The 52,286-nt window shown below is 44.2% G+C and carries 52 protein-coding genes and 4 tRNA genes; 23 read left to right on the top strand and 33 right to left on the bottom strand.

Going from position 1 to position 52,286, the window contains the following annotated elements; all coding sequences use genetic code 11:
- Positions 1-372 precede the first annotated feature (372 nt).
- Entirely contained in the window at positions 373-2,004 is a 1,632-nt protein-coding gene (locus MHN02_RS18700; protein ID WP_039227671.1) for an FMN-binding glutamate synthase family protein, read from the bottom strand.
- A 339-nt stretch (positions 2,005-2,343) separates the two neighbouring features.
- Here MHN02_RS18700 and MHN02_RS18705 point away from each other — a divergent pair, with 339 nt between their 5' ends.
- From MHN02_RS18705 to bfr (MHN02_RS18715), 3 genes are all read left to right on the top strand, one after another.
- Positions 2,344-3,915, top strand: coding sequence for a cation:proton antiporter family protein (locus MHN02_RS18705; RefSeq protein WP_239247672.1), 1,572 nt, complete (start codon positions 2,344-2,346; stop codon positions 3,913-3,915).
- Between the two features lie 134 nt (positions 3,916-4,049).
- Positions 4,050-4,526, top strand: a complete 477-nt coding sequence (gene bfr, locus MHN02_RS18710; protein WP_014949586.1) for a bacterioferritin — start codon at positions 4,050-4,052, stop codon at positions 4,524-4,526.
- Positions 4,526-4,993 carry a bacterioferritin gene (gene bfr, locus MHN02_RS18715; protein WP_014949587.1) on the top strand — a complete coding sequence of 156 codons (468 nt, stop codon included), beginning with the start codon at positions 4,526-4,528 and terminating at the stop codon, positions 4,991-4,993. The genes bfr (MHN02_RS18710) and bfr (MHN02_RS18715) overlap by 1 nt, the downstream gene beginning before the upstream one ends.
- 120 nt (positions 4,994-5,113) lie before the next feature.
- On the opposite strand, the gene MHN02_RS18720 is transcribed toward bfr (MHN02_RS18715), so the two are convergent.
- The gene (locus tag MHN02_RS18720; RefSeq protein WP_039227669.1) at positions 5,114-5,593 is read right to left on the bottom strand and encodes a hypothetical protein; all 480 of its coding nucleotides are present in this window, start codon (positions 5,591-5,593) and stop codon (positions 5,114-5,116) included.
- A 229-nt stretch (positions 5,594-5,822) separates the two neighbouring features.
- Between MHN02_RS18720 and ccoN the strand changes: the two genes are divergently transcribed.
- From ccoN to MHN02_RS18780, 12 genes are all read left to right on the top strand, one after another.
- The gene (gene ccoN / locus MHN02_RS18725; RefSeq protein WP_014949589.1) at positions 5,823-7,256 is read left to right on the top strand and encodes a cytochrome-c oxidase, cbb3-type subunit I; all 1,434 of its coding nucleotides are present in this window, start codon (positions 5,823-5,825) and stop codon (positions 7,254-7,256) included.
- Between the two features lie 15 nt (positions 7,257-7,271).
- On the top strand, positions 7,272-7,877 hold the full coding sequence (ccoO, locus tag MHN02_RS18730) for a cytochrome-c oxidase, cbb3-type subunit II (RefSeq protein WP_014949590.1): 606 nt from the start codon (positions 7,272-7,274) through the stop codon (positions 7,875-7,877).
- A 1-nt stretch (position 7,878) separates the two neighbouring features.
- Complete coding sequence (locus tag MHN02_RS18735) at positions 7,879-8,040, top strand: cbb3-type cytochrome c oxidase subunit 3 (RefSeq protein ID WP_014949591.1); 162 nt, start codon at positions 7,879-7,881, stop codon at positions 8,038-8,040.
- Between the two features lie 16 nt (positions 8,041-8,056).
- A complete protein-coding gene (gene ccoP, locus MHN02_RS18740) occupies positions 8,057-9,010 on the top strand; it encodes a cytochrome-c oxidase, cbb3-type subunit III (protein WP_156078388.1) in 954 nt (317 codons plus the stop codon).
- A 216-nt stretch (positions 9,011-9,226) separates the two neighbouring features.
- Positions 9,227-9,706 (top strand): FixH family protein, encoded by a 480-nt coding sequence (locus tag MHN02_RS18745; RefSeq protein WP_014998432.1) that lies wholly within the window; start codon positions 9,227-9,229, stop codon positions 9,704-9,706.
- A complete protein-coding gene (locus MHN02_RS18750) occupies positions 9,706-12,120 on the top strand; it encodes a heavy metal translocating P-type ATPase (protein WP_239247673.1) in 2,415 nt (804 codons plus the stop codon). Before MHN02_RS18745 ends, MHN02_RS18750 begins: the two co-directional genes overlap by 1 nt.
- A gap of 1 nt (position 12,121) precedes the next feature.
- Positions 12,122-12,352, top strand: a complete 231-nt coding sequence (ccoS, locus tag MHN02_RS18755; RefSeq protein ID WP_014949594.1) for a cbb3-type cytochrome oxidase assembly protein CcoS — start codon at positions 12,122-12,124, stop codon at positions 12,350-12,352.
- Positions 12,339-12,998, top strand: coding sequence for a sulfite exporter TauE/SafE family protein (locus MHN02_RS18760; RefSeq protein ID WP_239247674.1), 660 nt, complete (start codon positions 12,339-12,341; stop codon positions 12,996-12,998). The genes ccoS and MHN02_RS18760 overlap by 14 nt, the downstream gene beginning before the upstream one ends.
- A 45-nt stretch (positions 12,999-13,043) precedes the next feature.
- Positions 13,044-13,781: a fumarate/nitrate reduction transcriptional regulator Fnr gene (fnr, locus tag MHN02_RS18765; RefSeq protein ID WP_014949596.1), complete on the top strand. Its 738-nt coding sequence runs from the start codon at positions 13,044-13,046 to the stop codon at positions 13,779-13,781.
- A gap of 244 nt (positions 13,782-14,025) precedes the next feature.
- Positions 14,026-14,949 carry a universal stress protein UspE gene (uspE, locus tag MHN02_RS18770; protein ID WP_014976624.1) on the top strand — a complete coding sequence of 308 codons (924 nt, stop codon included), beginning with the start codon at positions 14,026-14,028 and terminating at the stop codon, positions 14,947-14,949.
- Between the two features lie 148 nt (positions 14,950-15,097).
- On the top strand, positions 15,098-16,051 hold the full coding sequence (gene ttcA, locus MHN02_RS18775; protein WP_014976625.1) for a tRNA 2-thiocytidine(32) synthetase TtcA: 954 nt from the start codon (positions 15,098-15,100) through the stop codon (positions 16,049-16,051).
- The gene (locus MHN02_RS18780; protein WP_039227666.1) at positions 16,052-17,074 is read left to right on the top strand and encodes a patatin-like phospholipase family protein; all 1,023 of its coding nucleotides are present in this window, start codon (positions 16,052-16,054) and stop codon (positions 17,072-17,074) included.
- A gap of 14 nt (positions 17,075-17,088) precedes the next feature.
- On the opposite strand, the gene MHN02_RS18785 is transcribed toward MHN02_RS18780, so the two are convergent.
- From MHN02_RS18785 to MHN02_RS18880, 20 genes are all read right to left on the bottom strand, one after another.
- Positions 17,089-17,736 carry a DUF2987 domain-containing protein gene (locus MHN02_RS18785; protein WP_239247675.1) on the bottom strand — a complete coding sequence of 216 codons (648 nt, stop codon included), beginning with the start codon at positions 17,734-17,736 and terminating at the stop codon, positions 17,089-17,091.
- Positions 17,733-18,524, bottom strand: a complete 792-nt coding sequence (locus MHN02_RS18790; RefSeq protein WP_014949601.1) for a glucosaminidase domain-containing protein — start codon at positions 18,522-18,524, stop codon at positions 17,733-17,735. The genes MHN02_RS18785 and MHN02_RS18790 overlap by 4 nt, the downstream gene beginning before the upstream one ends.
- Positions 18,517-19,248: a stress protein gene (locus MHN02_RS18795; protein ID WP_014976628.1), complete on the bottom strand. Its 732-nt coding sequence runs from the start codon at positions 19,246-19,248 to the stop codon at positions 18,517-18,519. Before MHN02_RS18795 ends, MHN02_RS18790 begins: the two co-directional genes overlap by 8 nt.
- Positions 19,249-19,330: 82 nt before the next feature.
- Positions 19,331-19,957: a LysE family transporter gene (locus tag MHN02_RS18800; RefSeq protein WP_014949603.1), complete on the bottom strand. Its 627-nt coding sequence runs from the start codon at positions 19,955-19,957 to the stop codon at positions 19,331-19,333.
- Positions 19,958-19,969: 12 nt separating this feature from the next.
- The gene (cobB, locus tag MHN02_RS18805) at positions 19,970-20,695 is read right to left on the bottom strand and encodes a Sir2 family NAD+-dependent deacetylase (protein WP_187446478.1); all 726 of its coding nucleotides are present in this window, start codon (positions 20,693-20,695) and stop codon (positions 19,970-19,972) included.
- An 82-nt stretch (positions 20,696-20,777) separates the two neighbouring features.
- Positions 20,778-21,608 (bottom strand): sulfurtransferase, encoded by an 831-nt coding sequence (locus tag MHN02_RS18810; RefSeq protein WP_075177962.1) that lies wholly within the window; start codon positions 21,606-21,608, stop codon positions 20,778-20,780.
- Positions 21,609-21,730: 122 nt separating this feature from the next.
- Entirely contained in the window at positions 21,731-22,228 is a 498-nt protein-coding gene (gene tpx / locus MHN02_RS18815) for a thiol peroxidase (protein WP_014949606.1), read from the bottom strand.
- A gap of 74 nt (positions 22,229-22,302) precedes the next feature.
- A complete protein-coding gene (locus MHN02_RS18820; RefSeq protein WP_239247676.1) occupies positions 22,303-22,995 on the bottom strand; it encodes a DTW domain-containing protein in 693 nt (230 codons plus the stop codon).
- A gap of 128 nt (positions 22,996-23,123) precedes the next feature.
- Positions 23,124-23,210: transfer RNA gene (locus tag MHN02_RS18825), tRNA-Leu, on the bottom strand.
- Between the two features lie 59 nt (positions 23,211-23,269).
- Positions 23,270-23,343, bottom strand: a tRNA-Cys gene (locus MHN02_RS18830).
- 41 nt (positions 23,344-23,384) lie between these two features.
- Positions 23,385-23,460, bottom strand: a tRNA-Gly gene (locus tag MHN02_RS18835).
- A 169-nt stretch (positions 23,461-23,629) separates the two neighbouring features.
- Positions 23,630-24,202, bottom strand: a complete 573-nt coding sequence (pgsA, locus tag MHN02_RS18840; protein WP_014998466.1) for a CDP-diacylglycerol--glycerol-3-phosphate 3-phosphatidyltransferase — start codon at positions 24,200-24,202, stop codon at positions 23,630-23,632.
- A 123-nt stretch (positions 24,203-24,325) separates the two neighbouring features.
- On the bottom strand, positions 24,326-26,143 hold the full coding sequence (gene uvrC / locus MHN02_RS18845) for an excinuclease ABC subunit UvrC (RefSeq protein ID WP_239247677.1): 1,818 nt from the start codon (positions 26,141-26,143) through the stop codon (positions 24,326-24,328).
- A gap of 31 nt (positions 26,144-26,174) precedes the next feature.
- Positions 26,175-26,819, bottom strand: a complete 645-nt coding sequence (gene uvrY, locus MHN02_RS18850; RefSeq protein WP_014949610.1) for a UvrY/SirA/GacA family response regulator transcription factor — start codon at positions 26,817-26,819, stop codon at positions 26,175-26,177.
- 180 nt (positions 26,820-26,999) lie between these two features.
- On the bottom strand, positions 27,000-27,728 hold the full coding sequence (locus MHN02_RS18855) for a pirin family protein (protein WP_239247678.1): 729 nt from the start codon (positions 27,726-27,728) through the stop codon (positions 27,000-27,002).
- 207 nt (positions 27,729-27,935) lie between these two features.
- The gene (locus MHN02_RS18860) at positions 27,936-29,399 is read right to left on the bottom strand and encodes an aminotransferase class I/II-fold pyridoxal phosphate-dependent enzyme (RefSeq protein ID WP_239247679.1); all 1,464 of its coding nucleotides are present in this window, start codon (positions 29,397-29,399) and stop codon (positions 27,936-27,938) included.
- Between the two features lie 137 nt (positions 29,400-29,536).
- Complete coding sequence (ovoA, locus tag MHN02_RS18865) at positions 29,537-31,648, bottom strand: 5-histidylcysteine sulfoxide synthase (protein WP_239247681.1); 2,112 nt, start codon at positions 31,646-31,648, stop codon at positions 29,537-29,539.
- 256 nt (positions 31,649-31,904) lie between these two features.
- Positions 31,905-31,996: transfer RNA gene (locus MHN02_RS18870), tRNA-Ser, on the bottom strand.
- A gap of 607 nt (positions 31,997-32,603) precedes the next feature.
- Positions 32,604-33,494, bottom strand: a complete 891-nt coding sequence (locus MHN02_RS18875; RefSeq protein WP_239247683.1) for a class III extradiol ring-cleavage dioxygenase — start codon at positions 33,492-33,494, stop codon at positions 32,604-32,606.
- Positions 33,495-33,670: 176 nt separating this feature from the next.
- A complete protein-coding gene (locus tag MHN02_RS18880) occupies positions 33,671-34,120 on the bottom strand; it encodes a DoxX family protein (RefSeq protein WP_014949616.1) in 450 nt (149 codons plus the stop codon).
- 194 nt (positions 34,121-34,314) lie between these two features.
- On the opposite strand from MHN02_RS18880, the gene MHN02_RS18885 reads away from it, so the two are divergent.
- Entirely contained in the window at positions 34,315-35,220 is a 906-nt protein-coding gene (locus tag MHN02_RS18885) for a LysR family transcriptional regulator (RefSeq protein ID WP_239247685.1), read from the top strand.
- A gap of 182 nt (positions 35,221-35,402) precedes the next feature.
- On the opposite strand, the gene MHN02_RS18890 is transcribed toward MHN02_RS18885, so the two are convergent.
- Complete coding sequence (locus MHN02_RS18890; protein ID WP_014949618.1) at positions 35,403-36,869, bottom strand: DUF3360 family protein; 1,467 nt, start codon at positions 36,867-36,869, stop codon at positions 35,403-35,405.
- A gap of 436 nt (positions 36,870-37,305) precedes the next feature.
- On the opposite strand from MHN02_RS18890, the gene MHN02_RS18895 reads away from it, so the two are divergent.
- The 6 genes from MHN02_RS18895 (at position 37,306) to MHN02_RS18920 (ending at position 40,181) form a co-directional block, all read left to right on the top strand.
- Positions 37,306-37,971, top strand: a complete 666-nt coding sequence (locus MHN02_RS18895) for a Bax inhibitor-1/YccA family protein (protein ID WP_014949619.1) — start codon at positions 37,306-37,308, stop codon at positions 37,969-37,971.
- Between the two features lie 55 nt (positions 37,972-38,026).
- Positions 38,027-38,416 (top strand): sulfurtransferase complex subunit TusD, encoded by a 390-nt coding sequence (gene tusD / locus MHN02_RS18900; protein WP_014976653.1) that lies wholly within the window; start codon positions 38,027-38,029, stop codon positions 38,414-38,416.
- Positions 38,416-38,784: a DsrE family protein gene (locus MHN02_RS18905; protein ID WP_239247687.1), complete on the top strand. Its 369-nt coding sequence runs from the start codon at positions 38,416-38,418 to the stop codon at positions 38,782-38,784. Before tusD ends, MHN02_RS18905 begins: the two co-directional genes overlap by 1 nt.
- The gene (locus MHN02_RS18910; RefSeq protein ID WP_239247689.1) at positions 38,784-39,128 is read left to right on the top strand and encodes a hypothetical protein; all 345 of its coding nucleotides are present in this window, start codon (positions 38,784-38,786) and stop codon (positions 39,126-39,128) included. Before MHN02_RS18905 ends, MHN02_RS18910 begins: the two co-directional genes overlap by 1 nt.
- Positions 39,125-39,472: a TusE/DsrC/DsvC family sulfur relay protein gene (locus MHN02_RS18915; RefSeq protein ID WP_039234671.1), complete on the top strand. Its 348-nt coding sequence runs from the start codon at positions 39,125-39,127 to the stop codon at positions 39,470-39,472. The genes MHN02_RS18910 and MHN02_RS18915 overlap by 4 nt, the downstream gene beginning before the upstream one ends.
- 271 nt (positions 39,473-39,743) lie before the next feature.
- Positions 39,744-40,181, top strand: a complete 438-nt coding sequence (locus MHN02_RS18920) for a host attachment protein (protein ID WP_239247691.1) — start codon at positions 39,744-39,746, stop codon at positions 40,179-40,181.
- A 76-nt stretch (positions 40,182-40,257) separates the two neighbouring features.
- Here MHN02_RS18920 and MHN02_RS18925 read toward each other — a convergent pair whose 3' ends face one another.
- The 7 genes from MHN02_RS18925 to lrp all read right to left on the bottom strand — a co-directional run bounded on the left by MHN02_RS18925 (position 40,258) and on the right by lrp (position 48,538).
- Positions 40,258-40,971: an SOS response-associated peptidase family protein gene (locus tag MHN02_RS18925; RefSeq protein ID WP_239247693.1), complete on the bottom strand. Its 714-nt coding sequence runs from the start codon at positions 40,969-40,971 to the stop codon at positions 40,258-40,260.
- 100 nt (positions 40,972-41,071) lie between these two features.
- Positions 41,072-42,370, bottom strand: a complete 1,299-nt coding sequence (serS, locus tag MHN02_RS18930) for a serine--tRNA ligase (RefSeq protein WP_239247695.1) — start codon at positions 42,368-42,370, stop codon at positions 41,072-41,074.
- 10 nt (positions 42,371-42,380) lie between these two features.
- Positions 42,381-42,764 carry a fluoride efflux transporter CrcB gene (gene crcB, locus MHN02_RS18935; protein WP_014949631.1) on the bottom strand — a complete coding sequence of 128 codons (384 nt, stop codon included), beginning with the start codon at positions 42,762-42,764 and terminating at the stop codon, positions 42,381-42,383.
- A gap of 73 nt (positions 42,765-42,837) precedes the next feature.
- Complete coding sequence (locus tag MHN02_RS18940; RefSeq protein WP_239247697.1) at positions 42,838-44,145, bottom strand: replication-associated recombination protein A; 1,308 nt, start codon at positions 44,143-44,145, stop codon at positions 42,838-42,840.
- A complete protein-coding gene (gene lolA, locus MHN02_RS18945) occupies positions 44,132-44,956 on the bottom strand; it encodes an outer membrane lipoprotein chaperone LolA (protein ID WP_239247699.1) in 825 nt (274 codons plus the stop codon). Before lolA ends, MHN02_RS18940 begins: the two co-directional genes overlap by 14 nt.
- A gap of 16 nt (positions 44,957-44,972) precedes the next feature.
- Complete coding sequence (locus MHN02_RS21835; RefSeq protein WP_239247701.1) at positions 44,973-47,768, bottom strand: DNA translocase FtsK; 2,796 nt, start codon at positions 47,766-47,768, stop codon at positions 44,973-44,975.
- 284 nt (positions 47,769-48,052) lie between these two features.
- A complete protein-coding gene (gene lrp, locus MHN02_RS18955) occupies positions 48,053-48,538 on the bottom strand; it encodes a leucine-responsive transcriptional regulator Lrp (protein WP_014949635.1) in 486 nt (161 codons plus the stop codon).
- A gap of 185 nt (positions 48,539-48,723) precedes the next feature.
- Here lrp and ald point away from each other — a divergent pair, with 185 nt between their 5' ends.
- Positions 48,724-49,857, top strand: coding sequence for an alanine dehydrogenase (gene ald / locus MHN02_RS18960; protein WP_014949636.1), 1,134 nt, complete (start codon positions 48,724-48,726; stop codon positions 49,855-49,857).
- A 115-nt stretch (positions 49,858-49,972) separates the two neighbouring features.
- Here the strand turns inward: ald and pyrF are convergent, their stop codons facing one another.
- From pyrF to MHN02_RS18975, 3 genes are read right to left on the bottom strand one after another with little or no spacing between them, the layout of a single operon-like run.
- Positions 49,973-50,671, bottom strand: coding sequence for an orotidine-5'-phosphate decarboxylase (pyrF, locus tag MHN02_RS18965; RefSeq protein ID WP_239247704.1), 699 nt, complete (start codon positions 50,669-50,671; stop codon positions 49,973-49,975).
- 6 nt (positions 50,672-50,677) lie between these two features.
- Positions 50,678-51,847, bottom strand: coding sequence for a lipopolysaccharide assembly protein LapB (gene lapB / locus MHN02_RS18970; protein WP_239247706.1), 1,170 nt, complete (start codon positions 51,845-51,847; stop codon positions 50,678-50,680).
- Complete coding sequence (locus MHN02_RS18975) at positions 51,847-52,104, bottom strand: lipopolysaccharide assembly protein LapA domain-containing protein (protein WP_014949639.1); 258 nt, start codon at positions 52,102-52,104, stop codon at positions 51,847-51,849. Before MHN02_RS18975 ends, lapB begins: the two co-directional genes overlap by 1 nt.
- Positions 52,105-52,286 lie beyond the last annotated feature (182 nt).

Here is a 52,286-nt window from a genome sequence, read left to right on the forward strand (position 1 = left end):
GTTTGATATAAGTTCAGAAGTAATGGCGTCATCTTCAACAATCAGAAGTTGACCTGCGAGTAGCTTATTTACATCTTTAGACATGTGGACACCTCACAATTTTGTCTACTAGTAGTGATAGTCTTGGCGATGTCTACCATTAGACAAAAGACTATTTCACTGTACGCGCAGTTATTGCTTGAACAAGCATGAGGGTCATTCTCACAGCAGAAGCTTTTATCATTTTAGTTATCTCTGCCTATTTTTAATTATTTGGCAGTTTTTCGAAGAATTCACAAAAAGCGCGTTCATTTGGCAGTCATCATTCTGATGCCGATTTCGAGGGGATGGGCGCAAAACCCCTATTTGATTAGGAGTCATGGCTTAGCTTTTTTAAGATACCGCTTTCGTTTCTTTCTCTATTTCTGCCAATAAACTACAAGGCATAAAGCTTTCAGAATTTGCTTCTTTTAAGTGTAATTTAAATCTATCGGGAACGTCGTCGGTTAAGAAACTTCCTGTTTTAACTAACGGGAAAATTTCGTCGTAACGCGCAATATGACACTGATCTACTCGCCTAAATATATGGGTACGATTTAGTTCGCTAGTTCTCACATGTCCAGTAGAAGACAAGATATCCATCAGCGCATGAATAGTTTTTTTGTGAAAGCGGTACACGCGCTCGTACTTGTCTTCAACGTTTAAGCCCTTGGCAAGCTTAGGGTCTTGCGTTGCTACACCGGTCGGACATTTATTCGTATTGCATGACAACGACTGAACACATCCAAGTGCCAACATCATTCCTCTGGCACTGTTACATAAATCGGCGCCTAAACTTAGATTTTTCGCTAACTGAAAAGCGGTAATGATTTTTCCAGAAGCAATGATTTTAATTTTGTCGCGAATACCAAAACCAGTGAGACAATCGTCAACAAACGCCAACGCTTCACGCAGAGGAAATCCTATAGAGTTTGTGTACTCAAGCGGTGCGGCGCCGGTACCTCCTTCGCCCCCGTCTACCGTTATAAAATCTGGCGTTACGTCCTTCTCTACCATGGCTTTGCACATGGCAATAAACTCACTTTTTCTACCCAGCGCCAGCTTAATACCCACTGGTTTATATCCACTTAACTTGCGTAACTGACTAATAAAATCAACCATTTCTAAAGGCGTTGCAAATGCTTTATGTCTAGGGGGAGAATCAACTTGAGTTCCAGGCTCAACACCTCTTATTTTAGCTATTTCAGGGGTATTTTTATACGCTGGTAAAATACCACCATGTCCAGGCTTAGCGCCCTGGCTTAGCTTTATTTCTATCATTTTCACATTGTCGAGTTTGGCTTTTTCTTCAAAAAGAACAGGATCGAAACCGCCATCTTTACTTCTACAACCAAAGTATCCCGTACCAATTTGCCAAACGATATCGCCACCGTTTTCGAGGTGATATGGGGTTAAACCACCCTCACCTGTGTTATGGTAAAACCCGCCTTTTGCAGCACCTTTATTTAGCGCCAAAATGGCATTTTTTGACAAGCTTCCAAAGCTCATTGCGCTTATGTTAAGTATGCTTGCACGATACGGCTTTTTGCAATGAGGGCCACCTACCGTCACTCGGGGATCTTCATCCATGTCTTCCACTTCGCGAGCAGATAAAGAATGGCCAATCCACTCATAGCCATCTTTATACGTATCTAACTGAGTACCGAAGGGAACAGTTTCTCTACTGTTTTTCGCACGTTGATAAACAATCGAACGAAACATGCGGGAAATAGGTGCTCCGCCAGTATCGGTTTCTATGATGTATTGCTGGATGTAGGGCCTTAGTCCCTCGACAGTCCATCGTACCCTGCCAATTAATGGAAAGTTCTTTAAAATGGCATGTTTTGTTTGGAAGGCATCATATAGACCAAAAATGAGTAGCGTGACTGATAAAAGTAAAAACCACCACACGGGCGCCCACAATACGCCAATCACCACATTAAAAGCGACCAGCAGGGTTAGCACAGTTAGAATTGTTAAACGCATTCAAAGTCCTTCTTTATTTTTGGTCATATCTAAACAAAATAATATGCCTACAACCCTGTTCAATACACCTGAAATCGGGAACTAGATTTACTTTAGCGGTAAATGACTGATTTAGAAGTTAAATATACTGAGCCGGCTTTTAGCTCAATTGGGTTACGCGTTACCAAAGTATGCAATTACAATGCTTTTTTAGCTGCGAAAACAAGTCATTGCATGCTAGTCTAAAACCTTTCAATTAGCGAGTTGAGAGAGCGATTTGTAGCTATCACTGGTTAATAGATGATGTGACCTATACAAAGGTAACGGATTTTACGTTCAACATTTTCTGAAAGGTAATTCATGGAGTATGCATTTCTTCTTTTCGCATTTGTTTGCGGCTTAACGGTTAAACTTATTGGCATTCCTCCTTTAGTTGGCTACTTGGTAGCTGGCTTTTTATTAAATTTTGCAGGTTACACGCTCACTGAAGATTTAACCCAAATAGCCAACTTGGGCATCACCATTATGCTCTTCACCATCGGTCTGAAACTCAACATCCGCGATTTGAGTCGTCGAGAAGTTTGGGCAGGAAGCGTTTCACATACCTTAGTATGGGTGGGCGTTATTACCTGTTGCGTCTATGCGATTGGTGCGGTTGCTGCAAATTTCGTTGATGGGCTTACATGGAAAAGCGCTGCGCTTATCGCTTTTGCCCTTAGTTTCAGTAGCACAGTGTGCGTGGTTAAAGTATTAGAAGAAAGTGGCGAAAGTAAAACCCGCCACGGCCGCCTTGCCATTGGCATTTTGGTCATGCAAGACGTTTTTGCTGTTATCTTCCTTGTTGCAGCAACTGGAAAGCTCCCCTCTGTGTGGGCGCTTGCGTTGTTGGCCTTATTCCCAGCAATGCCAATCATAAACAAAATGATTAATAAGTCGGGCCACGGTGAACTGCTTCCGCTTACTGGCTTTATCCTCGCCTTAGGTGGCTATCACTTGTTTGAGCTGGTTAACATTAAAGGCGATCTTGGGGCACTAATCTTTGGAATCATGTTAGCGCAACATGAAAAGGCTTCGGAGCTAGCGAAGTCGCTGCTTAGTTTTAAGGATCTCTTCTTAATCGGCTTCTTCCTTACTATCGGTCTTACCGCCCTTCCCGATCTTAGTATGATTGTCCTAGCTATCGTGTTCTGCTTATTTATACCGTTAAAAGCAGCACTCTTTTTCGGCTTATTTACGTCACTTCGCCTTCGCGGTCGCACGGCTTACTTGAGCAGCTTGGTGCTTTCAAATTACAGTGAATTTGGCCTTATTGTTGGCGCACTAGCCGTTTCATTAGGTTTATTGGCAAACTCTTGGTTAGTGGTGATTGCTTTAGCCGTATCTATTTCATTCGTTATCACCAGCGTGCTCTATCGCAATTCTCATTCTCAATATCACAATCATAAACACACCATTAAACGTTTTGAGAAAAACGAGCGCTTAAAAGAAGACATTTATCCTACTCTCCACAACGCGGAGTTTTTAGTGTTGGGGATGGGACGAGTTGGTCGCGGTGCCTTCAATGCGTTATCTAAATTAAGTGATGTGAGCGTATGGGGAATGGACGCCGACCGAGTAAAAGTAAAAGAGTTATCAGACGAAGGCTTAAACGTAATATGCGGCGACGGTGAAGACGTCGATTTGTGGGATAATTTAGATATCAAACAGATTCAGCTTGTTTTGCTTGCTCTGCCTTCTATCCAGGACTCAATAAACATCACACGTCAGCTTAAAAACGCGGGCTATGTTGGAAAAGTCGCAGCCATTGCACGCTATGAGGATGAAGTGTCACATCTATTAGAAAATGGTGTAGATAAAGTCTTCAACTTCTTTACCGAAGCAGGGCTTGGTTTTGCTGAAGAAAGTCTTGCTTATGCGCATGTACAACAGTAATGCTGTTCTAAATGCGAACAATGGATGAATTGAGAAACGTTATCGTTTGTAAACAACTGTTTTACAAAGACTTTTTTGACATGCAGTCAAATTTAGACTAAACTTCACGCAAATACGTTAATAGGGTTTACACAATGCAAGGTGATAAACAAGTTGTTGCAAAATTGAACGAAGTACTGACAAGTGAACTTACTTCGATAAATCAATACTTTCTGCACGCTCGTATGTTCAAAAACTGGGGTTTTTCTGAACTTAACGAAAAGAATTATAAAAAGTCTATCAAGGACATGAAGCAAGCGGACGATCTTATCGAGCGCATTTTATTCCTTGAGGGCCTTCCTAATCTTCAAGCGTTAGGCAAACTTTATATCGGTGAAGATACCGTTGAAATGCTGTCATGTGATGCGCGTTTTCAAAAAGAACAGCTTCCACTACTTCGTGAAGCTATCGCGCTATGTGAAGAAAAGCAGGATTATGTTTCTCGTGACTTGCTTGAAGACCTTCTTGAATATGAAGAAGAGCACCTAGACTGGATTGAAACGCAAGAATACCAAATTGATGCTATGGGTATAGAGAACTACCTACAAGCGCAAGTAATGGGAGATGACTAATGAAAGGTAACCAAGCAATCATCAATGGTTTAAACGAACTACTCTCTTATGAGTTAGCCGCCATGGATCAGTATTTCATTCACTCTCAGATGTATCTTGATTGGGGTTTGAATAAGCTTTACGAACGCATCGATCATGAATTTGATGACGAGCGTGGACATGCAACTAAGCTAATTGAACGCATGCTGTTTTTAGAAGGTACACCTGACATGACGAAGCGCACAGGCTTCAAAGTGGGTAAAGATGTACCTGAGATGCTAGAAAGCGATTTACGTGTTGAATATGAAGTTGATGCAAAGTTACGTGAAGTTATTGCGCTTTGTGAAACCGAGAAAGACTATGTTACTCGTGACATGCTAATTGTACTACTAGACGATACAGAGATGGATCACGCACACTGGCTAGAGCAGCAGCTTGGCCTTATTAAGCGACTAGGTATTCAAAACTACCTTCAGTCTCAAATGTAAGAATTAGCGTTCACGCTACAATTTACAGGTAATTAATAAGGTCGCTCTTAAATAAAGAGCGGCCTTTTTTGCTTGTTTACTCCCCTTTCTTTAGGGAGAGTCTTATTGCTTTTAATACAGTTACTGCTGTGTAACAAAATATAAATAGCTGGGGCTTTCTTTATCTTTAATATTTAGACGTAGCTGCCATTTCATCACTGGCTCACTACAGCTACCTAACATAAACCAACCTGACCACTTTCCTTGACCATCGTTATCTAACAGCACGGGAATTTTGCCCATATACATGTTTACCCCTTCAATCCATGCGCTCTCTATTTCCTCTCCCTCAGGAACTAAGAGCTTAACCGTTACTGACTCTTCGGCTTCAGGCATGGCTGAAAAAGTGGCAATTGCTAACCTGTCATCAATTAAGAATTCGCAAGTTTCATTGACAAAGTTGCAGCTGTTTCCTATTCCATTAACTACGCTCGTGTCTTTTAACACCGATGACTGGAATTTATGTGCAAGGTATACACACACGGCTACAACAATAATAGCCACTAATGGAAGCTGGGAATGTAAAATTTTTGATCGTTTATTGTTATCGTTATTTAGCATTTCTTAAATTTTGTGTATTTCTTCATTGACGGAGATCAAGCTTAGGTAGTTTATGGTATCTTTTTGTAATTAAAAACCTTATCATCCGCGTACCAACTGGCTTGGAGACAATAATTATTACTCTTTCCGAGCTCGGTGTGAAGCGTTATTCCTTAGCTGATACACGTCTCGACCGTACTATTCCGGCAGTTGGAGACCATAGTTCATTTGAAGTGGAAGATTCATTAAAATGAGTGAAATAAGCCAAGCACAACCTGACTACAATTATAAAGTAGTTAGGCAATTTACCATCATGACCATAGTCTGGGGTATCATTGGTATGGGCCTAGGGGTATTTATTGCCGCGCAGTTATTTGCACCTATGCTTAACTTTGACACACCATGGCTAACATTCTCACGTTTGCGTCCGTTGCACACTAACGCCGTTATTTTTGCCTTCGGCGGCTGTGCGCTATTTGCAACGTCGTACTACATCGTTCAGCGTACCTGCCAGGTAAGACTGTTCAGTGACAAACTTGCCGCATTTACCTTTTGGGGTTGGCAAGCCGTTATCGTTTTAGCTGTTATCACCCTGCCTATGGGGTTAACCAGCTCAAAAGAATACGCTGAACTAGAATGGCCAATTGATATCCTTTTGGCACTGGTTTGGGTCGCTTATATCATTAACTTCTTCGGAACCCTAGTAATCCGTAAAGTTTCGCACATTTATGTTGCAAACTGGTTCTTAGGCGCGTTCATGTTAACTGTTGCAATTCTTCATATTGGTAACAGCATGGCTATTCCGGTATCTTTCACTAAATCGTATTCACTGTATGCAGGCGCAGTAGACGCTATGATGCAGTGGTGGTACGGCCATAACGCGGTAGGCTTTTTCCTGACTGCGGGCTTCCTTGGTATGATGTACTACTTCGTACCTAAGCAAGCTGGTCGCCCGGTTTATTCATACAGACTTTCAATTGTTCACTTCTGGGCACTTATCTCTCTGTATATCTGGGCTGGTCCTCACCACCTTCACTACACTGCCCTACCAGACTGGACTCAGTCGCTAGGTATGGTGATGTCTATTATCCTATTCGTTCCATCTTGGGGTGGTATGATTAACGGTATTATGACGCTATCTGGCGCGTGGCATAAACTTCGCACCGACCCAGTATTGCGTTTCCTAATTGTTTCGTTGTCTTTCTACGGTATGTCTACCTTCGAAGGTCCAATGATGGCAATTAAGACCGTTAATGCACTGTCTCACTACACTGACTGGACAATTGGTCACGTACACTCTGGAGCTCTAGGTTGGGTTGCAATGGTTTCAATTGGTTCAATTTACCACTTAATTCCAGTGCTATTCGGTCAGCGCGCTATGTATAGCACCAAGCTAGTTAACGTACACTTCTGGTTCGCAACTATCGGTGTTGTTCTATACATCGTAGCAATGTGGATGTCTGGTGTACTACAGGGTCTAATGTGGCGTGCAGTAAATGCTGACGGTACGTTAACCTATAGCTTTGTTGAGTCATTAGAAGCGTCTAAGCCTTTCTATGTGGTTCGTTTCATTGGTGGTTGTTTCGTGGTAGCGGGTATGCTTGTTATGGCATACAACACATGGAAAACCGTTCGTGCACCTAAAGGCAGTATCGCTGCAGACCCAGCGACTCAGCCGGCGTAGTAAAGGAGACGAATAATGAAAAACGCACATGAGTTAATTGAAAAGAACGTCGGTCTGTTAACGGTATTAATCCTTATCGCTATCAGCTTCGGTGCCATGGTTCAAATTACGCCGTTGATGTTTCAACAGCAAACCATGGAACCGGTAACAGGCTTACGTCCATATACCGCGCTTGAGCTTGAAGGCCGTGATATCTACATCCGTGAAGGTTGTGTAGGTTGTCACAGCCAGATGATCCGTCCATTCCGCGCTGAAACAGAGCGTTATGGTCACTACAGCGTTGCTGGCGAATCAGTATGGGAGCACCCTTTCCTATGGGGTTCTAAGCGTACTGGTCCTGACCTAGCACGTGTTGGTGGTCGTTACAGCGACGAATGGCACCGAGTTCACCTGCTTAATCCTCGCAACGTGGTACCAGAGTCGAACATGCCAGGTTTCCCTTGGCTTGCGGAAAACACGCTTAATGGCGAGTTAACAGCTGAAAAAATGGAAGTATTCCGTGGATTTGGCGTTCCGTATACCGACGAAGATATCGCGGGTGCGAAAGCGGCAGTACAGGGTAAAACGGAAATGCAAGCCCTTATTGCTTATCTACAATCTCTTGGCACACATTTGAAATAATATGGACCAGGGAATTGTAGGCAGCATTTTTACTGTCATCGTCTTTGTAAGCTTCATCGGTGTTGTATGGTGGGCGTTCAGCAGCCGCAACAAGAAAAAATTCGATGAAGCTGCGAACCTAGTGTTTGCAGACGAAGAAAAAGAAAAATCAAAAGAAGATTAGCAGGAGTCTCGAACTCATGAGTATGTTTTGGACAATTTGGATTTCAGTGATAACCCTAGGGTTGATCATTGGTTGCTACTTCCTTCTTCGCTGGTGCCTTTCTAACAAGACCGGCGTAGCTGAAGGTGAGTCAATGGGCCACGAATTTGATGGTATTGAGGAGTTGAACAATCAACTTCCTCGCTGGTGGACAATTATGTTCTACATGACCATCGTTTGGGGCTTTTTATACCTAGCGCTTTATCCTGGCCTAGGTGCGTATGAAGGTATTTTAGGTTGGAAGAGCTCTAACCAAAATATTCAATCGCTAGAAGAGTCAGCTCAAGCGCGTATTGACGCTAAAGAGCAAGGCTACCTGGTAGAGTATGACCGTGAACTAGACTTTGCAGCTGAAAAGTTCGACCCGATCTTTGAAGCGTATGCAAAAGTTCCTGTTGAAGAACTGGCTAAAGACCCAGAAGCAAATAAAGTAGGTCAGCGTTTGTTCCTACAAAATTGCTCTCAGTGTCACGGTTCTGATGCACGTGGTCAAAATGGCGGCTTCCCTAACCTAACGGACAACGACTGGTTGTACGGTGGTTCAGGTGCGAAAATCGTTGAAACTCTTACGCTTGGTCGTAAAGCAGCTATGCCAGCATGGCTAGATGCTATGGGTGAAGACGGTATCGAAGAAGTGGTTAATTACGTACTTAGTTTAAGCGGTCGCGATGTGGACCCTCAACTTGCAGAAGCAGGTAAAGCACGTTTCGCAGCGTGTGCGGCTTGTCACGGTATGGACGGTAAAGGTAACCAAGCACTTGGTGCACCAAACCTTACTGACAATATCTGGCTATACGGCGGCAGCCACAGAGCGGTGACAGAAACGCTTACTTACGGTCGTAACGGTGTAATGCCTTCATTCAAGAAAACCTTGGGTGATGACAAAATTCACGTTGTTGCAGCGTATGTTTACAGCCTTTCAAATGATTAATGATTTAAATCATTAAATATCTTAAAAAGCCTCGTTACTACGGGGCTTTTTTTATGAGAAAATACAGCGATATAGAGAGTGCTGTACGAACAATCTTTGTTCACATTTAGTATGTCTCGCAAACATTATATTTATTCTTATTTCCCGGCTAAACATGTAGTTGGGGCAGTGAAAATAAATATGTTGTTAGCGAAGTAAACACGAGAAAAGATTTCAATGAATAGACCCTGGTATAAAGAGTTCTGGCCCTGGTTTTTAATTGCCGTTCCTATTATCACGCTCATTATGGGCGGCGTATTATTAAAGCTTGCTATTAGTACTGAAGATAGCCTAGTGGTGGACGACTACTACAAGGAAGGAAAAGCAATTAATGCGCGATTGGATAAAGAAGCCGTAGCCCGTCGCATGAATATCACTACCGATTTAACCATTGAAGATGGCAGCATAGCGCTAGAGTTTCATTCAGGTATTCCACAAGAAGGTAATGCGGTTAAACTAAGCTTTTATCACGTAACGCTTGAAGAGCGTGATGTCAGCGTTTTATTGAGCCGCGATGCTAAGGGCATTTATCGCGGTTTTGTCGAAGAAGATCTTGATGGTAAATGGCGAGTATCGCTAACCCCTATTGATGATAGCTGGAAAATTCAAAATACCATCTATCTGCCCCACTCTGGCAAAATGAAATTCAATCCATAATGGCCAAACACGACTGTTACCATTGCGGCTTGCCTATTGCGGGCTCAGACGATGGAAAATTTACTACCGTCATATTAGGGCAACAACGCAACATGTGTTGCCCTGGATGTTTAGCCGTGGCGGAAGCCATCGTAACCAACGGTCTTGAAGACTATTACCAGTTTAGAACCGAACCAGCGCAAAAATCTGACGATGGTATTCTAGAGACACTCGACAAACTCAAAGTGTATGACGAACCTGCTCTTCAAGAAGAATTCGTTTTTGATGAGGGGCAAGATAAGCAGATTCAATTAACTCTTGAAGGTATCACGTGCGCTGCGTGTGGATGGCTTATCGAAAAGCAGTTGTCAAAAGTAGAAGGGATAAAGCAAGTCGCGGTAAACGTCCAAGAGCGCCGCGCTTTAGTTACTTGGTCACCTTTTCAAATCAAGCTTAGTCAGATTCTTTCTACACTAAAACGCATTGGTTATGTTGGGTCGCCATTTCACCCCGATGAACACGAAGCCAGTTATAAACGCGAACAAAAGACCTTTCTGAAAAAGCTTGGCCTAGCAGGCATTATGACCATGCAGGTGATGATGCTGATGACGGGGCTGTATTTTGACTGGTTTGGCGCTATTGAATTAGAAACCCGACAGTATTTTTACTGGGTTGCCCTTACGCTTACTACACCTGTAGTACTTTACTCAGGCAGCACTTTTTATGTGGGCGCCGCTAAAGCGCTAAGCGCAAGAACGGTTAATATGGATGTACCCGTTACGCTTGCCATATTCGGTACTTACATTGCAGGAATACGTTCGACTGTATTAGAACAGGGCGAAGTGTATTTTGAATCTATTTGTATGTTCATTTTCCTGCTGTTACTCAGCCGCTTTTTAGAACATCGTAGCCGTCATCGCGCCGCACAGATCTCTGCCAATATGATGCAGTATGTACCCGTTTCAGCCACCAAATTACTGCCGGATGGAAGCCTAACCGAGTGTCTGGCAAAGCAGTTAAAAATTGACGATGTGGTGATGGTTAAGCCTGGTGAAACGATCCCCATTGATGGGGTGGTGACTGAAGGGAACGCAGCGGTTGACGAATCTATGCTTACCGGTGAATTTAACCCGGTGCGCAAGTCAAACAATAGCACCGTATATGGTGGTACTGTATGTCAAGACGGCAGCCTGACCATTAAAGTGACACAAACTCTCAAAAATGCGCTGGTAAATCAAATTGTAAGGCTGCAAGCAAGTGCTATGGCGAATAAGCCTAAAGCGGCGCAAATAGCTGATAACTTTTCTCGATATTTTGTGACAGCTGTCTTACTGATTTCTGCCTTAACTTATGGCTTTTGGGCATATCAGGGGAGCGACGAAGCTTTTTGGATCACCATATCAGTATTGGTAGCAACCTGCCCTTGCGCATTAGGGTTGGCTACACCATCAGCGTTAACCTGCGCTATGGCGAAGTTAAACAAGCAAGGTATTTTGCTTAAACGCGCCGATGCGCTCGAACAAATCACTGATATCGACACCATCGCACTGGATAAAACTGGTACGCTTACACAAGGCAAATTTACCCTTTCAAATGCCTGGTATGCTGACGGTGTAGACAGTGACAGTGCACTTTCAATTGCCCGTGCTCTAGAGTCGCGCTCTGAACACCCAATTGCAAAAGCCTTTAGCCACAATAATGCCTCCAGCAGACAAACTGTCCACAATGTGGTTAATTTTACCGTGACGCTAGGAGGCGGCATTAGCGGTGAAATTAACGACACCTTGTTTTCAATGGGCTCTGCCCAATTTTGTGTCCACGAATCACAACAAAAGCTTCTTAAGGATTATCCGTCAGCTAATGTCTTTCTCACCGTGAAGGGCCGTATTATGGCGGCGTTTGAGGTAAGCGACACGTTGCGAGAGGATACCCAAGAAACCTTGAATATTCTGGCAAAAAGTCACACCCTTGCAGTATTAAGTGGCGATACACAACAAAACGTGGACGCTCTTACCGCTTCCTTGCCAATATCAACAGCTAAAGGTGGGCTCACACCAGAGCAGAAGTACGATGCTGTACAGGCTATGCAGCAATCGGGGGCAAAAGTAATGATGATGGGTGACGGTATTAACGACGCTCCAGTTCTTGCCAGCGCTGATGTGGCAATTGCAGTGGGTAATGCCACAGACGTGGCTAAAACTGCCGCCGACGTGATACTGCTTGGCGATCAGCTGCTTTCTGTACCAGAACTTATTCGAACTGCGCACCAAGTGAAGCAAAAAATAAGGCAAAATATTGGCTGGTCGGTAGGTTACAACGTTTTGATCTTACCTTTCGCCGTATCAGGCCTACTTTCACCGTGGATGGCTGTTGTTGGTATGTCGTTAAGCAGTATCATTGTGGTCACAAACTCAACGCGACTTTTGAGCAAATAGCATGAGTATTATTTACGTATTAATTCCAATCGCCATCATCATTGTTGCCGTCGCTATCGTGATATTCTTTTGGGCGGTGAAAACCAATCAATTTGAAGATTTGGATCGCCAAGGGTATAGCATACTGTTTGACGATGATCTTCCGCCAGAAGAAAAAAAGCTAGCTGAGCAACGCAAACAACTTCAAGACAGTAAAGTAGACAAAAGCCAAGCGCCACATGGAAGGGATTAACTACTTCTCTGCCTTTCTTATCGGCTTAGCCGGCGGAGTTCACTGTGTGGGAATGTGCGGTGGAATTGTCGCTGCGCTAAGGATGGTATCGCCTAAAGGCGCTTCAGCACTACCCTATACCCTTGCCTATAACATGGGACGTATAGTGAGCTACACCATCGCCGGAGCAATAACCGGGGCACTTGGAAAAATTGCAGCAGATTATATACCTCTTGCCAACTATGCCCTTTCCCTACTTAGCGGAATCATGTTGCTTCTACTGGCGTGTTATTTGGGTAAGTGGTGGACTGTCTTAACGGTGCTGGAAAATGCGGGTAAAGGCCTATTTTCCAAAGTCCAGCCGCTTTCAAAACGCTTTTTGCCATTTAAGACCCCTTTAAGTGCGTTGCCTTATGGTTTTATTTGGGGTTGGCTTCCTTGCGGTTTGGTGTATTCCACACTTACCTGGTCTCTCGCGGCGGGTAACGCGCTAGAAGGCGCTGCTATTATGTTCTTCTTCGGTTTGGGTACATTACCCACCTTGCTCGCCGCAAGCGCTGGTAGCCAATATATTGTTCAAAGTTTTCAACATAACCATTTTAGACAAATTATTGCAGTAATAATGGCAATATATGCAGCTTATCTTATTCATGGCGCAATCGTTTAAAAATGGGTGTATTATTGTCGGGTATTCTTTTAGAGAGCGTGCATTATGAGCAAAGGAAGCCAATTTTCTATTCACTGTCAAAACTGTAGTTTCAGTCACCTGTGTTTACCGGTGGCGTTAAACAAAACAGAAATCGAGTCTCTTGACGATATTATTGAACGCAAGAAGCCGCTTCATAAAGGTGACACGCTGATTCAAACTGGTGATAAATTCCGTTCTCTATTTGCAGTGAGAACCGGTTCATTCAAATCATTTGTGACTAATACCGAAGGTGAAGAACAGATTACCGGCTTCCACTTTCCTGGTGATATTATCGGTTTCGATGCACTAAGAGAGAATAAACACCAAAGCTATACTTCTGCGTTAGAAACTGCCATGGTGTGTGAGCTTCCCTACGAGACCCTCGACGAAATGTCAGTGCAATTTCCAAAGCTACGCCACCAGATCATGAGCTTCATGAGCGCTGAAATAAAACAAGATCACGACATGATCATGCTTTTAAACAAGCGAACTGCAGAAGAGCGCTTACTGTATTTCATCTCACACCTGTCGCAACGCTTTGAAGAGCGTGGCTTTTCCCATAGAGAATTCCACTTAACCATGACGCGCAACGAAATTGGAAACTATTTAGGATTAACGATTGAAACGATTAGCCGTCTGTTAAGCCGTTTTCAAAAAGACAACATCATAAAGGTAGACGGCAAGCTTATTACTATTTTGGATTTCGATAGGCTAAACACCAAACTAGCGGCGCTTAACGGCCCTAGCGTTGTCTGCGGTTAGTCCTTTTTAAGTGTTAAATAAGGCGCGCACTAAGCGCGCTTTTTTGTAACCTGTGTTAGCCACCTATCTACCCTTTCAGCGCCACGCCGGTTGCTCCATATTCAATTAGGTACGTTCACTCATGGTCGCCTCGTAAAATTCTTGATCTAAAACAACTTACGTTTTTCCCAATGTCGTTTATAGTTAGTATTAGAAAGCTTCGATTTCGACAGCCGCTACTAAGTTTCGTAGTTAGGGGGACGTTATGATTGAGTGTAAACGAATTCTGGCCGTGGTAGATGCCGAGCGCGATAACCAACCTGCACTGAGCCGTGCTTATGAACTCGCTTCAAAAACAGGCGCTTCAGTTACCGCCATGATGGTGGTATACGACTTATCTTATGATATGACGACCATGCTTAGCCCGGATGAGCGCGAGTCAATGCGCGATGCAGTTACAAAGGAGCATGCAAAATGGCTTGCCACCCACTTAAGAGAACAAGGATTCACTGAAACTGATATCGTTGTAGAATGGAATAATCGTGCGTATGAGTCGATTATTTACTACACCCTAAACAATCAGATAGATTTAGTGGTAAAGGCAACCAAAAAGCACGACGATCTTGCTTCTGTTATTTTCACCCCCACCGACTGGCATTTAATGCGTAAATGCCCTCGGCCAGTATTGCTCGTTAAAGAGCACGACTGGCCAGAAGGAGGAGAGATTATTGCTGCAGTAAACGTAGGCAGTGAAGACGATGAGCACGCCGCACTTAACGATAAGCTCACCCTCATTGCTAACGACTACGCCTCTTTATTGAAAGGGAGCGTAAATTTGGTCAACAGTTACCCTTCTACACCACTTAATATCGCCATAGAAGTGCCTGAGTTCGACCCCGATACCTATCACGACGCGGTAAAAAATCATCATTTAAAAGAAATGCGTAGTCACGCGTTAAAGTACGGTATTCCTGAGAACAAATGCGTAGTAAGAGAAGGCCTTCCGGAAAAGGTCATCCCGCTAGTGGCAAAAACACTGGATGCAGAGCTGGTTGTTATTGGTACCGTTGGCCGTGTGGGCATTTCAGCGGCCCTAATTGGTAACACTGCAGAACACGTGATCGACGAACTCAATTGCGATGTGCTTGCTATTAAGCCAGATGGATTTGTGTCGCCGTTGTCGGTGTAATCTTTTCATCAGTACCGCATAGCCCGTGTTTTCCGTTACTTAGCGGCCAACACGGTATGTCACCAACAAATTTAACTTCACAAGCATGGTCTCGAAAAGCCGCTTTAATGTATAATGGTGGCTTTATCACAAACCAAGCTAGTTAATTATGAGTTTAGGCACAAACAGTGCTGACGCGTCGCCATTAAATGCTGCGCAAAGTAAGCAAAAGTACAACTTCAACAAACTTCAGAAACGACTTCGCCGCAATGTGGGTAAAGCCATTGGCGATTTCGGTATGATTGAAAACAACGACAAAGTAATGGTGTGTTTATCTGGCGGTAAAGACAGCTACACCATGCTAGATATTTTATTGTTTTTAAAGAAGATTGCGCCTATTCATTTTGATATCGTTGCGGTTAATCTTGACCAAAAGCAGCCTGGTTTCCCCGAACATATCTTGCCTGAATATCTAGAAAGCATTGGCGTTGACTACAAAATTGTAGAAGAAGACACCTACTCTATTGTTAAAGACAAAATTCCAGAGGGAAAGACAACATGCTCTCTCTGTTCTCGCTTGCGCCGTGGTATTTTGTACCGCACGGCAAAAGAGTTAGGTGCGACTAAAATTGCATTAGGTCATCACCGCGACGACATGCTAGAAACGTTTTTCCTCAATATGTTTCATGGTGGCAAGCTTAAGTCTATGCCGCCAAAGCTGGTCAGCGACAACGGTGAACACATCGTTATTCGTCCATTGGCGTACTGCACAGAAAAAGACATCGAGAAATATTCTCAGGCCGCTGAATTTCCGATTATTCCGTGTAACCTTTGTGGCTCACAAGAAAACCTACAGCGCCAAAACATAAAGGCTATGCTTCAAGACTGGAACCGTCGCTTCCCAGGTCGTATAGAGTCGATGTTCCGTGCGCTTCAAAACGTAGCGCCTTCACACTTAATCGACAGCAACCTTTATGATTTTAAAGCTATTGCTACACAAGAAGGCCCGGTAGAAGACGGTGATATCGGGTTCGATGAACCTTCTTTCACTACAGAAAATAGTACGGACTTCAGTGATGAAGATAATGCTATTGAAGTAATAAACATTATGGAACCTAAGTAAATGAAAATTGGACTTGCGCTAGGTGCCGGTGCCGCAAGGGGCTGGACTCACATTGGCATAATTGAAGCATTAGAAAAACTCGGCGTAAAAATTGACGTTGTTGCGGGATGCTCTATTGGTGCCTATGTTGGTGCTGCCTACGCAAGTGGCAAGCTGGAAGGATTGAAAGAGTGGGCCTGTTCCCTCAGCGACTGGCAGGTACTTGCTCTTATGGGCGTAGGACTTAGACGCGGCGGTATTGCAAGCGGACAGAAGGTTTTCGACAAACTAGCAAGCGAGTTTTGTGAATCGACTTATGAAGACATGCTTAAGCCGTTTGCGGCTGTGGCTACCGACCTTTATACAGGCCGTGAAGTGGTGTTTAACTCTGGTCCTATTGGAGACACCATTCAAGCATCCTGCGCTATTCCCGCACTTTTTGCGCCCGTAGCACACGGTGATCGTTGGTTGGTAGACGGTGCCGTTGTAAACCCTGTACCGGTGAACTTATGTCGCCAATTAGGGGCCGATTTTGTAATCGCGGTTAACCTTAACGCCGATTTCCGACCACTTCGTCTTGAAAAGTTGAGACAAGATCATGAAGAAAACCAGCGCAAAACTGAGGACTTTTTTACAAAGAGTCAAAACGTACTACGCCAATGGTTCTCCCCTGACAACAAGGAAGAAAAAGCCCTAGAGAAAAAAGACGAAAAAGACAGCGTCTCGGCTGGCAATGTAAAAACTGAAGAAGGCATTGCTTCTGATGTGATTGAAAAAGTGGAAGAAGAGTTTACCGAAGTGCCCGCAAAAGTGAATAAGCGCAACCCGCCGGGAATTATGAGCGTAATGAGTAGTTCACTTGAAATACTTCAAGCTCGCGTCACACGTTCACGCTTGGCTGGCGATCCGCCTGACATTCTTATTGAGCCTCAACTTACCGACGTGGGTATTATGGAATTCCACAGAGCCGAAGAGCTGTGCGCGAAGGGCGAAGAGACCATCGCGCGTTTAGCAGAGCAAATAAGGTATCAGCTTCTTACCTAATCCCAAATATGCATTTAGCTTGAAGCCATAGCGGTAACACGTAGCGGCGCATGAGGCAGTGTTAAGCCTTTTGCGTCGTTGATCCAATCTTGTTCTAGATGCAATACGCCGTTATTGATTTGCACACCTTGTGGTGTAATGAAATCTAAATTCTTGTCATCAAACTGAATCATCAAGCCCTTTACCGAAGGCATCATGAAAGACAAAAAGCTTCCCATTTCATTAAAGAAAGCTTCGTACTGACCATACAAAAACGTAAGGTCGTCTTTTGTGTAATACTGCTTAAGATATTCTGGTTTGGTTTCAAGTTGTACCGACATATCACACACGTTCGCGCGTTCGTTTAAATCGATGCGAACCAGTGCGTTGGCAAGTTTCAAGGCCTTTTCGGTAGGCACCGTGAATCGTCCTTCATCACTCACTTCTAAAGGCATTGTTTTCTTATCGGTTACGATAGACGCTCCGTTAACTTTACATAAACGCCCTTCGCCAACACGAACAAACCCGAATGCAAACTGAAGAGCTTGGGTATCTTCATTATCCAGCTTTTTAACATGGCTATAGAAACGGCTGTACTCAACATCTATCGTTTCAGCAGCAACGGAAGAACTGCCTACACCAATAAACAGAGATGAAGCAAAAAATAAAGCAGCGCGTATCATTCGGATAAAAACTCCTCGTTAAATAGGATCATAGTTTGAAGCTCTTCAACATAAGCGGCTCCTCGCTCAGAGTAATTCATTAGCCCTTCAGCTAACGCAACACCAGTAATAGGAATTTGGTTTGCACGCAGTCGGCTGCGGATCTCTCTTAAATCCGCATACGCGTCGTGGCGGTTTAAATTTCGCATGTAGGTGTACGTTGCACGAGACAAACTGTCGAATTTGGCAACTTCATGAGATGCCCCATCGTTTCGACGGTTAGGAACAAAGCCACACCCCTTAGAGAAACACCATAAGCCAAAGAAGTTATAGCCCTTTCTTGCGAACCGGCTGGTGCCCCAAGCTGACTCATTCGCGGCTTGCACGAGCACGAGTTCGGCTGGTAGAACATCAATCTTTTGTAGCAAAGCTAGCAATTTTGATTTTAGCGGCTGCGTTGGCTTAACTCGATATTCCTCTTCTAACCATTCAAGCCTTGCCATATCTTCTTCAGAGAGCGTCTCGTTAGCTAACGCCTTTCTATATAAGGTTTGTACGTAATGTCTTAGCGTGAGTAGATACGCATTCTGCTTCTCTATTTCGGGACGTAAATAGTTAAAAAATGCCTCTTTCTTCTCTTTTACATCTGTATAGGCAGAGAAGTTAGGCACCGGCTTTTTAGCTTCAACCGTTTGCGGTATATCTAAAATATCCGGTTCGTCCTCAGTAAAAATTATGGCGTTAATGACGATTACCGCCAATACGCCTAACGTAATGAGGACAATTTTAAAGGTTTCACGCTTATGCATCGAAGCTAGACTCATTCACATCGTTTTCAGATACTTCCGTGCTTACTCCCTGCTCGCCAATCAGTTCCTGATAGAGCAAGCCCATCATACTAAAATAAAAAGGTAATACCCAAATAAGTGAAAAGCCCAGCGTTAATGGCACCGACACAAACAGTAAAAAGAACACACCAAATATGCTGGCGATTTGAGCCCAGTATGCATTAAATACACGACACGACAGGATGATCGCGCTAATTGGCGTTAACTTTCTGTCAGCAACCAACATAAGTGAAAAGGACGAGGCTAAATAAAAATAAACGCCGGGTATAATAAGCAACATCATACCTAGTTGAACAAGAATACTGTTCACTAGCTGAGTTAGCGCCAGCAAAAATATCAAGGGGAAAAACTGGAATACGGTAAATACTGAAGTTTTAGTGCCGCGGGCAACAAAAACGCCCATCATATACAACCCCGTCAGCAGCGGGGCAACGATGCAGATTGCAACAATTTCTATGATAGACTGATGCTCGAATACATAGGTCCCATCGTCATTTATTGTGATGTACTGCTGAGCAAATACACCTAACACGACAAACGTCAAAAATAGAACAACACTTCCCTGCAGCAATGATGAAAAGTTTGCCTTTGTTAAACCGGCAGCGCGGCGCAATAGACCTTTGGTATCAAATTGATACTGTTTAGACAACGTATTGTTCAGGCGGTCTTGGTTTACGTCTTTCACACAACTCTCTTATCTTTATGAAAAATCGGCGCGATTATACCAATTCACAAAAACAAATGCCTGTTTGTAAGGTAAACAAACGTTAACCTAGTACTAATTTCGCAGCTAAACCGACGAGTAGCACCCCCATCGCACGGTCTAACCAATACCCTTTTTTACCAATAAGCTCAGCTACTTTACTGGTGCTCAAAAGGTATGAAAGAAAACAGAACCACAGTCCAGTAGCTATAGCTAAATAGATACCGTAGCCAAGTTTCACTGTAAATGGAGTATCAATACTAATAATTGCAGTAAACAATGAGAGGAAAAATAGCGTTGCTTTTGGGTTTAGTCCATTTGTGAGAAAGCCCATCCAAACTGCGCGCTTTGCAGATATGTGGGATGTTTTCTTTTCAGCGTTAACTGCCTGGTCCTGCTTTACAGGCCCGCTTCTAAGCGCACCAAACGCAAGGTACAATAAATAAGCTGCGGCGGCATAGCTAAATGTGGTGAATAACCATGGAGTAGTAGCAATAACCACACTAAGCCCCACTAACGAGTAAGCCACATGCAGTAATATAGCTAAGCCAATCCCTATACTGGTGTACATGGCGATACGTCTGCCATAGGCCACGCTGTTTCGAACAACCACCGCGAAATCTGGCCCTGGGCTAGCAACAGCCACAAGGTGTACCAACGCAATGGTAAGAAACTCATTCATATACTGCATGTTATGCGCCTCCTACAGCGCGTACTTTGACATTAATTGATCAACCCATTGTGGGACGATGTGAGAAGCAGGGCCTGTTAGCGATTCATCGAACAATGCATTAGTTACGCCCGGCGCCAAATTTGCCTCTATGGTGTGTGCGCCACTTTCTTTAGCGATCTGAACAAAACCCGCGGCAGGATAGACATTACCTGATGTGCCAATGGCAATAAACACATCAGCCTTTGAAAGCGCATCGTAAATCTCTTCCATGTACATGGGCATTTCACCAAACCACACGATATCCGGTCGTAAGGTTACTCTGTTGCAACACGGGCATTTAGTGGTGTGATCAAAACTATCACTCCAGTCAAAAGTCTGCTGGCTTATAGCGCAGCGCGCAGATAGCAGCTTGCCATGCATATGGTAAACAGACTGGCTTCCACCGCGCTCATGCAAGTCATCCACATTTTGAGTAACCAACATCAGGTTGCTACCGAACGCTTTCTCAAGTTTGGCCAGCGCCTCATGCGCTGCATTAGGATTCACGTCGTCTTGCTGTAACTGCGCACGTCGAGCGTTGTAAAAGCGATAAACTAAGCTAGGATTTTGTTCAAAAGCCTCTGGGGTGGCCACCTCTTCTACGCGATGATTTTCCCAAAGGCCGTCATTATCCCGAAATGTCTTTAATCCAGATTCAGCGGAAATACCCGCACCGGTAAGAATAACAATATTGGGTAGAGATTGATCAGATGGCATCAGGTTGTTCTTACTCTGTAGTTATAGCGCTAATTATACGATTAGCATGTTGTATATTTACTTCGTTAAAAGCCGCGACTCTTTACATATCTTTGACCACAGGATATTGAGTATCAGCGCCCCACTCTGACCAAGAGCCATCGTAGACTGAAACCTGAGTAGCGCCGCACAATAATGCCGCCACACCAATTATGCAGGCGGTAACGCCAGAACCACACGTACAAATAATAGGTTTGCGTAAATCGATATTAGCGCGGTCAAAAATAGCCTTAAGATGATCAACTGGCAAAAAATGCCCGCTTTTGAGTAAGGTGTCAAAAGGAATATTAAACGCTCCAGGCATATGACCTGAACGTACTCCTTCACGAGGCTCTGACACTTCTCCTTTGAATCGCGGCGCGCTACGCGCATCAACAAGTTGTGCTTCAGTATTTATTGCCTGAAGAACTGCACCGGAATTTGCGAACCAACCAGGCCTAGGTGTAGCTTGATAGGTTAATTTTCCGTATTGTTGTTGTTCTGAAACCGGCAGCGCTGCTTTTTCCCATGCAGGCTGTCCGCCATTTAATATATAAACATCTTGGTGGCCCAACGCTTTTAACATCCACCACACTCTTGGCGCAGAATATATTCCACGGGTATCGTATACCGTAATAGGTGTATTCGCTGTTATACCCTGATTACCAAGATAAATTGCAAGGTCATTTGCAGAAGGCATACTGTGAGGGAGACCTGTAGTGTGATCGCTACCTTCACTATCTAAGTCAAAGTCGACTGACGCAGGTAAAACCATTGCCGTGCGCGTATCTGGTGTTTTTGAAACGGGGTCGTCCATTAACGCTCGTACAAGCGTTACCGGCTTTTGTTGCATTACATTGGCTAATTCACCAACTGAGAGCAATACCGATGCCATTACATTCTCCTAAAAGGCACCCACATCAGTGAGTGCCCTGTAATACCCCGATAAAACAAATCGGTACGTATTCAAACACATTACATAGTTAGCTAACCAACTAACCTATGTTGCGGATCTACTTAGCTAAGAGCTGCGATAGCCGCGTCGTAATTCGGCTCTTCTGTTGTTTCTGCAACTTGCTCTGTGTAGACCACTTTGCCTTCGGCATCGATAACCACTACTGAACGAGACAGCAGCCCAGTAAGCGGCGCTGATTCAAAGGTTACACCATAGTCATCACCAAAGCTTGAGCGGAAAGTCGAGCCTGTAAGTACATTTTCAATACCTTCAGCACCACAGAAGCGACCCGCTGCAAACGGAAGATCTGCTGATACACAAATAACTGTAGTGTTATCCAATTTTGCTGCTTCTTCGTTGAATTTACGTACAGACATTGCGCATGTTCCCGTGTCGATAGAAGGGAAAATATTTAATACCACATTTTTTCCTGCAAGCTCAGACAGTGTTACTTCCCCCAAATCTGCTTTCACTAATGTAAAGTCTGGTGCAGATGTACCTACTTCAGGAAGCTGACCCTTTGTCGTAACTGTATTGCCTTGAAAAGTAACTGATGCCATTCGCTTTCTCCGTGTTTTGTTAATATGAAATAGTGGATGTAAAACAATACTTTCGCAAATAAAAGTGACGCTTTTTAAATGTTACTTTTAACCTGCGACTCTGCAAACGCAAGCTTATGCTGCAAATGCGGCTTACCTTTTAAATATTCCCGTCTAAACACACTGAAATAATGCGCTAAGGTTTGTGCCCCTTGCTTCTGTTCTGCAAGGTCTAAAACGCTAATACCAACTTCAGCAGTACAGTGTTGGAAATCATGGGTAGATTCGCGTAGTAAATAATCTGACGCTACGTCCATACTCACGCCCAACACAGGAAAGTCATGCAAGTAAGGGCTCTTCACGAACATTTTTTTTGCTTCACGCCACGTTCCATCCAAGAAAATAAATAGTAACGTTTTCCCAGTATTCAATGGTGGCGTATCAATACAACGTTCAGCTGCAGCATATTCGTGTGGAAATACCACGATAGGAAAATATTTTTCGTTACGAAGTAACGCCAATAGCGCCTCTTCTGGCTCGGTGCGCTTCCACAAGAATGCGTGGTTATCTTTAACCACATCCGCAATTAAACGACCGGTATTAGTAGGCTTATAATATTCGCCTTTGTACATCAAAAACAAAACCGCCACATCAGTGCCAGCCTCAGGCTTAAATTCACAAATACAGTTTTGCGTTGGAAGCAGACACGCCTCACAGCGAACTACTTTACTCCCACGCGCGTGGAATGGACGTTCAGCACGAGATAACTCGTCTAAACGAAGTGACATAACAGAATTCAAGATAGTACGTCTTTGCCAAAATTTTTACGGATTTTACCATAGTAATTGGTGATAAAAGAGCGCAATTGTCTTATCAATTTTTTGATTTAAAGTTTGGAGAATTGGGAGTAGATAAATGGTGCCCGGGGCCGGACTTGAACCGGCACGCTGTTACCAGCGAGGGATTTTAAATCCCTTGTGTCTACCAATTTCACCACCCGGGCATCGGGTTGCTTTTCAGCAAAGGTGTCAGGCGTAGAACCTGATGCTGCGTTGCAGCGTTTGGAGGCGGAACCCGGAGTCGAACCGAGATAGACGGATTTGCAATCCGCTGCATAGCCATTCTGCCATTCCGCCAGATGCGTCTGGCGCGTGATTAAAACTCATCTCTAAAAGATTGGAGCGGGAAACGAGATTCGAACTCGCGACCCCGACCTTGGCAAGGTCGTGCTCTACCAACTGAGCTATTCCCGCATGTCTTAATCGACCATTTCGTTTGGTTGATGTCCTCTCGAAATGTGGGGTGCATTCTACCTACCCATTCAAAACTGTCAACACAAAAAAGCGTTTAAATTGAGATAAATGCGGTTTTTTATGATCGTTTGCTATTTTTTTATTCACTTTGATTAAACCGCGATCAATTCTACTTTGTAGCACCACTTCGAAGGTGTGGCCACGCTGCTTTTGTATAAACAAACATTGACCAAATTGACAGCACTGCAGAGAAATATAAAAGAATATACCCCAAAGAAACCCAATAAATTGTTACGCCCATAAAGGTTTCTAAGCCTGAAAGTAAACCAATTAAGGCTAACATTTGCGCAGTTGTCTTTGCTTTACCTATAAAAGACACTTTAACCGCATCTCTTACGCCATTCGACCCCATCCATTCACGCAACGCCGAAACATAAATCTCACGAACCAATAGCGCTATAGATGGCAACGTGATCCAAAGATTTGCATAACTATGAGTAATCATAAGAAGAGCAGCGCCCACAATCAGCTTATCAGCAACTGGGTCTAAAAACGCACCAAAGGGTGTGGACTGCTGTAGTTTTCTTGCTAAATAGCCGTCAAACCAATCGGTAATGGCGGCAAGCCAAAAAATAAACGCGCCCGCCTCGTGTGCCCAGCGCCAATCAAGAAAATATACAACTACAAATACAGGAATAAGGATTACTCGGAATAAAGTAATACAGTTTGGAACAGTCCACATAAAAAGTACGTCTCGGTGTTATGCCTCTATGGGCGTTTTAGCGCGGTAGCGTATAAGCTCTGCATCTTTCATTTTTGTAACACATTACCTTAATTTGCAATGTAATGCTTGTTACTCATTCATTTATTGATGAAGATGATCATAAATGGTATCCGCCAACTCAGGGCTAATACCAGGTACGCTCGCAATCTCATCTTTGCTGGCTTTTTTAAGGCCTTGTAAGCCCCCCATAAATTTAAGCAGCGTTTGTCTTCGTTTAGCGCCAATACCCGGTATGCTTTCTAAACTAGACGTGGTTTTAACTTTTTGACGTCGGTTGCGATGCCCGGTAATGGCAAATCGGTGTGACTCATCGCGAATGTGCTGAATAAGGTGAAGCCCTGGCGAATGACTGTCCATGGGAAGCACCTGATGACTACCAGCTAGAATTAGCGTTTCTAAACCAGGCTTACGGGTAGTCCCTTTTGCCACACCTAAGAGCATTGGCTTTTTGTCATGCGGCCAGTCTTCAAAAAACGCTTCTGCTTGGGCAAGCTGGCCTTTGCCACCATCAATTAATAGAAGGTCTGGAATTTTTTGCACTTCTTTTACTGATTTGTAGCGACGTTTCAACGCTTGAGCCATGGCCGCGTAGTCATCACCTGGGGTAATGCCTTCTATATTATATCGGCGATAGTCACTTTTGTGCGGACCTTCACGATTAAATACTACGCACGAAGCCACCGTTTGCTGGCCAGACGTATGTGATATATCAAAACACTCCATGCGTTGAATAGGCGTATCAACTTCCAGAGCCGCTTCTAAGTCGAGATAGCGTGCGAAAACAGATTTTTGCTGGCTGTATTGAGCATCTAATGCAGTTTGTGCATTTGACTGAGCAAGTTGCAGGTACTTACGTTTCTCTTCTCTCGCCCCTTTAAAGAAATGCACTTTGTGCCCTGCCTCACTAGCAAGCACCTCTGCTATAGCATCTTCATCGCTTAAGGTGTTACTTAACACTATTTGCTTCGGGATCACTTTGTTGCCGGCCAAATAGAACTGCAGAAAGAAGGATTCAAAAACTTCTTGCTCATCGGCAGTATTAGGTACTTTAGGAAAATAGGCCTTGCTGCCTAACAGTTGCCCTTCGCGAATAAACATTACCTGAATACACGCCATATTGCCTTTTAACGCAAACCCAAACACATCCATCTCGTCTTGGGTACCGGCAACCCACTGTCGTTCCTGCACTTTTCTTAGCGCGTTTATCTGATCGCGGTAACGAGCCGCTGCTTCAAAGTTTAACGCTTCGCTGGCTTTTTCCATCTTTTCCACCAGCCCACCAATGACCTGCTGGTTTTTACCTTTTAAGAACAAGCGTGCAAAATTGACCTGCTCTTTATATTCTTCATCGCTCACATAGCCTTCTACACACGGCGCACTGCAGCGCTGCATCTGATACTGAAGACAAGGTCTACTGCGTGCTCGGTAATAGCTATCTTCGCACTGACGTACGGGGAAAATTCGCTGCATTGAACGCAAGCTTTCTCGCACCGACCACGCACTGGGGTATGGGCCAAAGTATTCGCCCTTTTTCTTTTGAGGGCCGCGATGAAAAGAAAGCCTTGGATGTTCGTGATCGGATAAGAAGATAAAGGGATAAGACTTGTCGTCACGCATGACCACGTTGTAACGCGGTTTGTATTTCTTGATGAAGTTGTTCTCAAGCAAAAACGCTTCGGTTTCGCTGTTTACAACCGTGACATCCATGTTCGCAATCTGACTAACTAGCGAACGCGTTTTGGCGTTATCAAGATTACTACGAAAATAGCTTGATACACGCTTTTTAAGGTTTTTGGCTTTTCCTACGTAAATAACCTCTTCCTGACTATTGTACATGCGGTACACGCCAGGTTGAGAGGTTAGATTCTTAAGAAATGCTGCTGAATCAAATGCAGACATAATCACTTTGACGTTGCGCGTCTAGTGACGCTTAAAAGGTGTTAGGATTGATAAGCTTATGGCGATAGGCCAAGTGCGTTAGCTCTACATCAGAATTTACGCCTAACTTTTGAAACATTCGGTAACGGTAAGTATTAACCGTTTTTGAGTTAATACTGAGTTCTCGGGCTATATCCGGCACTTTGTGACCTTCGGTTAATCGCATTGCTATTGTAAGTTCTCTACTCGATAGCTCGTCAAACGGATTATCCGAACTAGGCAATAACTTACCGATGGCTATGCTATTGGCCACTTCTTGATCAACATACTTTTGTCCTGCCGCAACTTTATGGATAGCGCGTATTACTTCGTCTGGCTCTGCATCTTTTGTCAGAAAACCGTATGCGCCTGCGTCCATAACTTGCATTGGAATAGGACTTTCCTTGTGCATCGAAACACAAATAACACGCGTATTTTCAGACATACGAACAATTTTCTTTGTCGCTTCCAGTCCGCCAATACCGGGCATATTCACGTCCATGAGTACCACATCTGGCGCGTTTTTTCGGCACAAAAGTACCGCGTCTTCACCGTTCTTCGCTTCTGCGAGGATAGTAAAATCGTCTACGTCTTCCAGAATCCGGCGTATCCCTGTTCTGACCAAATCATGGTCATCTGCTAGGATTATTTTTATCACTCTAGTATCTCACTGACTTCAGTTTTACATACAACTGGAATAAAGACTGATAATGCTCATTAATGAGAAGTATTACCAGCCTCTAACCTAATCCGAGTCATCATACCACGAGATAAGAATTCGTGAAGTAGAGATACACAATTTGAAACTAAATTATTGATCTAGATTACTTTTAGGCAGCTATTTAGGTAATTCAAACCACAAGGCCACACTTTCCTCTGAGGCTTTCAGACGAATGATGTCTTGCTCGTAAATACCCAAAGCATCGCCTGCCCCTATTTCAACTGCATTCGTTTCACTGTCTACCATAGCCTGTACATTACCGCTAATCATGTGAAGGTAACCCTTTTGGTCTTCGGTGCCATGCTCCCATGTTTCGCCAGCTTTCAACGTTAAACGGCTGATTGCCGCATTTTGCTTAATGCGTAATGACCCTTCCCTACCGTTATCACTTACTAATAATTCAAGCTTTGAATCATGGTTATTTCCACCCGCCTGTTTGCCAAAGGTTTTTTGCGCATAGCTGGGCGTACCGCCTTTTTCATTGGGCACAATCCAAATTTGCAGAAAGTTAACAGGCTCTTCAGTAGAAGGGTTAAACTCTGAATGCATAATACCCTTACCTGCACTCATTACTTGCACGTCACCCGCAGGCACTACGTACTCGTTACCGGTATTATCTTTGTGCTTTAAAGCACCGCTCACAACATATGAAATTATCTCCATATCTCTGTGACCGTGGGTTTCAAAACCTCTGCCGGCCTGTACAACATCGTCATTGATAACCCGTAGCGCTGAAAACCCCATATGTTTTGCATCATAATAATGTCCAAACGAAAAGCTATGTTGGCTTTTTAGCCAGCCAAAGTTCACTTTTCCTCTTTCATTCGCTTTTCTCAAATACATCATCTTGCATTCCTTATAACCGTAAGCCGCCACTGACTCTTCTGCCCAACAGGAGTAACGCTGGGCGATAGAACATGTGTTAAGGGCTAATTATTTAATAAGGTCATTTTAATCCTCTTTAATAGAAATAAAATGTCATATATTTGAGCTTATTATTCTAATATTTAGAATTAAAGTAACTATCGGCCAACAGATGCGGGTTAAGCTACGCTAAGAAATAAAGCACAGTCTTTGCAGCGCGGTTTCTACAACCGCAGGGTGACAGGCTAAATTTAGCCTAATATGGTTTGGAGAACCAAAGGTCGCGCCATCGTTACCTATCACGCCTCGCTCAATACATCCTTCCACAGTGGTCACGGGTGAATATTTGAGAGGTTGACGAGAAGCGTCACCTAAAGGAGCTTCATCCACAGAAGCGATACCGTTCGGCTGTGTTAAATGCGAAGGGAATGTTGAAAGGTCTAGCCACAAGAAATAACCAGCGCTGCCCATTGTATAATTAACATATAAACCATAGTGCTCAAAGAAGCGCACAACAAGCTTTCGGTTGAAGCTCAACGCACTTTTTACGTTGTCTAACCAAGTACTTCCCTTCTCATAGGCGGCAATCAACGCAACTTTTCCTAAGTTACTTGCGTTAAGATGCCTGCTATTAATAGCTTGGGCAAACGTCTCTCTGATCGTTCTATCCTTAATGACCGCATATGATGCACCTGGAATACTCGCTAGGTTAAACGCCTTTGATACGCTATTGATGTGGATAATGCGTGGCAGTTGATGAGTATGGATGTTGCCACCGTTTTGACTTTCTTGGCGCCTCTCGCTCTTATTGCTTACCTCTGCACCAAACATGGGGATTAGCGTTGGTTCATTTGACGAGTTAAATGCAAACTCGCTGTGCACCTCATCAGTGATCATTAAAATATCGTTCTTGGCGCAGAAGCTCATAATAACACGCTGCTCTTCTGCACTTAACACTGTACCTGTAGGGTTATTAGGATGGCAAATCACGAATGCGGCCGCAGCACTATAGAAGGCTGAAGTATCTATAGTTGCGTTAACACCTTCGACGTCTTCCTGACGACTCTTGTCGCTATCCTTTGTCGCGGCAACTTCAGAAAGCTTAGTCTGAATTTGACGCGCGTTTTGAATGACTGGAATAGATACTGGCGTTAAGCCGTTATTATTAATGGCCTCTGTTAAAGGGGAATAGGTTGGTGTTAAAACCATGACTTTTTGACCAGGTTGGCAAAAAGTGTGAAGCGCAACGTCTATTGCTCCTATTGCGCTCGCAACATCCACAACATCACCACTTTCTACTTTAAAGCGACCACTTTTTTGCGTGGTACGCTCAAAACGTTTTGCCACCGCGTCACCGATATCAAGGGACTGATATCCATAAGTAGAGCGAAGGTTTTGTGTAATCGCGCTGAGAATTGCATCACAAGGCGGGATGTCCATATCCGCTATCCACATTGGAATGGGGTCTTGCTGAGACGCGACAACGTTCGCTTGAGATGAAGACGCGCCCTGCAAGCGGCGAAATATCGCTGAATATTTAAGACGAGTTTGATCGAGTTTCAGGTGAGAAGGTGCCTGCCATACATCCTTGTAAAGCATAAACTCGCTTTGCATAGCGTTGAACACGGGGAGATGGCTTAACGCGTTGCTCACCTTCACATTATCCTATCTATATAGCCTTACGCATTTACTATTGGCTAAAGGCCTTCTGAAATCTATTATATTTATAAGCGCGAAACACGCGTACCGCGCTCACTTTATACTGTACACACACTTTAATAGACACCGTGTTATTCTATCTTTTCAAACATGTTAAATTCAGAAAGCGTATGTTGGTATTTCCGCTTTGTTTCTCGAATGACAAATGGAATGTCTTTAGGTTCAGCAATTCGTTTAAAGCTCTGACCTAATGCATCTTCAAGCGCCTGAGTAGAGCTAAGCGTTTCACCATTTTCATCTTTGTAGCCGCCCAACCATTCACTTCTTTCGGTATACTCTTCCAACCATGTAAAGGGACTGGCGACAACGAGCAATCCACCTTTATTTAGCCGCGTGGCCATGTCCGTTAATACCTTTCTTGGACTATACACTCTATCAATAAGGTTGCCTAAGAAGATCAAGTCGTAGCCTGTGAATTGCGGCTTCAAATTACACGCATCACCTTGTGCGAAAGCAACGTTGTCTACACTGTCGTCTAAACCGAGCGCAGAGAGCTTGCGCGCCTTAAACGACGTAAGTTCACCTTCTTCTATAAGGTTATAGCGTATTTCACCACGCTCTTGCATCTCAAACGCTGTTTTTATAAAGCGTGCAGAAAAATCGATGCCATCGACATGTTCGAAGTATTTTGCAAGTTCAAAGGTAGACCGACCAACGGCACAGCCCAAATCTAACGCTTTAACGTGTTGACGCCCTTGCATAGCGTCAATACAAAACTGCGCACTGGCTTTAGCAAAATTAGGGACGCCGTAGTACTCGTCGCCGTAATGGAATTCACTGTATTGCGAAACCTGTGTATCACTTTCATAATCAAAATCGTTCACTGCTATAACTCGCTTTCCTTGAACATACCGAAACCCCGCGTGCTGAAAGAAGTGGCGCCTAAAAGCGTAACGACTATCTTTCATTGCTTCGTTACCTGTAGATGCCCAACTACCGCCTTTAATGAGGTTATGCTTATTGTCGAATGTGGGTGTCGTAAAGTCGTCATATAAAGGATGAACGTTAAAGCCCTCAAACGGATAGATGGGTGTTTCTGTCCATTGCCATACGTTGCCAACAACATCATAAAATTCGCCGGACTTATTAACATTAACAGGTTCACTCGACGCATACTTTTGCAGCGCTATATTAAATCCTTCGCTGTATACGGTTTGTGTTACACCAGCCTGCTGACGTAACGCTTGCCATTCATTTTCAGTCGGTAGACGGATAAGCTCACCCGTTTTTTCACTCAAGTAGTTACAAAACGCTTTCGCTTCATGATAATTCACATCCACAGGCCAATCTAAAGGTAGTGGATGCTCTTCAAGCATGCTGCGATATAAATAATCATCACCCTTTTTTATCCAAAATACAGGGTGCTGAGCTTTAGTATATTCACGCCACTTATTACCTTCAGCCTCCCAATATTTTGCGTTGTTATAGCCGCCGTCTTGCACAAACGATAAATACTCACCATTACTTACAAGAAATTTAGACGCACTAAACTCACTAACGGATTCTTGCTGAGAGCCATATTCATTGTCCCAGCCGTAATAAGCACTATCCCACGCTTTGTCATTTATAACTTTCTGTGCCGGAACGGTCATTAAAACATTAGCCTCTAACGCTTCAGCCTTAGTTTGCATAGTGCTACATGCAGGCCATTCTGGGCTGGGGCGTACCGATGCAATGGGAAGCTGTCGGATTAGAACAGATGAGGTTTCTAAATGAATACGTTCATGCTCTATTCCCATAACAACGGGCCACATTGGGCTTTCCCAGTCAATAGGCATGCTGAAAGACATGGTATCTATTAAATCGCATACCAACGTGCGCACTTGATTACGATATTGACGTACCTCTTCCACCTTCGGCCAGTCGTAATTTTCATCGCTAAGATCATCCCAACTCATTTCATCAACACCAATGGCAAATAGCGATTCAAATTTTGGGTTAATGCGCTCGTTTATTGCCTTAGACAGTACTAATTTATTGATAAAGAAAGTAGCAGTATGACCAAAATAGAAAATTAACGGATGGCGCAACTTTTCAGGTCGTTGATAAAATACGTCATCACTGGCAAGACAAGAGAAAAGCGATTCGTAGGTATCAAAGGAATCCAGGAAATAAGCCTTTATTTCTTGTCTCTTTTGCTCAACTGTTCCGTCCCGTAAATTAAGTGTGGGCATTGCCTGCATAATGTCCTCTCGATTTTTGTTATTACTACCAACTGCGTAGGACCAGCGCCATAAAAATAAAAGAAGAGCGCTTTAAAATGCCGTAATGATTTCAGTTGATTGTAAACCTTTTTATATATATCAAGCTTTTGTGAATAAAGCGCGACATAACTAGGTTTTTATGAAGTGTTTTGTAGTTACAAGATACAGACAGGATGAGATCAGAAAATATTTCACCCATAAAAAAACCCGCAACTAAGTGCGGGTTTTTCGTATTTGGCGGAGAGTGAGGGATTCGAACCCCCGGTGGGTTTGACCCCACGTCTGATTTCAAGTCAGGTGCATTAAACCGGGCTCTGCCAACTCTCCTGAAGTGACGCTTATCTTAATGATTTACGTGACGCTGTAAAGCACTAATTTCAATTAAATCAATCAACTGGTGAAATATTCACCTTTTCGCAAGAATAATAACCATCTTGGTAGAAAATGACCTGCGTTCTCATTATTTAAAAACACGATTAGCGTTAACCTACTATAAATGCACGTAAAACTTAAAACGAAGTTTTTTAAAAGCGATTGAAGTTCTCACTCAAAAATTCTCATTAGGTATTCTATGCACGTCGACAGTTCATGATGCCAAAATGATAATGTTCGTTTAGCTTTGAACAATATAGTTTTGCGTAGGTTTCACTCTTGGCTATAGCCATATACTAAAGCGAGTAAATTTAGCCCATAAAAAAACCCGCAACAATGTGCGGGTTTTCATAATATGGCGGAGAGTGAGGGATTCGAACCCCCGGTGGGTTTGACCCCACGTCTGATTTCAAGTCTTTATGTGGGACTGTAAAGCACTAATTTTAACATTTTTACTCAAACGACCAATTGATAATCAAAGTGTTCAAAATTTAATTGCTCTCGTTTAACGCAACCGGTATCCAATCAGGTGTTGCACTGACGCGGCAATGTGAAGCACTGATCAATCACACCACATAAACATGCTTGCAGGTTTGGTTAGAAGCGTTAAAGAAAGAGCTTTATCAGCTGCTCTATTGTTAACGCCATAACAAACATGGAGTGGAAGAAGGTGCTCTTCTCTAGGGTGGGCGTATCGCGCATCCGGCGCGCTGTACCATTCAACAAGACGAGCTTTGCGTTCATTCTCGCTGTAGGCACTGGTCTGCATAGTTGTCTGAAGCCAGTTATTAAAGCGCGTTGCTTTTCGCATTGCCTCACCGGAGCTATCAAAAAAGCCCTGCATATTGTGAAAAGAAGACCCCGAGCCCAATACTAAAATATTCACTTCGTTCTTTGCTTCACTATTAACAGGCTCTACCCCGAGTTCAACAGCTTTCCTAATTGCTTCCCCCAATAGCACATGCTTTTCCGAATCCAAATCAGACGTAATGGATAGTTGAATACAAGGCACATCGGCACTGGGATACATAATACTTAGGGGAATGAACATTCCATGATCGAAACCACGTGCCCTATCCTCCCGTACAGCGATGCCTTGCCCTGCTAAACGCTTTAGTAATAAAGTTGCGAGTGCTACTTCCCCTTTGGCCGGATATTCAAGGGAATACGCCTCTTTAGGGAAGCCATAATAGTCATAAATCAAGGAAGGTTCTGGGTGAGTAGTTACACAGACTTCAGTATCTTCCCAATGGGCACTAATCACTATGACTGCATCAGGTTTGGGTAAATCTGTTGATAATGCTTTGAGCGCTTCAATCATTTCAATGTGATAGGCAGGCATTCTCGCCTCTCCTACTGACTGCATTTCAAGAAGTGGAAGCGGCCCTCCACCATGAGAAATATAAGCGGTGTTAATTCTCACAGACGGGCGAGTTTTCGTTCGCTGTTGCATAAAACCATACCTTGTTAGATGTAGAGAATACCATTCCTGCATTCCCACGCTTCGCTAGGAAACTTGCCAGCGTTTTATGAGTGGGCAATTATCAATGCGGATTGATATAAGGGCTCTATAGCCATTGAAACCGGCGCATTTGGGCCGGTTTCGTTAGTCGTCGAATCTCACAACCGCTATTTATTAAGCTTGTGACTAATAAGAGAGTCGATTGAAAGTTTACCGCCACCTTGAATAGCTAGCGCACCTGTTGCAGCAAGTAACGTTAGTGCAAACTCGTAACCGTTGTTAGTCATAAATAAACCGTTTGCTGCATGTACACTAAAAATCGCAATCACCATTGTGAATGCACTTACTAAAGCGGCTGGGCGTGTTAGAAAACCTATAATAAGCGCTAGCCCGCCAAAAAACTCAGCGCTGCCGGCCAGCAATGCCATTAAAAAGCCTGGCGCTAAACCAATGCTTTCCATCCACTGACCTGTGCCTTCTAGTCCATAACCACCAAACCACGCAAAAAGCTTTTGTGCGCCGTGTGCGGTAAGAATAATGCCCACAGGCACACGTAAAACCAAACTAGAAATACTGCTGTTAGAAGTAAAAATGTTTTTCAGAAATTGCTTGTTCATTGTTGAATCCTCAAAGTCTCTCGTAATTGAAAGTGTCATATCTAAAAAGTGATGAACGCTCCGCCTGACTTCATTGAGTTGGCACAGCGCTAACCTGATGCATATAGAATAGTTACCAACACCTATTGAATAAAGCGGTTAAATATTGAATGATTACCAACAATTTGTTGTTTATAGAGACGAATGGCTAAACGATGGATAAATTATCGCTACTGAAAACCTTCTGCGTTGTTGCGAATGAAGGCAGTTTTACAAAAGCTGCAGAAAAGCTAGACACGTCAAATCAACTCGTAAGCAAGTATGTTGCCGCATTAGAGAAGCAACTTGATACGCGTTTATTCAATCGCACTACAAGAAAAATTCACCTAACCGAGGCTGGTCAACAGTGTTTGCAACATGCAAATCATATTCTTGAAAGCGTAACCGATATGGAAAGTCAGCTTGGGTTGCTCAATACAGAAGCAAAGGGAGTTCTGCACGTAAGTGCCCCTGTCTCTTTCTCAACATTACATTTAGCGAGTGCACTCAGTGCGTTTCAACAAGCACACCCTCACGTATCGATAAACTTGCAGCTAAACGATAGAAAGATTGATGTGATAGACGAAGGCTTTGATGTAGCAATACGTGCAGGTCACCTAGCTAACTCTTCGCTGGTGGCCAAGAAAATCACAACGATAAAGCTGGCCCTGTGCGCTTCACCAGCCTACCTGGAAAAATATGGCACACCGCAACATCCAGCTGAATTAAAACCTGAACACTATCTTGAGTACTCCTACGTCAACTACGATAACGATAAATCAGCGCTTATTGCGGCGCTCAAAGCAAATGCCCAGACTGTGACGCCTAAACTAACCGCCAATAATGGAGAAGTCCTAACCAATGTAGCAAAGCAGGGTGAAGGTTATGTACTTCAACCTACCTTCATTGCCGGTGAAGCGCTCAAAAACGGGGAACTCGTGTCCATACTGGACGATTTCGTACCGCAAGCTATCTCTTTGTATGCGGTCTATCCTCATCGTAAGCTCATTTCTAATAAGCTAAGGGTTTTCATTGACTTTTTATCAAGCTATTTTGAAAGTACGCCCTACTGGGACAAGTAAATCGCGGTACGCGTAACGCTTAATTTATGTGGTAAAAACGTAACTTCAGTGGATGAGTGATATCAGCATAATAAATTAAATAAAAACGGCGTGGAGAAACACCTCCGACGCCGTTCGCGTAATAGCATATCTGGTTTCAGTAAATTGAACTTTAAAGAAGTATCCTTACCCTAAAGCCCTCATCACATTCTGAAGGTTTCCATAATCGCGGGCACACCCGGGAACATACCAATTAGTGCCATAACGGTACATAACACCAAAAACGTAATTCCTGGAATTAGCCAACGCCCTGCTTTGCCGAGCTCTCCAGCTCTATCTTTGCACCCAACGAGCCCCAAATTATCCAAAAGCATAGTAAAAGACCATCCGAATACTGGATTAACTAGTACAGAGGAGATCACCACCAATGCGGCAGATTGCGTCGTTTTACCTTCACGCGTCATTTGCATACCGGCTTCCATTAGCGGCAGAAAGACCCCAACAATAAGCGCTACACAAAGCACTGGCGGCCAAATTGCTAGATCCATGGGGTAACCCCAAAGTGCCGCTACAACGCATAAAAAGCCAGTAACTAATGCACCACCGGGTATGGGTCTGCGCGCGATTGAAGCCGGAATAATGTAGGTCCCCCACGAAGATGAGATATTCCCCCCTCCCAGTAGGCTTCCCACCGCCTGACGACTAGATGCAGCAATCATGGTGTCATCTATATTCATGTGCGCTCGTTCACTTTTTTTAGGGTAGCTAAGCTTTTGGAAGACTTGATGACCTAAGAAATCTGGCGACCACATAGACACAGCCAGCACAGCAAAAGGCAGCACAGCAATGAAATGTGACCAGTCTGGCAGGCCTAGTTTCCAACCTGTGTCTTCCCCCCACCAATAAGCAGGGTTCAAGTTAGGCATACCCGGCGACGTTGTGAACTCAAATGGCGCACCGAAGGAAAACGCAATGACCGCCGCCATCACCGCACCAAGCGGAATGGCTAGCCAGCGCTTTTGAATATGCTCTAGCCATGCATACATTAAGATAGTGGCAATGATCACCACGAAGGCTAAGTAAGCCATATCGAAGCTTTCTGCCCACGCAAAGAGTTTCTTCACCTGGCCTGTAATGCCAATAAACCCTAAATACAACAGCAACCCACCGCATACACCGTTACTGGTTAGCCTAGCAAGCACACTGCCGCCCTTCGTTATTCCTAAAATAAAACCAAAGAGTCCAATGAGCAGACCGAGCGCCATGGGATGACCGCCAGATGCAACAATAAGGGGTACCAAGGGCAGTAAGGGGCCGTGTGTACCTGCTAAATTAGCTGACGGGTTCAGAAAACCGGAAATCAGAACAACGAACAAGACTGCTGCAATGAGTAATTCAAAGCGCACGTTTTCAATAACAAACTCAGGAGATAGCCCTAGCGGTGCTGCGAATGCACCTACTACGGCGGCAACCATAACGATTTTTCCTATGGTCGCCGCCATGCCTGGCACGAAGTCTTCCCACTCAACGCGGTAGTCTTTACCAGGCAGGTTCAACCGCCAACGTTTTGGAGAAAGTATTTGAAGTTCGTGATTTAAATATTCGTCTCTTGATTTAAAACTACTGCTCGGTTTGTGGAGATTTTGATAAGAAGAACTTTCTTGTGACACATAACACCTTTAGATTGCGCGAAGAAAAGCGCAAGCCTAAACATGTGAACGGAATGTAACAATGCGACTGTGGTCTTATACGAAAGTCTAACGTGGAAGACGGGCATAAAAAAACCCGCAACAATGTGCGGGTTTTCATAATATGGCGGAGAGTGAGGGATTCGAACCCCCGGTGGGTTTGACCCCACGTCTGATTTCAAGTCGCTGCGTATCTTAATGATATTTTTATGACTGTAAAGCGAAAAATTAAAAAAGTTGTCTAAGTGCCGAGATTTCAATCAAATAGACTGTTTAGCACGTATAAGAGATGTTTTTATATTCACCTGACACCATTTTCATCTGAAACTACTTGAAAATGGGAACTAAAACCCATACAACATACACTAAATAATTGTGTACCATTTTGGTCATATCATAAGTCCTGTTGGAGGAAACAATGGATCAACGTTCGATGTATTCAAGTGCATCTCAACCATCGGTATTGCAGACGAACAAGGTTCTACGCAACACCTATATGCTGCTTGCGATGACACTGGCGTTTAGTGCGGTTTGTGCTGGTATAGCAATGGCAGTAGGCATTTCTCCTATGATGTCTCTTGTTATGACTATCGGCGCTTTTATTACGTTATTTGTAGTTCAGAAAAAAGCTGATTCAGCATCTGGTATCTACTGGGTGTTTGCATTCACAGGTTTAATGGGTGCATCACTAGGTTACACGCTTAATTTCTATCTAGGCGTTGCGGGTCCAGGCTTGATCATGGAAGCGCTGGGTGCAACAGCCCTTGTATTCTTCGCGCTATCTGGCTACGCGTTAACCACTAAGAAAGACTTCTCGTTCATGGGCGGCTTCTTGGTTGTAGGCCTAGTTGTAGTGCTTGTTGCGGCAATTGCGAACATCTTTTTCGCAGTTCCAGCGGTAAGCTTAGCAATCAGTGCAGCGATTGTGTTTATTATGTCAGGTTTCATCTTGTTTGATACAAGTCGTATCATCCACGGTGGTGAAACAAACTACATTCGTGCAACAGTTTCGCTATACTTGAACATATACAACTTGTTCACGTCTATCCTTCACCTTCTAGGTGCGTTTGGTGGCGACGATTAAAACAGCGTTAAAGGTTTAAAGAGAAACACCCCTTAACCGGGGTGTTTTTATTTGTATGGCAGAATATTCAGTACTTATCACATCATCACCGTTTCAAGGCGATACAGCGTTACGCGCCCTCTCCTTTGCACAAGGTGTAATCGATAATGGTGATGTAATAAACAACGTTTTCTTTTATAGCGAAGGTGTACACCACACCAATAACTTAATGCTAAAGACGGGCGACGAGCTGTTCGTACTTGATAGCTGGAAGACTCTAGCGACTGAGCACAACGTGAAATTACTTGTATGCATTACCGCCGCCGTTAAGCGAGGTATTGTTAGTGAGTTAGAGGCGAAAGAGAATGGGTTGTCTCAGGCCAACTTAACCGCGCCTTTCGAGCAAGCTGGCTTGGGCGAATTCTTCACTGCGCTCCATGATTGCAACAGGTTGGTACAATTCTAATGGCGCAACTACTTATTAGGTTTACGCAAAGCCCTTTTTCCAATGCTAAAAGCCAAGACGGTTTAGATTTTGCGCTTGCTGCAACAAACTATGGGCACGATGTTAAAGTGCTTTTTGAAAGCCAAGGTGTACTGCAGCTTGTTAAGGCAGCGTCTACCAAAGGACTAAAAAATCACACCAAACGTTTAGCTAGCATGCCGTTTTTCGATATCGAAGAATGCTTTGTGTGTAAAGCAAGTGCAGATACCTACGACATTGAGCAGGTTCTTTCAAATAACAGTTTAGTTGATGAGTTAGACTGTGAGTGGATAACCCCAGAAGAAAAAGTCACGCTTATCCAAAGCGCAGATCATGTGGTGACATTCTAATGCTTATTACTATTTCAACGCCAAATTTGTGCACTGAATACAAACAGCTTATTGAAGCCACTTATGAGCAATCGACTTCTACTTATGTTGTATTTGTTGGTGATGGCGTTTATGCCCCTGCATTAAACATCGCGTTTTTTGAGCGGCTGGCCAATACGGTAAAAAGTACGGTAGAGAGTACGACAAAAGGCACGGCAAAAGACATACCAACGCTAAACCTGTCGTTCTTGAGTACAGATGCGGATACCAGGGGCGCAAATCTTCCCGAACATTTTAATCCAATTTCCCACAAAGAACTTGCTGCAATATCAGCAAAAAATCAGCACTGGATACCCCTTTCATGACACAAGAAACCTATAGCTTCAATTATAAAGGGCAAGCGATCCCTACAGACAAAGCCGGGTATTTACTCGACTATACCCTTTGGGAAGAAGATATGGTTGAGTTGCTGGCGCAAGAAGAGAACATTGATTTAACCGAAGCTCACTGGGAAGTAGTGCGCTTCGTACGTGCATTCTATGAAGAGTACGAAACCAGCCCAGCAATTCGTGCTTTGGTGAAAGCTATGGCCAATAAGTTTGGGCCAGAAAAAGGTAATAGCCGCTACCTGCAGCGACTCTTTAAAAAAGGCCCGGCTAAGCAAGCCACCAAACTGGCTGGCTTACCAAAACCTGCGAAATGCTTATAAAGGCGAATACACATTATATTCAAAGTGCTAGCGTCCTCCGGCTAGCCCTCTGCTAAAAGCACTTGTTGACTTGCTTCTCGGGTTGAAACCCGATTTAAGGTAGCTATCAGAAGAGCCACCCTATTGTTAACTATTTTAGCTTTGGTGTTGATATTGCAACTCCCCTCTTACATTAGCGTTTTATCTCGGGTTTCAGGCATATTTTTCATACTTGCCTTTTACCGAACTCCATAAACGTGAATGTTTTACATAAATGGACATAGGAGGCTGTATGACAGTTCAAAAACACTACGTAATTGTGGCCAACCACGACGACGCCATAGCTTACACCTATACCAACCACGGAAGTGCACTTGTTGAAGTAAAGAAGTGGCACAATGAGTTTAGTGGCGCGAGTGACCAAGACATTTATACAGATAAACCCGGCAGACAATCCGCTCCCGCTTCGCAAGTACCAGGCGTTGATAGCATGAATCGAAAAGATGCCGCCGAACTCGAAGATGAACGATTTGCCAGTGACATTGCTGACTGGCTAGATGGTGAGCGTAAACGAGGTGCGTTGGGCTCTATAGATATTATTAGTGGACCTGGATTTCTTGGTAAATTGAGAAGCGGAATGTCATCTCAATGTTCAGACGTCGTCGACAAAGAAGTGAAAAAGAATGTTTTAGGCGCGGACGAAGAAACCTTGCTTTCCTACCTTAAATAAAACGTTATTTAGTAGTTAGATTGTCACAGGCGGCTGTTGTCATTGCCGCCTTCTCTTACTCGCATATAAGTAAAAGTTAGCGGTTTTCGTTAGCTTTTAACACATTAACCTCACCGATTGCCTCGGCGCTTTTAAACGTCTTTACTCGCGTGACTTCAAGATCGGTATAAATACGAGGATTATTCAAAATATATTCTACCTCATTGTTCAATGAGCCTTGTGTGTCAGCCGCTAACCACGCATTTATCGCATGTGCACTATGGGGAAGAAAGCAAGGAATGGATTTTTCATGATACTGGCTAAATCCCTCTACGGGTGGGCGCGTCACTACTGCACAGGAAAATAGGCCATTACTAAACCGCCGGTATACCGCGCCAATTAACAATACACCAGTAGCCGGTTTCATTAAATAGTGCGCTTTTCCTTTACCAAGTGGGTTTGACTCCCCTACTGCAGTTGCGACAACCACAGCTCGTCGTTTACGAATGAACTTGCTCCAATAAGGGCTATCGAGATTTCGAGCGTTAAATGTTGTTCTATCACCTACGGTAAGCGCGTTTCCATTAGGTTTTGCGTCAAACCACCACGTTGCATCGATGGTGCGATCACCAGATACAATTAAATTGGTAATTTGTCGTTCTGGCACTTTTCCAAATGCAGGATAAAAGTTAATAACATTGCTTGTGGAAGATTCATTGACAAAAAGCGGTATCGTTTGTGTGAGACCCACTTCTTCAAGTATCGCAATAACGTCAGGTGAGTCAGTAATACGCTGTATAAATCCGCACATAAACAATATCCATCAGTTATACACAAAAAAATCCGATACGACTACTCATATCGGATTTCATATTATTAGTGGCGGAAATGATTCGCCACTTCAAAGTGGGTTAATTGCTTGCTTTAATAACTTCTTGGCCAGCCATGTAAGGCACAAGCGCCTTTGGAATCGTAACGCTTCCATCTGCCTGCTGATTGTTCTCTAAAATAGCAACAAGCGTACGCCCTACTGCTAAACCAGAACCATTCAATGTGTGCAGAAGTTCTGTTTTATTCGTTTCTGGGTTACGGAACCTAGCCTGCATGCGTCGTGCTTGGAAGTCCAACATGTTTGAACATGAAGAAATTTCACGATAGGTATTTTGTGCAGGTAGCCATACTTCAAGATCGTAGGTTTTACATGCACCAAAGCCCATATCACCAGTACAAAGCAACACTTTGCGGTACGGTAATTCTAGCTTTTGAAGAATAACTTCTGCGTGTCCTGTAAGTGCTTCTAGTGCGTCAAAGCTATCTTCCGGCTTAACTAACTGTACAAGTTCTACCTTATCGAACTGATGCTGACGAATAAGGCCACGGGTATCACGACCGTACGAACCAGCTTCTGAGCGGAAGCAAGGCGTATGCGCTGTCATTTTCACAGGCAGCGTTTTCGCATCTAATATTTCATCGCGTGCGATATTAGTTAGCGGAACTTCTGCAGTTGGAATTAGGCTAAGCCCCTGTCCTTCTTCAGTTGCTGGCTTGGTGTGAAATAGGTCTTCGCCAAATTTAGGCAACTGACCTGTGCCATAAAGGCTGTCAGCGTTAACCAAGTAAGGCACATACATCTCTTGGTAGCCATGTTCTTGTGTATGGGTATCTAGCATGAATTGAGCAATTGCACGATTTAGGCGAGCAATATCGCCGCGCATCACTACAAAGCGGCTTCCCGTAAGCTTACTTGCGGTAGCGAAATCTAAGCCGTTGTTTAAGCCTTCAGCCACATCAACATGATCTTTAACTTCAAAATCAAACGTGCGTGGTTCGCCCCATCGAGAAATCTCAACATTGTCATCTTCGTCTTTACCCGCTGGTACAGACTCGTGTGGCAAATTAGGAATGCCTTGCGTAAGGGTGTTAATTTCTTCCAACAGTTCGCTAAGTTCCGCTTTAGCGGCGTCAAGCTCGTCACCAAGCTTACCCACTTCAGCCAATAGCGGTGCAATATCTTCGCCCTGCGCTTTTGCTTTACCAATGGATTTACTTCGTACGTTACGCTCGTTTTGCAGATCCTGTGTTCTGGACTGAAGTGTTTTTCTTTTTTCTTCAAGCGAACTGAAAGCTGCTACATCGAGGTTAAAACCACGGGCAGCTAATCGCTTAGCTGTTTGTTCTATATCGCTTCGCAAACACTTTGGATCTAACATGTGTTTCTAATTATCCTTTCATCAATTGAATGGCTAGCCAACCTGCTATTAGGCAAGCGCCAACGTTAAGAAATACATTTGCTGCGGCTTTAAGCCACAACCCGTTTTCTAATAAAGTTAAGGTTTCAACGGAAAATGTTGAGAATGTAGTAAAGGCACCTAATAGCCCTACACCGATAAGCGCTCGGTAAGGAGAGTCGCTTAAATCATGACGTTCGATAAAACCGTACAGTAATGCGAGTGCAAACGACCCGACCACATTCACCGTTAGTGTACCAAACGGCATGTGTTTTCCAAATAAGGAATCAACACTTGTGGTAACAAAATAGCGTAAACAGGCGCCGGTCGCACCGCCAGCGGCAATAAAACAATACAAAGCTAACCCTTGAGGCACGAAAACTCCCTAGCGCATTTTTTTATTAACTAATTCATATAATCTGAACTAGTTGAGTTACATGTCTGCAACTTTACCTTTTATTGTTACTTCTCGCATTAAGTGAATCGAGAAATTCACGCTTGGCTTTCAAAGCTTTCTCTAAACCGCGTTCATTAGGGTTATACAAGCGAGTTCCGGTAAGGCTTTCTGGGAAGTAAGACTCACCCGCGGCAAACGCGTTCGGCTCGTTGTGAGCATAGCGGTAACCATCGCCATGACCGAGCTCTTTCATTAGCGACGTAGGCGCATTGCGTAAATGCATGGGAACAGGTGCATCAGAGGTTTTACGCGCCAATGCTTTTGCTTCGTTAAACGCCATATATACCGCGTTACTTTTTGCAGCTAACGCACAATATACCGCAGCTTGAGCAATAGCGCGCTCGCCCTCTGCGGGCCCTACTCGGTGAAACGTGTCCCAGGCATTAATACAGAGCTGCATTGCTCTTGGGTCTGCATTACCAATGTCTTCAGACGCGATAGCAAGTAGACGTCTTCCTACATACAGCGCGTCTCCCCCGCCATCAAGAATTCTTGCGTACCAGTAAAGGGCGGCGTCTGGGTCTGAGCCTCTAACAGATTTATGAAACGCGGAGATTAGGTCGTAGAAGGTGTCGCCTTTATTGTCGTAACTAGCAACTTTCTCGCCTACCGCATGCTCAACATCGCTTACGGTTATTTTGTTTGCTCCGGTGAAGTCGGCAGCAAGCTCTAAATAGGTGAGAAGACGACGTGCGTCGCCGCCACTTAAATCGATAAGCGCGTTTCTGGCTGTTTCTTCGATACCAAGGGCTCTGTCACCCAGACCTTTTTCAGTATCGCTTAGCGCTCTCTCAACCAATTCAGACAGCGCTTCGTGTTCGAGTGTCTTTAGCACATAAACACGTACACGAGATAAAAGCGCTTTATTTAATTCGAACGAGGGATTCTCTGTCGTTGCGCCAATAAAGGTAACAACGCCAGACTCAACAAATGGAAGAAACGCGTCCTGCTGACTTTTGTTGAATCGGTGTACTTCGTCAACAAACAACAATGTTCGCTGGTTATAACGGGCGTTTTCTTCAGCCGTATCCATGGCGGCTCTGATGTCTTTTACCCCAGAGGTAACCGCAGAAATACGCAATACAGATGCGTTGGTGTATTGAGCAATGAGTTCAGCAAGGGTAGTTTTACCGGTACCGGGCGGCCCCCACAAAATCATAGAATGACAGTGTCCCGCCTCTAACATTTTACGAAGAGGCTTACCTTTGCCAAGTAAGTGTTCTTGACCACTGTACTGCTCTATGGTGACCGGGCGCATTCGCGCCGCGAGGGGCGCGAAATCTTGATTAACGCTGGTCATCAATTATGAAGCTGTCTGGAATATCAACTGAGAACGTATCAGCAGGCACTGGAAAACGCGTTTCAATATTACTGAAAACCAAAGTGCTGATTTGCTGTTGCGCATCGAGCATATTAAGCGAAGCGAGTTCACTGTCTTGGTTAAAGGTTAATGTAAGCGTAGCGATTTGGCCGCCTTGTTCTTTAGGCGTGATTTGGTAGCTTTTTGTTGCGCTAACACCATTGAAGTTGTCTGCCGCGCCGTTTTTAGGTGTTACAGCCGATGAACCGCTATTTAATTGACTGATAGAGAACTTTGACCACGTTGCTTCATCTGTCGACGTAAGCAAAACAATAGGGTTATCCTTAATCGCATTGTCTTGAGAAAGGACTGTCACCTGCTCTACAAAGGTATCCACATTCCAAACCGCTTCGCCATCGGCAACCAAAAGGGTTTCATCAGGAAACGTTGTTTCCCAGCGAAGCTTATTGGGGCGGGTCATGGTCAGCGTGCCTTGTGCTTCGTGAACGACATTTTGCTGTGCATCGACTACTGTCTGCGCAAAGCTTGCACGAAACTGCTTCATATTGCTTAACAACGCCTGCAGTGACGTACTCGCAGAATCATTGATAAGCGATGAAGTTTTGGGCTGACTTGTGTTTACTGTGGCATTAGCCTGATTATCGTCATGATCACTGACAACCTCGTGAGCATTGTTGTTGCCTATATTTGAACCTGTAGTACCTAATTCTACCGCAGCGTTAGCAGCAGTCATTGCTGTACCTGCCGTTACCAATGCACTTACAAAATAAACCGAAACTGCTTTATTCATTTATTCAATCCATTCGTTATTCTTTGTGGGGCGGCGGTGCAAGAACCTCACGGTTCCCGTTATGCCCCTGTGCACTTACGACACCACTCATTTCCATTTGTTCAACCAAGCGCGCGGCCCGATTGTAACCAATTCTAAACTTACGCTGCACACTCGACACACTAGCTCGACGTGTTTCAGTAACAAACGCCACGGCCTCATCATAGAAGGCATCAAATTCTTGATCCTCACCCTCAGGCTGTTCGCCTGGCAGTAAGACTTCAGCCGTCGCTTCGCCATTCAGGATCTCATCAATGTATTCAGGCTCACCACGTTTCTGCCAGTCTGCGACTACAGCATGTACCTCGTGATCATCCACAAATGCACCATGAACACGGGTTGGCACAGGGCTACCAGGAGGCAGATAAAGCATGTCACCCATCCCTAGCAAAGTTTCTGCACCTTGTTGGTCTAGAATGGTTCTAGAGTCTATTTTACTAGAAACTTGGAATGCACAACGGGTTGGAATGTTGGCCTTGATCAGACCCGTAATAACATCTACAGACGGACGCTGTGTGGCAAGGATTAGATGGATGCCCGCAGCACGTGCTTTCTGTGCGATACGTGCAATAAGTTCTTCTACTTTTTTGCCCACTATCATCATCATGTCGGCAAATTCATCGACCACTACCACGATAGCAGGAAGTTTGGCTAAGTCAGGCGCTTCAGCATCCATACTTTCTTCATTCTTCCACAGTGGGTCCTTTATTGGTGTGCCATTAGCAATGGCTTCTTCTACTTTCGCGTTATAGCCTTTTAGGTTACGCACGCCAAGAGCGCTCATTAGACGATAACGACGCTCCATCTCACCCACGCACCAACGAAGGGCATTGGCGGCTTCTTTCATGTCGGTAACCACTTCAGCAAGCAAGTGAGGTATGCCTTCATAAACGGAAAGCTCAAGCATTTTCGGGTCAATCATGATCATGCGAACATCTTCTGGCGTGCTCTTATAAAGCAAACTAAGAATCATAACGTTCACACCTACAGATTTACCTGAACCTGTAGTACCCGCAACCAAAAGGTGAGGCATTTTGGCTAAATCGACCACCACTGGCTGACCTGAAATATCAGCGCCCAACACCATGGTTAATGGTGATTTATTAGACTGAAAAGTATCGCAGCTAATAACTTCGCTCAGCCGCACCATTTCACGTTTTTTATTCGGCAGTTCTAAGCCAATTACTGACTTACCCGGAATAACTTCCACTACACGCACCGAGATAGCTGACATAGCGCGGGCTAAGTCTTTCGACAGTCCTGAGATCTTGCTCACTTTTACCCCAGGTGCTAAATCAAGCTCAAACCGGGTAATAACAGGGCCAGGGAACACGCCAACCACCGTCGCTTCAATGTTAAAGTCAGCCAGTTTTTCCTCTACCAAACGAGAAATACCTTCAATCTCTTCTGGCGTAAGCGGGTTTTCATGTTTGTCGGCACGTTCAAGTAAATCAAAGGACGGCATCGGTGGTAAATCAGGATCTAACTCACCTGCCCTCGCCTTCACGGGTTTGGCACCTAGTGCAGCAGGCGTAAATGCTTGGTTAGCACCTTGACTCGCTCCCTGAGTTTCAACAGTTTGGGACTGTAGCGTTTCCGTATTTGGTTCGCTACCTTCAACAGATGACGCGCTGTTATTTGCAGAAGTTATTGGCTTGCTTCCAGTTTCGTAAGGCAAGTCTTCATCAAACTCTTCTAAGTCGTCAAAGTTAATATGCGGACTTTGCTGTGCTTGGTGTTTATGCTCATGTTGACTGCTATCATCTTCTGACTGAACTGAGTCATCTTGGCTCGATTTACCCAAACCCACTTTGTCTTTAAAGCTACCAGTAACCGCACTACGCATACCTGACAATGAGAACGACGACTTTTTCGTCTCAGCTGCATCTACATCTGCACTTGATGTCGCATCGTCTTCCTCGGCGTTGACAGTATCGTTGGGATTAGATTGAACAGACTTGTCTCCGTCATAGGTATAAAACGGCGGCTCATCATCTACATCGTCAATGCCAAAAGTAGGCTCACTGCGTGATGGCGTAGTTTTCTGTGTCTGTGATGGTTTTGTCTGTGCAGTAGAAGCCAAAGGTTCAGCGCGCATACTAGTAATATCTAGCTCTGCACCTTCGTCGCCACTTTGATTAGACGATTTGTTAGCTAGGGCTAGTCGCGGCATTTCGAATGCTAACAAACTCTGAGGCGCTGAAAGAGTCTTACGTCCTAACCACAGCGTACCTTCCCCTAACCTGTCGATAATAGTGAGCCAGCTAATACCCGTTAGTAAGGTAAAGCCCGTACAGAAGAAACAAAGAAGTAGCAAAATTGTGCCAGCAGTATTGAAGTAAGGCACTAGCGCTGAACTAATTACGTCGCCAACAAAACCGCCGGCTGAAAAGTTGTAAATGTCGTCAAAATTAATACTGGCGATGCCCGTTGCACCGAGGGCCATCAACAGCCCACCAATAATTCTTAAACCAATAGTAAGGTAATCGAATTCATCGAGTTCTTTAATGTGTTGGAATAGAAACCACCCTAAGAAGGCGGAGCCGAAAGGCAGCAAATACGCTAAAAAACCAAATGAGAATAGCAGAAGATCAGCGACCCACGCCCCTGTTGCTCCAACCCAGTTGTGAACGTCGAGTTGTAATCCAGCCTGACTCCAACCTGGGTCTCCTGGATGAAAAGATGCTAGTGCCAGCAATAAGAAGAAGGCGAAAACACAGGCGATGATCATACCTGCTTCCCACACTCGCTGAACCCCTGTTAATCGCGCCATAACCCTAAAAAACCTTCAATTTCCATCGCATGTATTACCGCAGCTAGCTTTTTACGCTATGCGGTAACCGCAGTACTAACCGCAACAAAGAGCTTAGCGAACTCTTTGCTATTCCTACATAATTATTATTGATTTACTTTTTGGTAAGTTACTGAGCGTACAACTGAATTAATACACCCATCCCCTACCCTGTGCTTTAGCGTGCTGTTAATCCTTTGATAAAACACAAACACTGTATTTTTGCACAGCCTACCACAAAACCACGCTATTGAGCCACGCTTTCATTACTTCAAATTAATGCGCAGCGACGATGTACTTTTTACTTCTTCCATCACTACGTACGTCCGCGACTCACTCACTCCGGGCAAGCGCAATAAAGTATCACCTAATAATTTCCTATAACTTCCCATATCTGCAACGCGTGCTTTAAGAAGGAAGTCAAAATCTCCGGATACCAGGTGACATTCTTGTATATCGTCATGCAGTTTTACCGCAGCAGAAAATTCTGCAAAGATATCTACCGATGTTTTCGTTAACGTAATCTCTACGAACACAAGCATAGCTGCGCCGAGCTTTTCTGGGTCAACGACAGCATGATATCCTTTTATGTAGCCCTGAGCCTCCAGCCTCTTAACTCTCTCAAGACAAGGGCTGGGGCTTAATCCCACTTCTTTAGCAAGTTCGACGTTTGATATACGCCCGTTTTTCTGTAACTGAACCAGAATATTCCTGTCTATTCGGTCAAGGTGTTTTGGGGTCTTTACCAGCATATAAAATATCTTAAAATCATCTTTTAGGAGAATTATATGCTACAAACGCCCATTCTTCAGCAGATAGTTCGTTTTTTTATCACGTATACTCCGCAAATATGTTCACGTGCTTCAAAGCCGAACACTATTTATCAAAAGTTCAACCAGAGCCGCTTAGAAGCTCACTATAAGATTGAGGACTATACATGTTAGTTGGTGTACCAAAAGAAATTAAGAACCACGAATACCGTGTTGGCTTGACGCCAGCAGCTGTAAAAGAGTTTGTTAGCCACGGTCACAGCGTTTTAGTAGAAACGAACGCAGGTGAAGCAATAGGTTTCACTAACGAAATGTATGTCGAAGCAGGCGCAGCCATTGCATCAACGGCTGAGCAAGTGTTTGCTGAAGCAGAAATGATCGTAAAAGTTAAAGAGCCTCAGCCTAACGAGTGTAAAATGCTTCGTAAAGGCCAGACACTATACACCTACCTACATTTAGCGCCTGATCCTACGCAAACAAAGCTGCTTGTTGAGTCTGGTGCAACTTGTATCGCATATGAAACAGTGACTGACGACCGCGGTGGGCTTCCACTACTAGCACCAATGAGTGAAGTAGCTGGCCGTATGTCGGTTCAAGCTGGCGCGCACTACCTTGAAAAAGCACACGGCGGTAGCGGTACACTTCTTGGTGGCGTTCCGGGTGTAGCACCAGGTAAAGTACTGGTTATCGGTGGTGGTGTTGTTGGTACTAACGCAGCAAAAATGGCACTAGGCCTTGGTGCTGACGTAACTATTCTTGACCGCTCGCTTCCTCGTCTTCGTCAAATCGATGATATCTTTAACGGACAAGTAAAAACGGTTTACTCTACCGTTGACGCTATTGAGCACTACTCTTCAAAAGCTGATCTTGTTGTTGGTGCGGTACTTATTCCTGGCGCAGCAGCTCCGAAGCTTCTTACTCGCGAACAGATTAAGGCAATGAAGCCTGGTTCAGTACTTGTTGACGTTGCTATCGACCAAGGCGGATGCTTTGAAACATCTAAAGCAACAACACACCAAGACCCAGTTTATATTGTTGATGACGTGGTTCACTACTGTGTTGCAAACATGCCTGGTGGCGTTGCGCGTACTTCTACAATGGCACTTAACAATGCCACATTGCCATTCGGCTTAGCCCTTGCAAACAAAGGCCCTGCGAAAGCGATGCTAGAAGACAAGCACTTGCTTAACGGTCTAAACGTGCACGAAGGTAAGGTAACGTACAAAGCTGTGGTTGACGCGCTAGGTGAAGAACTAGGCCTTACCTATACACCAGCTGAAGTAGCGCTTAAAGGCGAATAATTTCTAAAGATTAGTCTCGGGTGGGCCTGTGGCCATGCCCTTGAATAAGAAAATCGGAATAAAAAAGCTCGGTATGTGAACATCACATCCGAGCTTTTTTGTATTCGAAATAAGTCTAACCGTTTATTGATGCGTTTACTGCTTTCAGTACGGCAATAGGGTCTTCCGCTTTAGTGATAGGTCTTCCCATAACTAAATAGCTCACGCCAGCTTTCATAGCATCGGGAGGCGTCATGACGCGCTTTTGATCACCAGCATCTGCGCCTACTGGGCGAATACCTGGTGTAACTAGCAGAAAATCGTCGCTGTGTTTTTCGCGTAATGCGCTGGCTTCCTGCGCTGAGCAGACAATGCCGTCTAATCCTGCTCTTTCTGTTAGTGCCGCCAGACGCAGCACTTGTTGCTCTGGTGTAACACCGCTTACTACATCCGCCAACTGCGCTTCATCCATGCTGGTAAGAACGGTAACCGCAATAAGTTTAGTTTGAGGGTTGCTGCTTGTTGCAATCGCCTCTTTAGCTGCTTGCATCATAGGTAGGCCGCCCGATGCATGTACGTTTACCATCCATACACCCAGCTCCGCCGCTGCTTTACACGCTTTCGCTACAGTATTTGGAATGTCATGGAATTTAAGATCCAAGAAAACGTCAAAGCCTTTAGCGATTAGCGCTTTTACGAATTCCGGTCCAAATAAGGTGAACATCTCCTTGCCCACTTTTAGCTTGCACAAGCTTGAATCTAATTTATCAACAAACGCCAATGCAGTATCTTTATTGTCATAGTCTAATGCAACAATAACGCGTGGGTCATGCATGTTCTTTTATTCTCCGTCTAGCCCTTTGATAGGTTTTACTACGCCCCACTTTTTACAGCTAGGGCATAACCAATATAATTTTCGACCGGAAAAGCCACAGCTGCCACAGCGGTATTTAGGGCGCTGCAACATTTGCTTTTCCACCAATTCTTTAAGTAAGCGTAAGCTATCAGCCGTGGTTTTATCTGAAAGCTGGTCAATGTAAAGCCCCATAAGGGTTTTAAAGCCGCGCATAGTCGGGCGTTTGCGAAGTTGCTCAAGTAAGTACTCAGCCGCCTGTGCCGTTTCACCGCGCTTCATAAGCACATCAACCATGGCTAAATATGACGTAGCACACTCTTGCCAGTGTGCTTCTAAGTTCTTCTGAAAACTTTCCCAGTCGTCAGTTTCTTCAGCAATTTTTTCCAAACTAGGTACGGCTTCGCTAAACCAGTTGATATCGCGTTCGGCCACTTGCGTAAAGTACGCGTTGGCATCAGTAAAGCGTTTTTGATCAAGCGCTATATCACCTAACATAAGCCACGGCCTAACCGCATGTTCGTCGGCGTTTACCGCTTTTTGTAATAAGGTCAATGCCGCACCTTGGCTATCGTTCTTCAACTCAACCGATGCTTGTTCACAATAAAAGTGTGCAAGGCGTTCGCACAAATCATCATTGTCACCATGACACTGCACCATACGTTCGGCTAATTCTATGGCTCTTTCCCACTCTTTCGTGGTCTGGTAGATACTGAAAAGTTGCTGTTGAGCTACAAGGTAGTGTTTATCGCTGTCAAGCAGTTGAAGAAAAGCATTTTCAGCACGCTCTAGAAAGCCTGCTTGTGTGTAGTCGTGACCAAGCTCCCTCAGTGCATTTTCTCGTTGAGCCGGCTGGAGCTCATCACGGCTAACTAAATTCTGGTGGACTTTAATTGCGCGGTCTATTTCACCTCGGTGACGGAAAAAACTCCCCATCGCGATATGCGTCTCTACTGTGTCGCTATTCACGTTAATCATTTTGATTAGCGTATCGACTGCTTTATCAGGTTGGTCTGAGAGAAGGAAGTTTAGCCCCTTGTAATAATGCTTAGATAGAATGCTAGACTGCTTTCGCTGCGCTTGACGGACACTATTTCGGCCCATTATCCAGCCGTAACCTGCCGCAACAGGCAAAAGGAGAAACAGCAGTTCGAGCATTAGTGTTCTTGTTCCAGACTCTGTATTTTAGACTGCGCAGACATCAGCTGAACACGTAATTTTAGCCAGCTCATTAGCATTACCAAAATTCCGATACCAACGCCAATTGAAAGTGTTATCGCTATTAACGTCGATAAGCGAAGATTCGCCTGAGCAATTAAATAATTAACTGTTACTTGTGCTTCATTTTGTGAGCCAATGACAAACGCGATCGCGAGCAGCACCAAAATGATAAGAAACGTTAGGATCCCTTTCAACACTCAACCCTTTTTTGTTGATTTATTTACAAGAATAGCAAAATGCGAAAAGAGATAACACTAAAAGCGTAAGTGAAATGATGTTATACCATATATGGACCCTCTCCGATTGCAAGACACCGTGTTGATTTAATAACGTGATTCATTGCTGCCATATATTCGGCTTTTTCGTGAAGTCAATT

The organism is Alteromonas sp. CNT1-28 (assembly GCF_022348345.1).
Lineage (GTDB): Bacteria > Pseudomonadota > Gammaproteobacteria > Enterobacterales > Alteromonadaceae > Alteromonas > Alteromonas macleodii.

Coding starts and splice junctions, on each gene's coding strand:
- MHN02_RS18700 (WP_039227671.1), bottom strand. CDS start 2,004: ATGCGTTTAACAATTCTAACTGTGCTAACCCTGCTGGTCGCTTTTAAT.
- MHN02_RS18705 (WP_239247672.1), top strand. CDS start 2,344: ATGGAGTATGCATTTCTTCTTTTCGCATTTGTTTGCGGCTTAACGGTT.
- bfr (WP_014949586.1), top strand. CDS start 4,050: ATGCAAGGTGATAAACAAGTTGTTGCAAAATTGAACGAAGTACTGACA.
- bfr (WP_014949587.1), top strand. CDS start 4,526: ATGAAAGGTAACCAAGCAATCATCAATGGTTTAAACGAACTACTCTCT.
- MHN02_RS18720 (WP_039227669.1), bottom strand. CDS start 5,593: ATGCTAAATAACGATAACAATAAACGATCAAAAATTTTACATTCCCAG.
- ccoN (WP_014949589.1), top strand. CDS start 5,823: ATGAGTGAAATAAGCCAAGCACAACCTGACTACAATTATAAAGTAGTT.
- ccoO (WP_014949590.1), top strand. CDS start 7,272: ATGAAAAACGCACATGAGTTAATTGAAAAGAACGTCGGTCTGTTAACG.
- MHN02_RS18735 (WP_014949591.1), top strand. CDS start 7,879: ATGGACCAGGGAATTGTAGGCAGCATTTTTACTGTCATCGTCTTTGTA.
- ccoP (WP_156078388.1), top strand. CDS start 8,057: ATGAGTATGTTTTGGACAATTTGGATTTCAGTGATAACCCTAGGGTTG.
- MHN02_RS18745 (WP_014998432.1), top strand. CDS start 9,227: ATGAATAGACCCTGGTATAAAGAGTTCTGGCCCTGGTTTTTAATTGCC.
- MHN02_RS18750 (WP_239247673.1), top strand. CDS start 9,706: ATGGCCAAACACGACTGTTACCATTGCGGCTTGCCTATTGCGGGCTCA.
- ccoS (WP_014949594.1), top strand. CDS start 12,122: ATGAGTATTATTTACGTATTAATTCCAATCGCCATCATCATTGTTGCC.
- MHN02_RS18760 (WP_239247674.1), top strand. CDS start 12,339: ATGGAAGGGATTAACTACTTCTCTGCCTTTCTTATCGGCTTAGCCGGC.
- fnr (WP_014949596.1), top strand. CDS start 13,044: ATGAGCAAAGGAAGCCAATTTTCTATTCACTGTCAAAACTGTAGTTTC.
- uspE (WP_014976624.1), top strand. CDS start 14,026: ATGATTGAGTGTAAACGAATTCTGGCCGTGGTAGATGCCGAGCGCGAT.
- ttcA (WP_014976625.1), top strand. CDS start 15,098: ATGAGTTTAGGCACAAACAGTGCTGACGCGTCGCCATTAAATGCTGCG.
- MHN02_RS18780 (WP_039227666.1), top strand. CDS start 16,052: ATGAAAATTGGACTTGCGCTAGGTGCCGGTGCCGCAAGGGGCTGGACT.
- MHN02_RS18785 (WP_239247675.1), bottom strand. CDS start 17,736: ATGATACGCGCTGCTTTATTTTTTGCTTCATCTCTGTTTATTGGTGTA.
- MHN02_RS18790 (WP_014949601.1), bottom strand. CDS start 18,524: ATGCATAAGCGTGAAACCTTTAAAATTGTCCTCATTACGTTAGGCGTA.
- MHN02_RS18800 (WP_014949603.1), bottom strand. CDS start 19,957: ATGCAGTATATGAATGAGTTTCTTACCATTGCGTTGGTACACCTTGTG.
- cobB (WP_187446478.1), bottom strand. CDS start 20,695: ATGCCATCTGATCAATCTCTACCCAATATTGTTATTCTTACCGGTGCG.
- MHN02_RS18810 (WP_075177962.1), bottom strand. CDS start 21,608: ATGGCATCGGTATTGCTCTCAGTTGGTGAATTAGCCAATGTAATGCAA.
- tpx (WP_014949606.1), bottom strand. CDS start 22,228: ATGGCATCAGTTACTTTTCAAGGCAATACAGTTACGACAAAGGGTCAG.
- MHN02_RS18820 (WP_239247676.1), bottom strand. CDS start 22,995: ATGTCACTTCGTTTAGACGAGTTATCTCGTGCTGAACGTCCATTCCAC.
- pgsA (WP_014998466.1), bottom strand. CDS start 24,202: ATGTGGACTGTTCCAAACTGTATTACTTTATTCCGAGTAATCCTTATT.
- uvrC (WP_239247677.1), bottom strand. CDS start 26,143: ATGTCTGCATTTGATTCAGCAGCATTTCTTAAGAATCTAACCTCTCAA.
- MHN02_RS18855 (WP_239247678.1), bottom strand. CDS start 27,728: ATGATGTATTTGAGAAAAGCGAATGAAAGAGGAAAAGTGAACTTTGGC.
- ovoA (WP_239247681.1), bottom strand. CDS start 31,648: ATGCAGGCAATGCCCACACTTAATTTACGGGACGGAACAGTTGAGCAA.
- MHN02_RS18875 (WP_239247683.1), bottom strand. CDS start 33,494: ATGCAACAGCGAACGAAAACTCGCCCGTCTGTGAGAATTAACACCGCT.
- MHN02_RS18880 (WP_014949616.1), bottom strand. CDS start 34,120: ATGAACAAGCAATTTCTGAAAAACATTTTTACTTCTAACAGCAGTATT.
- MHN02_RS18885 (WP_239247685.1), top strand. CDS start 34,315: ATGGATAAATTATCGCTACTGAAAACCTTCTGCGTTGTTGCGAATGAA.
- MHN02_RS18895 (WP_014949619.1), top strand. CDS start 37,306: ATGGATCAACGTTCGATGTATTCAAGTGCATCTCAACCATCGGTATTG.
- tusD (WP_014976653.1), top strand. CDS start 38,027: ATGGCAGAATATTCAGTACTTATCACATCATCACCGTTTCAAGGCGAT.
- MHN02_RS18905 (WP_239247687.1), top strand. CDS start 38,416: ATGGCGCAACTACTTATTAGGTTTACGCAAAGCCCTTTTTCCAATGCT.
- MHN02_RS18910 (WP_239247689.1), top strand. CDS start 38,784: ATGCTTATTACTATTTCAACGCCAAATTTGTGCACTGAATACAAACAG.
- MHN02_RS18915 (WP_039234671.1), top strand. CDS start 39,125: ATGACACAAGAAACCTATAGCTTCAATTATAAAGGGCAAGCGATCCCT.
- MHN02_RS18920 (WP_239247691.1), top strand. CDS start 39,744: ATGACAGTTCAAAAACACTACGTAATTGTGGCCAACCACGACGACGCC.
- MHN02_RS18925 (WP_239247693.1), bottom strand. CDS start 40,971: ATGTGCGGATTTATACAGCGTATTACTGACTCACCTGACGTTATTGCG.
- serS (WP_239247695.1), bottom strand. CDS start 42,370: ATGTTAGATCCAAAGTGTTTGCGAAGCGATATAGAACAAACAGCTAAG.
- MHN02_RS18940 (WP_239247697.1), bottom strand. CDS start 44,145: ATGACCAGCGTTAATCAAGATTTCGCGCCCCTCGCGGCGCGAATGCGC.
- lolA (WP_239247699.1), bottom strand. CDS start 44,956: ATGAATAAAGCAGTTTCGGTTTATTTTGTAAGTGCATTGGTAACGGCA.
- MHN02_RS21835 (WP_239247701.1), bottom strand. CDS start 47,768: ATGGCGCGATTAACAGGGGTTCAGCGAGTGTGGGAAGCAGGTATGATC.
- lrp (WP_014949635.1), bottom strand. CDS start 48,538: ATGCTGGTAAAGACCCCAAAACACCTTGACCGAATAGACAGGAATATT.
- ald (WP_014949636.1), top strand. CDS start 48,724: ATGTTAGTTGGTGTACCAAAAGAAATTAAGAACCACGAATACCGTGTT.
- pyrF (WP_239247704.1), bottom strand. CDS start 50,671: ATGCATGACCCACGCGTTATTGTTGCATTAGACTATGACAATAAAGAT.
- lapB (WP_239247706.1), bottom strand. CDS start 51,847: ATGCTCGAACTGCTGTTTCTCCTTTTGCCTGTTGCGGCAGGTTACGGC.